This is a genomic window from Aquimarina sp. AD10 (assembly GCF_003443715.1).
GTDB classification, from domain to species: Bacteria; Bacteroidota; Bacteroidia; order Flavobacteriales; family Flavobacteriaceae; genus Aquimarina; species Aquimarina aggregata.
On the sequence record NZ_CP031965.1, the window covers coordinates 2,132,472 to 2,190,142 of the forward strand.

Annotated in this window: 43 protein-coding genes and 3 tRNA genes (2 of these 46 cut by a window edge); 22 read left to right on the forward strand and 24 right to left on the reverse strand. The window is 32.4% G+C overall.

Annotation, left to right across the window (positions count from 1 at the left end):
* Positions 1 to 671, reverse strand: partial view of an aminoacyl-histidine dipeptidase gene (locus D1816_RS08960; RefSeq protein WP_118502342.1) — the 5' end (the start) only. 790 nt of this gene lie to the left of the window's left edge; the window shows 671 of its 1,461 coding nt (coding positions 1–671); the start codon lies at positions 669 to 671; its stop codon lies beyond the left edge, outside the window.
* A gap of 191 nt (positions 672 to 862) precedes the next feature.
* Between D1816_RS08960 and D1816_RS08965 the strand changes: the two genes are divergently transcribed.
* On the forward strand, positions 863 to 1,921 hold the full coding sequence (locus D1816_RS08965) for a DUF3810 domain-containing protein (RefSeq protein ID WP_118502344.1): 1,059 nt from the start codon (positions 863 to 865) through the stop codon (positions 1,919 to 1,921).
* A gap of 10 nt (positions 1,922 to 1,931) precedes the next feature.
* Here the strand turns inward: D1816_RS08965 and D1816_RS08970 are convergent, their stop codons facing one another.
* Positions 1,932 to 2,624 carry a hypothetical protein gene (locus D1816_RS08970; RefSeq protein WP_066319547.1) on the reverse strand — a complete coding sequence of 231 codons (693 nt, stop codon included), beginning with the start codon at positions 2,622 to 2,624 and terminating at the stop codon, positions 1,932 to 1,934.
* 146 nt (positions 2,625 to 2,770) lie between these two features.
* Between D1816_RS08970 and D1816_RS08975 the strand changes: the two genes are divergently transcribed.
* Together D1816_RS08975 and D1816_RS08980 are read left to right on the forward strand one after the other, a co-directional pair.
* Entirely contained in the window at positions 2,771 to 5,761 is a 2,991-nt protein-coding gene (locus tag D1816_RS08975) for an amidohydrolase family protein (RefSeq protein WP_118502346.1), read from the forward strand.
* A 10-nt stretch (positions 5,762 to 5,771) separates the two neighbouring features.
* Positions 5,772 to 7,070: an amidohydrolase family protein gene (locus tag D1816_RS08980; protein WP_118502348.1), complete on the forward strand. Its 1,299-nt coding sequence runs from the start codon at positions 5,772 to 5,774 to the stop codon at positions 7,068 to 7,070.
* Positions 7,071 to 7,288: 218 nt separating this feature from the next.
* Here the strand turns inward: D1816_RS08980 and D1816_RS25620 are convergent, their stop codons facing one another.
* The 10 genes from D1816_RS25620 to tgt form a co-directional block, all read right to left on the reverse strand.
* Positions 7,289 to 7,444: a hypothetical protein gene (locus tag D1816_RS25620; protein WP_157766218.1), complete on the reverse strand. Its 156-nt coding sequence runs from the start codon at positions 7,442 to 7,444 to the stop codon at positions 7,289 to 7,291.
* 365 nt (positions 7,445 to 7,809) lie between these two features.
* Complete coding sequence (locus D1816_RS08985) at positions 7,810 to 9,081, reverse strand: TlpA disulfide reductase family protein (RefSeq protein WP_118502350.1); 1,272 nt, start codon at positions 9,079 to 9,081, stop codon at positions 7,810 to 7,812.
* A 114-nt stretch (positions 9,082 to 9,195) separates the two neighbouring features.
* A complete protein-coding gene (locus D1816_RS08990; protein WP_118502352.1) occupies positions 9,196 to 10,320 on the reverse strand; it encodes an alanine--glyoxylate aminotransferase family protein in 1,125 nt (374 codons plus the stop codon).
* A 289-nt stretch (positions 10,321 to 10,609) separates the two neighbouring features.
* Complete coding sequence (locus D1816_RS08995; RefSeq protein ID WP_118502354.1) at positions 10,610 to 11,407, reverse strand: DUF6503 family protein; 798 nt, start codon at positions 11,405 to 11,407, stop codon at positions 10,610 to 10,612.
* Positions 11,408 to 11,476: 69 nt separating this feature from the next.
* Positions 11,477 to 12,733 carry an asparagine synthetase B gene (locus tag D1816_RS09000; RefSeq protein ID WP_233565285.1) on the reverse strand — a complete coding sequence of 419 codons (1,257 nt, stop codon included), beginning with the start codon at positions 12,731 to 12,733 and terminating at the stop codon, positions 11,477 to 11,479.
* Positions 12,734 to 12,842: 109 nt separating this feature from the next.
* The gene (gene dnaB / locus D1816_RS09005) at positions 12,843 to 14,384 is read right to left on the reverse strand and encodes a replicative DNA helicase (RefSeq protein ID WP_118502356.1); all 1,542 of its coding nucleotides are present in this window, start codon (positions 14,382 to 14,384) and stop codon (positions 12,843 to 12,845) included.
* A 168-nt stretch (positions 14,385 to 14,552) separates the two neighbouring features.
* Positions 14,553 to 15,506 carry an acetyl-CoA carboxylase carboxyltransferase subunit alpha gene (locus tag D1816_RS09010; RefSeq protein ID WP_066319535.1) on the reverse strand — a complete coding sequence of 318 codons (954 nt, stop codon included), beginning with the start codon at positions 15,504 to 15,506 and terminating at the stop codon, positions 14,553 to 14,555.
* 51 nt (positions 15,507 to 15,557) lie between these two features.
* Entirely contained in the window at positions 15,558 to 16,490 is a 933-nt protein-coding gene (locus D1816_RS09015) for a DMT family transporter (protein WP_066319534.1), read from the reverse strand.
* Positions 16,477 to 17,547: an LptF/LptG family permease gene (locus tag D1816_RS09020; RefSeq protein ID WP_066319532.1), complete on the reverse strand. Its 1,071-nt coding sequence runs from the start codon at positions 17,545 to 17,547 to the stop codon at positions 16,477 to 16,479. Before D1816_RS09020 ends, D1816_RS09015 begins: the two co-directional genes overlap by 14 nt.
* Before the next feature lies 1 nt (position 17,548).
* Positions 17,549 to 18,679 carry a tRNA guanosine(34) transglycosylase Tgt gene (gene tgt / locus D1816_RS09025; protein ID WP_066319530.1) on the reverse strand — a complete coding sequence of 377 codons (1,131 nt, stop codon included), beginning with the start codon at positions 18,677 to 18,679 and terminating at the stop codon, positions 17,549 to 17,551.
* A 177-nt stretch (positions 18,680 to 18,856) separates the two neighbouring features.
* On the opposite strand from tgt, the gene D1816_RS09030 reads away from it, so the two are divergent.
* Together D1816_RS09030 and D1816_RS09035 are read left to right on the forward strand one after the other, a co-directional pair.
* Entirely contained in the window at positions 18,857 to 19,702 is an 846-nt protein-coding gene (locus D1816_RS09030) for a transketolase (protein WP_118502358.1), read from the forward strand.
* A gap of 22 nt (positions 19,703 to 19,724) precedes the next feature.
* On the forward strand, positions 19,725 to 20,678 hold the full coding sequence (locus D1816_RS09035; protein WP_118502360.1) for a transketolase family protein: 954 nt from the start codon (positions 19,725 to 19,727) through the stop codon (positions 20,676 to 20,678).
* A gap of 86 nt (positions 20,679 to 20,764) precedes the next feature.
* On the opposite strand, the gene D1816_RS09040 is transcribed toward D1816_RS09035, so the two are convergent.
* Positions 20,765 to 22,306 (reverse strand): RICIN domain-containing protein, encoded by a 1,542-nt coding sequence (locus tag D1816_RS09040; RefSeq protein ID WP_118502362.1) that lies wholly within the window; start codon positions 22,304 to 22,306, stop codon positions 20,765 to 20,767.
* Between the two features lie 383 nt (positions 22,307 to 22,689).
* Between D1816_RS09040 and D1816_RS09045 the strand changes: the two genes are divergently transcribed.
* Positions 22,690 to 23,298 carry a porin family protein gene (locus D1816_RS09045; protein WP_066319516.1) on the forward strand — a complete coding sequence of 203 codons (609 nt, stop codon included), beginning with the start codon at positions 22,690 to 22,692 and terminating at the stop codon, positions 23,296 to 23,298.
* Positions 23,299 to 23,356: 58 nt separating this feature from the next.
* Here D1816_RS09045 and D1816_RS09050 read toward each other — a convergent pair whose 3' ends face one another.
* Positions 23,357 to 24,544, reverse strand: coding sequence for an FKBP-type peptidyl-prolyl cis-trans isomerase (locus D1816_RS09050; protein ID WP_066319513.1), 1,188 nt, complete (start codon positions 24,542 to 24,544; stop codon positions 23,357 to 23,359).
* Positions 24,545 to 24,630: 86 nt separating this feature from the next.
* On the opposite strand from D1816_RS09050, the gene D1816_RS09055 reads away from it, so the two are divergent.
* Entirely contained in the window at positions 24,631 to 25,020 is a 390-nt protein-coding gene (locus tag D1816_RS09055; RefSeq protein WP_066319511.1) for an RNA-binding S4 domain-containing protein, read from the forward strand.
* A 147-nt stretch (positions 25,021 to 25,167) separates the two neighbouring features.
* Entirely contained in the window at positions 25,168 to 25,668 is a 501-nt protein-coding gene (locus tag D1816_RS09060; protein ID WP_118502364.1) for a phosphoribosyltransferase family protein, read from the forward strand.
* On the opposite strand, the gene D1816_RS09065 is transcribed toward D1816_RS09060, so the two are convergent.
* A complete protein-coding gene (locus D1816_RS09065) occupies positions 25,660 to 26,181 on the reverse strand; it encodes a shikimate kinase (protein ID WP_066319507.1) in 522 nt (173 codons plus the stop codon). The two genes, D1816_RS09060 and D1816_RS09065, sit on opposite strands and share 9 nt — an antisense overlap.
* Positions 26,182 to 26,313: 132 nt before the next feature.
* Between D1816_RS09065 and D1816_RS09070 the strand changes: the two genes are divergently transcribed.
* From D1816_RS09070 to D1816_RS09080, 3 genes are all read left to right on the forward strand, one after another.
* A tRNA-Lys gene (locus D1816_RS09070) sits at positions 26,314 to 26,386 on the forward strand.
* A gap of 79 nt (positions 26,387 to 26,465) precedes the next feature.
* A tRNA-Lys gene (locus tag D1816_RS09075) sits at positions 26,466 to 26,538 on the forward strand.
* A gap of 69 nt (positions 26,539 to 26,607) precedes the next feature.
* Positions 26,608 to 26,691: transfer RNA gene (locus D1816_RS09080), tRNA-Leu, on the forward strand.
* Positions 26,692 to 26,895: 204 nt separating this feature from the next.
* Here the strand turns inward: D1816_RS09080 and D1816_RS09090 are convergent.
* Both D1816_RS09090 and D1816_RS09095 read right to left on the reverse strand, forming a co-directional pair.
* A complete protein-coding gene (locus tag D1816_RS09090; RefSeq protein WP_158597757.1) occupies positions 26,896 to 28,110 on the reverse strand; it encodes a carboxypeptidase-like regulatory domain-containing protein in 1,215 nt (404 codons plus the stop codon).
* 195 nt (positions 28,111 to 28,305) lie between these two features.
* Positions 28,306 to 28,725 carry a hypothetical protein gene (locus D1816_RS09095; protein ID WP_066319503.1) on the reverse strand — a complete coding sequence of 140 codons (420 nt, stop codon included), beginning with the start codon at positions 28,723 to 28,725 and terminating at the stop codon, positions 28,306 to 28,308.
* A 208-nt stretch (positions 28,726 to 28,933) separates the two neighbouring features.
* Here D1816_RS09095 and D1816_RS09100 point away from each other — a divergent pair, with 208 nt between their 5' ends.
* The 3 genes from D1816_RS09100 (at position 28,934) to D1816_RS09110 (ending at position 32,336) form a co-directional block, all read left to right on the forward strand.
* Positions 28,934 to 30,055 (forward strand): Zn-dependent alcohol dehydrogenase, encoded by a 1,122-nt coding sequence (locus D1816_RS09100; RefSeq protein ID WP_118506239.1) that lies wholly within the window; start codon positions 28,934 to 28,936, stop codon positions 30,053 to 30,055.
* 9 nt (positions 30,056 to 30,064) lie between these two features.
* Positions 30,065 to 30,871 (forward strand): alpha/beta hydrolase family protein, encoded by an 807-nt coding sequence (locus tag D1816_RS09105; protein ID WP_118502373.1) that lies wholly within the window; start codon positions 30,065 to 30,067, stop codon positions 30,869 to 30,871.
* Between the two features lie 85 nt (positions 30,872 to 30,956).
* Positions 30,957 to 32,336, forward strand: a complete 1,380-nt coding sequence (locus D1816_RS09110) for an SGNH/GDSL hydrolase family protein (RefSeq protein WP_118502375.1) — start codon at positions 30,957 to 30,959, stop codon at positions 32,334 to 32,336.
* Between the two features lie 13 nt (positions 32,337 to 32,349).
* Here D1816_RS09110 and D1816_RS09115 read toward each other — a convergent pair whose 3' ends face one another.
* On the reverse strand, positions 32,350 to 34,899 hold the full coding sequence (locus D1816_RS09115) for a sugar-binding domain-containing protein (RefSeq protein ID WP_118502377.1): 2,550 nt from the start codon (positions 34,897 to 34,899) through the stop codon (positions 32,350 to 32,352).
* 131 nt (positions 34,900 to 35,030) lie between these two features.
* On the opposite strand from D1816_RS09115, the gene D1816_RS09120 reads away from it, so the two are divergent.
* On the forward strand, positions 35,031 to 35,927 hold the full coding sequence (locus D1816_RS09120) for an AraC family transcriptional regulator (RefSeq protein WP_118502379.1): 897 nt from the start codon (positions 35,031 to 35,033) through the stop codon (positions 35,925 to 35,927).
* 49 nt (positions 35,928 to 35,976) lie between these two features.
* Here the strand turns inward: D1816_RS09120 and D1816_RS09125 are convergent, their stop codons facing one another.
* From D1816_RS09125 to D1816_RS09140, 4 genes are all read right to left on the reverse strand, one after another.
* Positions 35,977 to 37,236: an NAD(P)/FAD-dependent oxidoreductase gene (locus D1816_RS09125; protein ID WP_118502381.1), complete on the reverse strand. Its 1,260-nt coding sequence runs from the start codon at positions 37,234 to 37,236 to the stop codon at positions 35,977 to 35,979.
* 11 nt (positions 37,237 to 37,247) lie between these two features.
* Positions 37,248 to 37,562, reverse strand: a complete 315-nt coding sequence (locus tag D1816_RS09130) for a 2Fe-2S iron-sulfur cluster-binding protein (RefSeq protein ID WP_118502383.1) — start codon at positions 37,560 to 37,562, stop codon at positions 37,248 to 37,250.
* A 51-nt stretch (positions 37,563 to 37,613) separates the two neighbouring features.
* The gene (locus D1816_RS09135) at positions 37,614 to 38,771 is read right to left on the reverse strand and encodes a cytochrome P450 (RefSeq protein ID WP_118502385.1); all 1,158 of its coding nucleotides are present in this window, start codon (positions 38,769 to 38,771) and stop codon (positions 37,614 to 37,616) included.
* 291 nt (positions 38,772 to 39,062) lie between these two features.
* Entirely contained in the window at positions 39,063 to 40,634 is a 1,572-nt protein-coding gene (locus D1816_RS09140; RefSeq protein ID WP_066319480.1) for a solute:sodium symporter family transporter, read from the reverse strand.
* 411 nt (positions 40,635 to 41,045) lie between these two features.
* Here D1816_RS09140 and xylA point away from each other — a divergent pair, with 411 nt between their 5' ends.
* The 5 genes from xylA to D1816_RS09165 all read left to right on the forward strand — a co-directional run bounded on the left by xylA (position 41,046) and on the right by D1816_RS09165 (position 52,173).
* On the forward strand, positions 41,046 to 42,371 hold the full coding sequence (gene xylA / locus D1816_RS09145) for a xylose isomerase (RefSeq protein ID WP_066319478.1): 1,326 nt from the start codon (positions 41,046 to 41,048) through the stop codon (positions 42,369 to 42,371).
* A gap of 246 nt (positions 42,372 to 42,617) precedes the next feature.
* Positions 42,618 to 45,482 (forward strand): two-component regulator propeller domain-containing protein, encoded by a 2,865-nt coding sequence (locus D1816_RS09150; protein WP_118502387.1) that lies wholly within the window; start codon positions 42,618 to 42,620, stop codon positions 45,480 to 45,482.
* 110 nt (positions 45,483 to 45,592) lie between these two features.
* Positions 45,593 to 47,698 carry a glycoside hydrolase family 97 protein gene (locus tag D1816_RS09155; protein ID WP_118502389.1) on the forward strand — a complete coding sequence of 702 codons (2,106 nt, stop codon included), beginning with the start codon at positions 45,593 to 45,595 and terminating at the stop codon, positions 47,696 to 47,698.
* 52 nt (positions 47,699 to 47,750) lie between these two features.
* A complete protein-coding gene (locus tag D1816_RS09160) occupies positions 47,751 to 49,001 on the forward strand; it encodes a DUF4185 domain-containing protein (RefSeq protein ID WP_118502391.1) in 1,251 nt (416 codons plus the stop codon).
* Positions 49,002 to 49,053: 52 nt separating this feature from the next.
* The gene (locus D1816_RS09165; RefSeq protein WP_158597758.1) at positions 49,054 to 52,173 is read left to right on the forward strand and encodes a glycoside hydrolase family 2 TIM barrel-domain containing protein; all 3,120 of its coding nucleotides are present in this window, start codon (positions 49,054 to 49,056) and stop codon (positions 52,171 to 52,173) included.
* A gap of 11 nt (positions 52,174 to 52,184) precedes the next feature.
* Here D1816_RS09165 and D1816_RS09170 read toward each other — a convergent pair whose 3' ends face one another.
* Complete coding sequence (locus D1816_RS09170) at positions 52,185 to 53,693, reverse strand: arylsulfatase (RefSeq protein WP_118502395.1); 1,509 nt, start codon at positions 53,691 to 53,693, stop codon at positions 52,185 to 52,187.
* A gap of 223 nt (positions 53,694 to 53,916) precedes the next feature.
* Between D1816_RS09170 and D1816_RS09175 the strand changes: the two genes are divergently transcribed.
* A complete protein-coding gene (locus tag D1816_RS09175) occupies positions 53,917 to 55,266 on the forward strand; it encodes a family 43 glycosylhydrolase (RefSeq protein WP_082832601.1) in 1,350 nt (449 codons plus the stop codon).
* 223 nt (positions 55,267 to 55,489) lie between these two features.
* On the opposite strand, the gene D1816_RS09180 is transcribed toward D1816_RS09175, so the two are convergent.
* Positions 55,490 to 56,533 (reverse strand): formylglycine-generating enzyme family protein, encoded by a 1,044-nt coding sequence (locus D1816_RS09180; RefSeq protein ID WP_233565286.1) that lies wholly within the window; start codon positions 56,531 to 56,533, stop codon positions 55,490 to 55,492.
* 447 nt (positions 56,534 to 56,980) lie between these two features.
* On the opposite strand from D1816_RS09180, the gene D1816_RS09185 reads away from it, so the two are divergent.
* Positions 56,981 to 57,671: the beginning of a TonB-dependent receptor gene (locus tag D1816_RS09185; RefSeq protein ID WP_158597759.1), read on the forward strand. Its footprint extends 2,480 nt past the window's final position; 691 of the gene's 3,171 nt are visible here — the first part of the coding sequence; its start codon is at positions 56,981 to 56,983; the stop codon falls past the right edge of the window.

The window sequence follows — 57,671 nt, forward strand, 5'->3', positions numbered from 1 at the left end:
CCTTTATGAATATCCATTCCAGAATGACCACCATTTAAGCCCGTAATTGAAATACTGTAGCCCACTTTTCCATTTTCTACCGCTTCTTCTTTGTAGGTACGTCTGGCTGTAACATCAATTCCACCTGCACACCCTACTCCTATTTCATCATCTTCTTCAGTATCTAGATTCAGTAATATATCTCCTTGCAACCATCCTCCTTTTAGCCCCATTGCTCCTGTCATACCAGTTTCTTCATCAATAGTAAACAAGGCTTCAATTGCAGGATGTTGGATATTTTCAGCTTCAAGAATAGCCATAATAGTAGCCACACCTAGGCCATTATCTGCACCCAGAGTTGTACCTCTAGCTCTTACCCAACCATTATCAACATACATTTCTATACCCTGAGTATCAAAATCAAAATCAGTATCTGCATTTTTTTGATGCACCATATCAAGATGAGATTGCATAACAACTACTTTACGATCTTCCATTCCGGGTGTAGCTGGTTTTTTAATCAAAACATTTCCAACAGCATCAATTTCTGTTATCAATCCTAAAGATTCACCAAAATCTTTCATAAAAGCGATTACTCTTTCTTCCTTTTTTGAAGGTCTCGGTACTGCATTTAAGTCTGCAAATTTATTCCAAAGAGCTTTGGGCTCAAGTTCTCTTATTTCTGAATTCATATGTGTATTATGTTTATGCTACGAAATTCTAAATTTTATACTCCAAATCCCAATATAATTTCACAAAAGTATTGTTTTCTCTGGACTAGCTTTAGCCTAAAAAAAATGAAACCAATGGCATGAATAAAAGTCGTTACTAAAAAAATCTTAATTCTTCATTCTAAATAGAGAATTGTAAATATATTTACCCTATGCAGTCTAAAACAAAGTTACTACTTACAATAGCACTTCCTATTCAAATTATTTTAGTTAAGGTTCTTTCCTTTTTTCCTGAATTTATCGAACGTTTTTATAGTAATGGTTTTTTTATATATACTTCTAAAATATTGCGCTATGTTTTTGGATGGATTCCGTTTTCTTTTGGAGATTTACTATATACTTTTTTGATTATTATGCTTATACGGTTTTTGATTACAAAAGTCTTTACTAGAAAAATTATCTGGAGAGAAGTTTTTCTTGATATTGGAGCTACTTTTTCTATCGTATATGCTTGTTTTCATATTCTTTGGGGAATGAATTATTATAGGCTACCGCTTCATGAAATATTAAAAATTGATGATCAATATACAGAACAAGAACTTATAGATGTTTCTAATCAGTTAATTAAGCAAGCAAATATGCTACACAAACAATTAGAACCTAATGATAGTTTATCTGTAAAAATGCCATACTCTAAAGAAGAGGTATTTCAAAAAACAATTCCTGCTTATGATCAATTAAATACAATATTTCCTGATTTAAAATATCACCCAAAAAGTATAAAAAAATCAATACTAAGTCTACCACTTACTTATATGGGGTTTAGTGGATACCTTAATCCTATTACTAATGAAGCTCAAGTAAACGGACTTATATTAAATTATAAAGCACCAACTACAAGTTGTCATGAAGAAGCTCATCAATTAGGATTTGCTAAAGAAAATGAGGCGAATTTTATTGCAGCCTTGGCTACAATCAAATTTGATGATATTTATTTTAAATATAGTGGAACTACATTTGCCTTAAAATTTTGTTTAAACGACTTATATCTTCGTGATGAACAAAAAGCAATCTGTTTAATCGAAGAATTACGTCCTGGTATTAGAAAAAATTACAGAGAAGTAAACGAGTTTTGGGAGTCTTATGAAAATCCATTTGAACCCATTTTTAAAGATACTTACGATAGCTATCTAAAAGCAAATAATCAACCAGACGGCCTAGAAACATATAGTTATGTTGTTGCACTACTGGTTAATTATTTTAAAATTTAGTAAGACAAAATTACAATGTATTATAATGACTAACTATTTTAACAAGGTCTCTTTCTTTCTTAAAGCTAAGCTTGTTTGAAGATGCAAACTTTTCTATTTCGCTCTTTTTATTACTTAATATTTGAAGGACTTCCTTTTTCTTTAATTTCACAGGTATAAGATTACCTGCTATATTTTTAATGAAATATTTATACTCTTTATCGAAAGTAGCTGGCATTTTTCCTCCAAAACCATTCTTTGGCTCTACAGGTTTTTTCAGAACAATTTTTGGCTGTAACACCAATGATGTATTTTTTCCTTCATGAAAATCAACATAATAACTTTTCTTGTTTGTGTTATCTCTTAAAATTTTAAAAGTATACTCATCCAAATTAACGGTTATATCCTCTTCATAATGGAGAGCAGATGTTTTACCATTTTGTAAAACTTCCACTTCATCATCGTAAGCGTTATATCTAACCTTATATTTTCCTAAAAGTTTATTTTTCACATAAACTGACCCCATAAGAAAAGTTTCTTTGTAATATTTACTCCCGGCAACAGATTCCTCTGTAATAGTAACTTTTGAAGAAGCCAGAGGTCTTAAAAACACAGACCTAGTTGTTGTGTTATATTCAACTGCATTATTTGAATTTGATGATGATTGTTGGGCATTAGACAAACAAAAGGAGGTCAATGCTACAATAAAAATGATTTTTCTCATGGCTAACTAGTTATTAATATGAAATGTAATTAATGAAATTGACTTATCATTAAAAAACAATTGCTGTTAAAAAAATATTAATTCTCTATCTTTTTATACCGCAACGGCTATCTTTAAAGCTTATTCACACACTTTACACAAACCATATGAAAAAAATTCTATCATCAATCATGGTGATATGTTGTGGCTTTACTTTTTATGCTCAGGAATATTTTCCTAAAAACGATGGAGTAAAATCTACCGATGTAAACTACACTGTTTTCAAAAACGCAACAATTCACACATCTCCAGATTCAGAAATAAAGAACGCCTCATTAGTAATACAAAAAGGTAAAATTGTTCAAGTAGGAGCAACAATATCTATGCCAAAGAATAGTATTGTTATTGATCTTAAAGGAAAACATATTTACCCTTCTTTTATTGATCCATATACCAATTTTGGTATAACAAAGCCAAAAGCACAAGGCGGAAGCATTTTTAGTCCAGGAGCTCAACCAAAATGGGAAGCCACCAGAGAAGGGTATTACTGGAACGATCATATACGTCCAGAAACTAATGCACTTACCGATTTTAAGTATGACACTAAAAAAGCTACAGAATATGTTAACGCAGGTTTCGGAGTAGTAAATACTCATATGCCAGATGGTATAATTCGAGGCACAGGATTACTTATTGCTTTAAATAATAACGGTAGTGAAGGTGAAAGATTACTTAGTGATCGCTCTGCCCAATTTTTTTCATTTAATAAGAGTAATAAAAGCAAACAAGTATATCCCACCTCATTAATGGGGGCTATGGCTTTATTAAGACAAGTATATCATGATGCTGGCTGGTATATTTCTGGTAATAGCGCTACAAAAGATTTATCGTTAGAAGCTTTCGATAGAAACAAAAACTTACCCCAAATTTTTGATGCCGGCAACAGAATAAATGGCTTTAGAGCTGATAAGGTCGGGGATCAATTTAATATACAATATACCATTGTTGGTGGTGGAGATGAGTATGCACGAGTTAATAGCGTAAAAGCTACAAATGCAACTTATATTATTCCTCTTGACTTTCCTGAAGCATACGACGTATCAAATCCATATATGTCAAATCTAGTAAGCTTAGGCGATATGCGTCACTGGAATCAAGCACCAACAAATCCATCTGTTCTATCAAAAAACGGGATTTCTTTTTCTTTGACAACTCATAAACTTAAAAAACTTACTGATTTTAAAAGTCGCATTATCAAAGCTATTCATCATGGTCTTGATAAAAAAACGGCACTTGCTGCATTAACAACAATACCAGCTAAAATTTTAGGAAAAAGTAATCTTCTAGGTAGTTTAAAAAAAGGAGCATATGCTAATTTCTTAATTACCAAAGGTGAACTCTTCTCAAAAGATAATATCATTTTTGAAAATTGGGTACAAGGTCATAAAAATGTAGTTAATGATATGACTATAAAAGATATTAATGGCTCTTACGATCTTACTGTAGCAGGAAAGACCTATGAGTTATCAATATCAGGAAAACCAGATAAACCGAAAGCTAACATCAAATTTGGCGATATCAAACTGGGGTCTAAAATTAATTATAAAAATGATTGGGTATCACTAACATTTACTGGAACTGATACAACTAAAACTGAATACACAAGAGTAGTCACTTCAATTGGTCAAAACCAAAATTTATGGAGAGGAAAAGCTATTCTTCCAAATGGTGCAGAAACAACTTTTACAGCAAAAAAGAAACCTAACGAGACTTCTGATAAAGAGAAAGAAAAAACTTCTGAACAAAAAGAACAACCCGAAGTGCTCCCTGTAGCTTACCCTAACATTGCTTATGGCAATTTACAACTCCCAAAATCCGAAACTCTGTTACTAAAAAATGCGACCGTATGGACTAACGAATCCGATGGAGTTCTAAAAGAGACAGATGTATTACTAAAAAACGGAAAAATTGCTGCTGTTGGAAAAAATCTTACTGATAGTACTGCTAGAACAATTGATGCTACAGGAAAACATGTTACAGCAGGTGTAATTGATGAACACTCGCATATTGCAGCAGATGCAATTAATGAAGCAGGACATAACTCTTCTGCAGAAGTCACTATAGAAGATGTTGTTTCTCCTAGTGATATTAATATTTATAGAAATCTTGCCGGGGGTGTAACCTCGATACAGATACTTCATGGTTCGGCTAATCCAATAGGTGGTCGATCTGCTATTCTAAAACTGAAATGGGGAGAGAATGCCAAAAACCTTATCTATAAAAACCCTCCTAAATTTATAAAATTTGCTCTTGGAGAAAATGTAAAGCAAAGCAACTGGGGTAGTACAACTCGTTTTCCTCAAACAAGAATGGGAGTAGAACAATTGTACGTAGATTACTTTAATCGAGCCAAAGCATACGAAAAACGTAAAAAAAGCGGTAAACCCTATCGAAAAGATATCGAAATGGAAACACTTGTCGAAATTCTTAATCAGGAACGCTTTATTAGTTGTCATTCATATGTGCAAAGTGAAATCAATATGCTCCTAAAAGTAGCAGAAAGATTTAATTTTAAAGTAAACACTTTTACACACATTTTAGAAGGATATAAAGTAGCCGATAAAATGGCTGCTCACGGAGTTGGTGGCTCTACCTTTTCAGATTGGTGGGCATATAAGTATGAGGTTAATGACGCTATCCCATACAACGCAACAATTATGCATAATCAAGGTGTAGTGACTGCTATAAATAGTGATGATAGTGAAATGTCTCGTCGATTAAACCAAGAAGCTGCCAAATCTGTAAAATATGGAGGAGTCTCGGAAGAAGATGCTTTAAAATTTGTTACACTAAACCCAGCAAAATTATTGCATATTGATGATAGAGTTGGCAGTATCAAAGTTGGAAAAGATGCCGATGTGGTAGTCTGGACCGATCATCCTTTATCTATTTATGCGAAAGCAGATAAAACCATAATAGAAGGTGCTATATATTTTGATCTTGATAAAGACAAAGCAATGCGAAAATCAATTGCAGCAGAGAAAAACAAACTTTCTGCTATGCTATTAAAAGCCAAAAATAGCGGCTTAAAAACACAACCTCCTAAGAAAAAAGAAAAGCAACATTTTGAGTGCGAAACTATAGAAACCATTCATTAAGAAACAAAACATGAAAAAAATATCATACATAATATTGTTGCTTACCTTTTCTATCGGAAATAGTAGTATAGCACAACAAACTCCAGCAAAAAAACAAAGTGAAACTATCTCTATTAGCGGGGCTATTGCGCACATTGGCACTGGAGAAATTATAGAAAATAGTATTCTTATTTTTAAAAATGGAAAAATAACTGCTATAGGAGTTCAAGGAAGCATCCCTGCTGAAGGAAAAACAATAGATGCATCAGGAAAACATATTTATCCTGGTTTTATAGCCCCTAATACTACATTAGGGTTAGTAGAAATAGGTGCTGTTCGTGCTACCGATGATGATAGTGAATTAGGAAATTATAATCCACATATTCGAAGTATTATAGCATATAATGCAGAAAGTAAAATTGTAGAAAGTATGCGTCCTAATGGTGTTCTGATGGCTCAAATAACGCCTCGTGGTGGCATTATTTCTGGAACCTCATCTATTGTACAATTAGATGCTTGGAATTGGGAGGATGCTGCACTAAAAACCGATGATGGCATTCATATGAATTGGCCAAATACAGTTACAAGAGGCCGTTGGTGGCTAGGAGAAGACCCAGGCTTTAAACCCAACAAAAAGTATGATGAACAAGTAACTCAAATCGAAGATTTTATCAATCAAGCTAAAGCGACTATTCAATCCTCGTCTCCTACAAAAAACCTACCTCATTTTGCAATGAAAGGTATTTTTGATGGTTCAAAAACATTATTTGTTCATGTAGCACATGAAAAAGCAATTTTAGATGTTATGTCTTTCGCTAAAAAACATGCTCTAAAGAAAATAGTTCTAGTTGGAGCAGATCAAGCATATAAAATTGCGAACCAAATAAAACAAAATAATATCGGGGTGCTATTAACAAGAACTCATTCTGAACCTAATTTTGAAGATGATGATTACGACCTGCCCTATAAAAATGCAAAGCTATTAATGGATGCAGGCGTATTAGTCGCATTACAAAATAGCGGTCAAATGGAACGTGCTAATGCTCGTAATCTTCCTTTTCAAGCTGGTACTGTTGCTGCACATGGTCTTGATAAAGAAAAAGCATTACAACTTATTACTGGTAACAGTGCTAAAATATTAGGAATTGATAGTATTGCAGGAACACTTGAAGTAGGTAAAGATGCAACCTTATTTATTAGTTTGGGTGATGCCCTTGATATGAGAACGAATCAAATAGAAAAAGTCTTTATACAAGGACGTGATATTAGTTTAGAAAGTCATCAAACCAAACTTTGGAAACGATATAGTTCCAAGTATGGTTCAAAATAATTGCAAAAACTCTTTCTAATTAAGAATGTTGAGAGTTTTATACTATGACTTAATCTTGGCTTTTTTGTACTAAGCCCCATTTTCAAAAAATAAAATGGTCATGATAAATTTAATCTAATAAAAAGAAGTCAGGCTTATACATCAAGCCTGACTATTTTATGGTAATTATTTTGTTTATTCTCAAAGTCAAGGAGTTTTAAAACTCCTTAAGTAAAAAATTAATAGCATTGTTGATTACCACATCTACTATGCAAAGCTGTTTGAGTACATGTAGGTGTGCATGTATGATGTTGTCCTCCTTTAATCGTTCTTTGATGTAACTTTGAAATAGTTTGCTTGTCAAGATTCAATTTTAAGCTCCTAGATTTTTTCATAATTAATTGTATTAATGCCTACATTTTATACAGGTTTTCGGCGATACCTTATTACTAGTTGAATAAGATCAAGTTATACAATATTCAACTCGATGAAAAACCATATCGCCCTAATTTGTACAATTTAGGGCAGCTTAAACTTATATTTTACTACACAACTATCAACTCTATAAAAACCTACATATCAAAACATTAAACAATTACTGTTGTTGTTTTAAATTTATTAGATTTAGTTCTTATTTGTTTAGTTTTATCTAAAAACAATAGTTCTTATTTATGAGGGTTTTTAGTATTTAGAAATCAAAATAAACAAATACATAAAATTTAAGTAATCATGTTGTTGTTTATAATACTGGTTACTTCTCTTAAGTTTTATCTTTTTCTAAAAGAATCTCTTTGATCTTGTTTAAAGAGACTTCACCTGTGCCTCTAACAAGAATATTTCGGTTCTTATCTAATAGTATAAATGTAGGAAAAGCCTCAATTTTCAACTCTTTAAGGATTTTAGGGTAGGTTTTTGTTCCATCTTTTAAATCCCTTTGTAAAAACACATGATTCCAATCCATTTGATACTCTTTAACATGCTCAAAAACTTTATTTCTTTTGTCATCATAGGCAAAACTTAAAATTGAAAGTTGTGATGCATGTTCATTATTTATTTTTAGTACACTAGGGTTAAGCTTTAAGCATGGTGCGCACCAAGTACCCCAAAAATCTATTAGTAAGTAGTCCTTATCTACTAATAGTTGTGAAAAACTTAAAGATCTAAACCTTATATCATTAAATTTAAAATCTTTTATTTTCTCCCCTGAAGAAACCCCATGTGATCTTTCTTTAATCTTCAAATCTTTCAAAAAAAGTTCAGAAAAATCATTACTAATACTATCAATACGATAGTACGAATTTTCTATTTCAATTGTATCCTTAAGTTCTGTGTCAACAAAATCATAATCTTCGCGCTGAGGAAAATCTTCATTTAGCTTACTATACGTAATTGAAGTTTTAAGAAAACTACTTGGTTGAATAGAGGTCTTGTATTTTTCATTATTCAAAATAAATTCACCATACCACCAATGATTATAGGTATCCATCTTCAGCACCTGTTCTACATAAGATGCATCATTAGGGTTTACAGCGGTACTATCATTAGGTACTACTCTATAAATAAGACTATCTTTGATCACATTCCCTTCTTTATATTCTAGATATTGTATCGTATCATATGGTATATTCTTACGATAATTATCTTTTCTTGTCCATTTACCGTATGGCCGATCGAAATAATACTTTTTATCATCAGTTAGATCCTTATTAAAATTAAGGTCATAAGAAATCACAAATTTCCCCTGATCATATCCTGAATAAGCATATATTTTATTGGGTACTATGGAATCCGGTTCGAGGCTACTTCTAAATATTAAATATTGAAGTTTTACAGTATCTAACTCAGGGACCGCTTTAAGTTCTTTAGGAATAGAATCTAAAGTTCTAAAAGTGTAATTTGTTTTTCCGCCTAAAGCTATTTTTTTTTGCATTACTACAGAAAAATCACCCGTTTCAATGCTTTTTTCTACTCCTTTATTTTTATTACACGATAAAAACAACAAAATAAGGCCAGATAATAGTAGTTTATTCATCTAAATTAAAATTAATAGTTATGATAATTACTATATGTCCTAACAAGAAAAAATGTTACCTCAATAACCAACAAATCACTAGTGATTCTAGTATTTTCGAGTTTTATATTAATCTCAATTGCTTTTAAACGCTTTTATATCGTCCAAAGCGCTTATAAGCATATTTACATGATTAAGTGTACAACTTTCTCCCATAATACCAATTCGCCATATTTTGCCCGCAAAATCACCTAAACCACCTCCTACTTCAATATTATATTCATTTAGTAATATAGAACGCAGCAATGCCTCATCATTTCCCTCAGGAAGAAATACAGAATTTAAATTAGGCAATCGATACTGCTCTTCTACTAAATATTCAAACCCTAAATTTTCGAGTTTTGTTTTTAATACTTGATGTACTTTTTGGTGTCTTTCCCAACGTTCTTCAATACCTTCTTCTAAAACAATTCGCAAAGATTCTCGTAAAGCATAAACAGATGACACTGGTGCTGTATGATGATAAGCTCGTTTTGCTCCTCCCCAATAATTTTTTACTAGACTTAAATCCAGAAACCAACTTTGTACTTTAGTCTTTCTATTTTCTAAAACTTTAACTGCCCTATCCGAAAAGCTAACTGGTGATAACCCTGGTGGAGCGCTTAAATTTTTCTGAGTTCCTGTATAAATTGCATCTATATCCCAATCATCAACCTTAAGTTCTACACCACAATACGAAGTCACTGCATCTACCATTAATAAAGCACCTGCATTATGCACTAAATTACTAATTTCTTTTAACGGCTGTAATGCTCCTGTAGATGTTTCTGCATGTACCAAAGCAACTAGTTTAGGCTTAGGGCAAATATCTAAAGCTTTCTTAATATCATTTGTAGAAATAATCGTACCCCAAGGAACTACAACTTTATGAACTTTAGCACCACAACGCTCTGCTATATCAGCCATTCTGCCACCAAAAACTCCGTTTATACCGATAATCACCTCATCACCAGGTTCAAGAAGATTTACTAGACAAGTTTCCATACCAGCACTACCAGGTGCGGATACTACAAATGTTAAATGATTCTTTGTTATAAATGTTTCTTGCACCATCGATTTAACCTCATCCATAATGGTTACAAATTCTGGGTCCAAATGACCAATCAAAGGAGTAGACATTGCTTTTAACACTCTAGGGTGTGCATCAGAAGGACCGGGTCCCATTAGAATTCTGTTACTAGTATTAAGTTCTTTATACATTATTAAAATAGGTATTTACTGTCAACTATATCGTTTTCGTAATTAGATTTAAATAAAGGATATAAAGTTAGGTAATTCTAAAATTTGTAGTTTACAGCTCAATACAAGTTTTAGTTAAAATTCTCTTCAAGAATAATAATTATCAATTATTAGACTCAAAAGACATCTAAGAAATATTAAATCCGAAAAAAAAGCAGTGTTTTTTTATGAAAAAAAAGTTTCGGTATTTTTGACCATAAAAAAACCTGTCTAAAATATTAGACAAGTTTTTTTTATATTTTCCATGCATTTACTGGGTAACAGGTTTTTGAAAAACTTTTATAGAGAGTTTTTCTTTACTTGCACTTGCATTCACAAAATTTCTTTCACTTTTAACCTCTCCAACTACTCCTTCATTATAGTCTCTCCATTTTAATGTTTTAGGTAATACAATACCATTTACATCATTCCAATCTGAATATTCTATTAAGCTAATTTTTTGACTAGTTTCTTTACTAAAAAAAGTAACAGTATATCCTAAATACTTCATTTTCTTAGTTTCTTTATCAAAATAAATAAAGTAATTATCTTTAGGAGAATCACCAACACCAGCTCCATAAGATATTTTATAACCAGGATATGCAGTGTCTTCTACTTTAAGGTCTTCAACTTTTTCATAAGAAATGCCATCATCTCCCAAAACAAAGGGCATTGCATAAAAATAAAACATCAAATTGTGATAAAACCTTGGATTACCTTTAAAAGAAGTAGAATCTTCTTGTTCTAACCACGCTTCTTTGCCATCAAAACCTAAGGCAAATTTATCTGTTTCTATTCTAGCATATCTCGTTTTAAGATCTGTAGTATGCTTCTCATTTCCTTCTTTTTTTTCTAACTCAAAAACAAGTGTATTCATGTTATCAAATGCTTGAATACCTCCATGAGCTTTAAAAACTGCTGCTATGTCTTTAGGAAAATTGTTAGATCTGTCTGGTGTTACTGTTTCTTTTGGTGCTTCAGGAACTACAGCTTCTTTTTCTGATTTTACTTCCTGCTTACAGGATACTAAAATCGATATCGCAAAAAATAATGTAATTAGTTTTTTCATGAGAAAAGATATGGTATAAGTTAATTTAACCCATGTAGTCGTGTTACTCAGCTTACCTTACAATAAAAATCAAGTTTTTTGTTTTTTCTTTTTTGCAGCTGGAAAAAGAACATTATTCAAAATTAGGCGATACCCGGGTGAATTAGGATGTAACTCTAATTCTGTTTTGGGATCCCCTACTCTATGCGTATAATCTTCTGGATCATGTCCCCCATAAAAAGTAAAGAAACCTTTTCCTTTTATTCCATGAATATAGCGTGCTTCGCCATTTGTTTTATTTTCTCCTAAAACCAATACATTAGATTTAATCTCATTAGGATTATATGCTGTTGTTTGCCCCATGAAACCTTTTACTAAAGCTGTATGATTCTGACATAACATAGTAGGAACGGGGTCCCACTTTGCAGAAAAATCCATAAGTGTAAAATAATCCGTAGTTTTAGAAATACGACGACTGCGAGTCATATCAATAGATGAAAATTCATATATATTAGGACTGCGTTCTAATTTAAAATTCTTGAAAGCAAAAGTTCTGTTATAATCTATTTTTGATTGATATCCAGGTTCACTTGGATCTCCATCAAACATAGGTTCACATATATCAACTCCTTCTGCAGCCAAAGCTATCTCAAAACTATCTGTAGCACTACACATTGCAAACATAAAACCACCTCCTACAACATAATCTCTTATTTTTAAAGCTACTGCAAGTTTTTCTTCAGAAACTTTTTGATATCCCAATGATGTTGCTAATTTTTCTGCCGCTGCCTTTTCTCTTATATACCAAGGTGTTGCACGATATGTAGCATAAAACTTACCGTATTGACCGGTAAAATCCTCGTGATGTAAATGTAACCAATCATACAAAATAAGGTTATCCTCTAATACCTCTTTATCGTATATAGTTTCATAAGGGATCTCTGCAAATGTTAACACCATTGTTACCGCATCATCCCATGGTTGATTTCCTTTTGGAGAGTATACAGCAATTTTAGGTGCTTTTTCAAGAACTACCGCTTCCATATTTTGAGAAGGACTACTAATTTCTTCAAGTACTCCTTGCGCTTCGGCATCACTTAGTACTTCATAAGTTACTCCTCTAATTGTACATTCCTTTCTTATGCTTTCTGTATCTGGTAACAAAAATGAACCTCCTCGATAATTCAAAAGCCATTTTACTTTTAAGTCTTTACTTAATGTCCAATAGGTGATACCATAGGCTTTTAAGTGATTTTGCTGCTCATCAACATCCATTGGAATCAAGACATAAGACCCATATGATGGTAGTGCTGAAAATAAAATAACAACAACCATAAAGAGTCTCATATAACAGGATTTCACAAAATACATTGATTTTTTTTTAAATTAATTAAGTCTAATACTCAGACTATGAGTAAATACAACCTTGAAATATAGTTAAATTAACGCATATAGTCTAGAAAGGTACCTCATCATCATTTGTATCATTTATACTACTCCCAAAAGCTTCATCTGCACTAGGAAGATTACTAGTACTAAAAGGATCATTTTCTTCATCTTCATTCATTTTAGAATGAAACTCAAACGGAGTACCAAAGTCATCTAAGTTATCAAATTTACCTAAGTGACCAATAAACTTTAACCTTATATTTTCGAGACCACCATTACGGTGTTTGGCAACAATGAATTCTCCTTGCCCTTGAGTTGGTGATCTTTCTTCATCATCCCACTCATCTATTTTATAATATTCTGGTCTAAATATAAAAGCTACAATATCGGCATCTTGCTCAATCGCACCTGATTCACGAAGGTCACTCAATAAAGGTCTTTTACTTCCCCCACGTGTTTCAACCGCACGTGATAACTGAGATAAAGCAATTACTGGAATATTTAATTCTTTTGCTAAAGCCTTTAAGTTACGAGAAATTGTAGAAATCTCTTGTTCACGATTTCCATTTTTACCGCTTCCTCCAGCTGTCATTAATTGAAGGTAATCGATAACAATCATCCTAATACCGTGCTGAGATGCCAAACGACGCGCCTTAGCTCTAAGGTCAAAAATTGACAATGAAGGTGTATCATCAATAAACAATGGAGCCTTCTCTAGATCTTTAACTTTGACATTAAGCTGTTCCCATTCATGTTTTTCAAGTTTACCGGTACGTAATTTTTCTGAAGAAAGACCAGTCTCAGAAGATATTAAACGTGTAATCAATTGGACTGATGACATCTCCAGAGAGAAAAAGGCAACAGGTATATTACTACCAACAGCCATATTTCTGGCCATAGATAGGGTTAATGCGGTTTTACCCATACCTGGTCGAGCAGCTACAATAATCAAATCACTCGGTTGCCATCCTGAAGTAAGTTTGTCAAGCTTATCAAAACCAGAAGGGACACCACTCATTCCCTCTTGATTAGATATTTCTTGAATCTTCTTTTTTGCTTGAATAACTAAACTTTGTGCTGTCTCTGTAGATCTTTTTATATTTCCTTGTGTAACTTCATATAATCTTGATTCTGCCATATCTAACAGATCAAAAACATCTGTAGTTTCATCATATGATTCTTCAATAATTTCATTTGAAATTTTGATCAAACTACGTTGTATGTATTTCTGCAGAATAATACGAGCATGAAACTCAATATGTGCTGAAGAAGCTACTTTTTGGGTTAATTGTATCAAATAATAATCCCCACCGGCTAATTCTAATTTCGAATCTTTCTTAAGTTGACTAGAAACCGTTAATAAGTCGATTGGCTCAGAGTTTTCGAAGAGTTTATAAATCGCTTCAAAAATATATTGATGTGACTCTCGATAAAAAACATCTGGATTAAGAATGTCAATAATTTCATCGACTCCTTTCTTATCTATCATCATTGCTCCAAGCACAACTTCCTCTAAATCAACTGCTTGCGGAGGTATTTTTCCTTTTTCCAGCGAAATTACGTTCCCCCGACCGTAACTTGTTTGCTGCGCTTGCTGTACTTTTTCCATGACTACGAATGTAAAAAAATTGTAAAGAGATGTACCTACTTACAAAGATACGAATGTCCACCGGTCTTTAACAAATGAACTGTTGATAACTAAATTTTATTGTTAATAAGCATAAAAAAATCTGAAGTTCCAAACTTCAGATTTAGGTAGTAAGTGATTTTTTAGGGGTTAGTCTTTAAAGACTCCCATATTCGCATATTTATCCATACGTTTTTCAATCAATTCTTCTGGTGATAAGTTTTTTAATTCATCATACGATGCAGAAATTATATCTCTTACCGTCTTAAAAGTAGTTTCTCGATCACTATGAGCACCTCCAAGAGGTTCTCTTACTATTCCGTCAACCACTTTAAGCTTAACACCATCTTTGGCTGTAAGTTTTAATGCTTCTGCCGCTATTTCTTTTTGTTCCCAACTTCTCCATAAAATAGAGGAGCAATTTTCTGGTGATATTACAGAGTACCAAGCATTTTCTAACATTAGTACTTTATCTCCAACACCAATTCCTAACGCTCCACCACTTGCACCTTCACCAATAATAACAACAATTATAGGTACTTTAAGACGTGTCATCTCAAGGATATTTCTAGCAATTGCTTCTCCTTGACCTCTTTCTTCGGCTTCCAAACCTGGATAAGCACCTGGTGTATCGACGAATGTTACTACAGGAATATTAAATTTTTCTGCACTTTTCATTAAACGAAGTGCTTTTCGGTATCCTTCAGGATTTGCCATACCAAAATTTCGATATTGCCTTGTCTTGGTATTATATCCTTTCTGTTGGCCAATAAACATAAAGCTTTGGTCTCCAATTTTACCAAGTCCTCCGATCATCGCCTTATCATCTTTTACATTACGATCTCCATGAAGTTCTAAAAAAGATTCTCCACAGATTGCATCGATATAATCTAATGTGTAGGGCCTAGAAGGATGCCTAGATAGCTGTACACGTTGCCAAGCTGTAAGATTTTTGTATATCTCTTTCTTGGTTTCTTTCAGTTTCTTTTCGATCTGCTTACACGTGTCTGTAACATCTACTTCACTTTCTTCACCTATAGCGCAGGCCTTTTGAAACTGTTCTTCAAGCTCTTTAATGGGGAGTTCAAATTCTAAATATTCCATACTCGAGAGTATATTTATGTTAACTAGGGTTAGCCGACAAATATAAAAACTTTACTTTGTAATGTTACCTAAAGTTGACGGTCTTTTTCTTTTTTTAGCATTTTTAAAGATTCCATTCAATATTACAGTGCTTAGAATAATCAAAGCGCCATAATAAAATTGAGGGTTCATTTTTTCAGCATCTCCAAAAATCATATACGCCAATATGATCCCATAAACAGGCTCTAAGTTTATAGTTAACATGACGGTATAAGGACTTAAATACTTCATAACCTGCACGGATCCAATAAAAGCATATGCGGTACAAACAGAAGCCAATATCATAATATATAACCAATCTGAAGTTGATAATTGAAAAAATGAAATTGTAAATCCAGCTGTGGGCTCTCCAAAAAAAGTGAGCCCTAAGAGGTATATAGTAATAAATAAGACTCCACTCGACAATTCGTAGAAAGAAATCATTGAAGGATTGTACTCTTTTGCCATTTTTCCGTTAATTATAGAGAAGACAGAAGATAAAAAAGCCGAACACAAGGCATAGATAATTCCGGTTGTATACTCCCCTTCTACTTTAAAAATTAGATAAAGGCCTGAGATTACTAATATTCCGAAAAAAACTTCGTACCAAATTAGTTTTCTTTTATAAAAAATGGGTTCTAAGATAGAAGTAAAAAATGCACCTGTAGACAACATTGCAAGTGTTATGGAGACATTTGAAACTTTGATTGCTGCAAAAAAGGTAATCCAATGAAGTGCTATTATAATTCCCGCAATAAAAAGTGTAATCAGTAATTTTCTTGAAACTATTAATGCTATTTTTTTAATGTAGATATACAAAAAAATAAATCCAGATGCCAAAAGCATTCGATACCATACAAGCGGTAGTGCTTCAATGGTGATAAGCTCTCCTAAAATAGCTGTAAATCCCCATACAAAAACAATAAAGTGTAAATGTAGGTAGTTTTTAAGCTTAACGTTTGGCATTATACAATAAATAAATTGCTAAAATTCCGAATGAAAAATTAGGAAACCAAACAGCAATGACCGGGGGAAAATCAGACTGATTAGCCAATGTTCCTAATACTTTATCAAAAAAGATGAACACAAAAGCTAGTGAAATCCCTACGGCGAGATTAACTCCCATACCTCCACGCCTTTTCATCGAAGATACAGCTACCCCAATAATAGTAAGAATAAATGCTGATATCGGAAGACTCCATCTTTTATACGCTACAACTTTGTATCTATTTATATCAGACGAACCTCGTTTACTTTCTTTTTCTATAAATTCACTTAGTTCGGTATAGTTTAGTGTTTCTGCAACATAAGTTACTGGTGTAAATTCGTCTATATTAAAAGGAAGTAAGGTATCTTTTTTGGTTTCTTTTTCAAGAATATCTTTACCATCCAATATTTTTCGCTTTACAAAATCTGTAAGTTCATAAATGCTATCTTTAAATTTAATTTTTCTTGCAGAAATCTTAGTTTTCAATACATTACCACTAAAATATTCTATAGTAAAGTTATTTGCTGATTTTTCTAAAGGGTTAAACTTATTAGCATATAAAAACACGCTATCATTAAGTTGTCTATAAATATTTCTTGTTTCTTGTACCTTTTTCCCTTTTTTAAGATACGTATATTTAAATTCATTAAACCCTTGACTTGCCTTTGGTGCCAAAAACAATCCCATGGCCAATGCTCCAACACAAATAATAACCGCACCAATCATATACGGTCTAAGAAATCTCCAAAAAGAAACACCAGAACTTAAGAATGCAATAATTTCGGTTTTATTGGCTAGTTTAGAGGTAAACCAGATTACTGATAAAAATACAAAGAGTGGAAATAACAAGTTAGCAAAATACACTGTGAAATCTAGATAATATCCTATAACCGCACTAAAAGGCACTTTATGCTCTAACATATTATCTATTTTCTCGGAAACATCTACTATAATCCCAATAGGAATAAATAGTAAAATCATCGTAAAAAATGTCCCTAAATACCTTTTAAGTATGTACCAGTCTAGTATTTTCAATTTATAATCGTTTATCCATTTGTTTAACCATCATATTTTTCCAACTATAGAAATCTCCTGCTAATATATGTTTTCTAGCTTCTCTAACCAACCACATATAAAAACCTAAATTATGTATTGTGGCTATTTGCTTTCCTAACAACTCATTTACCGAGAACAGATGTTTTAAATACGCTTTAGAATATTCGGTATCTACAAATGTAATACCCATTTCATCTATAGGTGAAAAATCATCTTCCCATTTTTTATTTTTCATATTGATCGTACCGTGTGCTGTAAATAACATTCCGTTACGAGCATTACGCGTAGGCATTACACAATCAAACATATCTACACCTAACGCTATATTTTCTAATATATTAATAGGAGTACCCACCCCCATTAAATAACGAGGTTTATCTTCTGGCAAAATATCGGTAACTACTTCTGTCATAGCATACATTTCTTCTGCTGGCTCTCCTACAGACAATCCTCCTATTGCATTTCCAACAGCTCCTGCGTTGGCAATATACTCTGCCGACTGTTTTCTTAAATCTTTATAGGTACTTCCTTGTACTATTGGAAAAAAAGCTTGATCATATCCATACTTAACCGGAATTTTTTCGAGATGTTGCATACAGCGATCTAACCATCTATGTGTCATATGCATGCTTCTCTTGGCATAATTGTAGTCACAGGGGTATGGGGTACACTCATCGAACGCCATAATAATATCTGCCCCTATAGTACGCTGGATCTCCATTACGTTTTCGGGAGTAAATACATGATATGAGCCATCTATATGCGATTTAAACTTTACCCCTTCTTCTTTTATTTTTCGATTAGCAGAAAGTGAATACACCTGATAACCACCACTATCTGTCAAAATATTTCTATCCCAATTCATGAATTTATGCAGTCCACCAGCTTTTTCTAGAATTGTCGTTTTAGGTCTAAGATATAAATGATAAGTGTTTCCTAGAATTATATCAGGATTGATATCATTTTTCAATTCTCTTTGATGCACACCTTTCACAGTTGCTACTGTCCCTACGGGCATAAAAATTGGAGTTTCTATAACACCGTGATCTGTAGTGATTTTTCCGGCTCTAGCCTTACTTTGAGGGTCTTTAGATAAAAGATCGAATTGCATATTTTTTATTTGATAGAGCGCAAAGATAACTAACTAAAATTACATGAATCACCTTAAGATTTCGAAAACTTTTCGTTATTAACAATCCTTTCTTAATTAAAAGCTATATATACATTTTGTCACCGTATACAAAACCTGTATTTTTGAGCCTTTATTATAAAGATAATAGCTACCGTAATGCCAAAAACAAAACAATTAGAAGATTTTGCAACCCAAGTTCGTAGAGATATTCTGCGACAAGTACATAAAGTAAACTCTGGACACCCAGGAGGTTCATTAGGATGTACTGAATTTTTTGTCGCTCTTTATCAAGAGATTCTAGAAAGAAAAGATGGATTTGATATGGATGGAATCGGAGAAGATCTCTTCTTTTTATCCAATGGACATATATCACCTGTATACTACAGTGTTTTAGCTCGAAGCGGATATTTCCCTGTAGAAGAGTTAAATACATTCAGACTCATCAATAGTAGATTACAAGGACATCCTACAACTCATGAAGGACTACCTGGAATTCGAATCGCTTCTGGATCACTCGGACAAGGAATGTCTGTAGCATTGGGTGCTGCGCAAGCAAAAAAATTAAACAATGATGATAATTTAGTCTATAGTTTACATGGTGATGGTGAGCTACAAGAAGGTCAAAATTGGGAAGCTATTATGTATGCTGCAGGAAAAAAAGTAGATAATCTTATTGCCACCATTGATCTAAATGGGCAACAAATAGATGGATCTACAGATGATGTACTGGCTATGGGTAGTTTAAAAGCAAAATTTGAAGCTTTTGGTTGGGATGTTATGGAAATCAAAGAAGGAAATAATCTAACTGCGGTTATTGAAGGGTTAAAAGAAGCTAAAAGTAGAACAGGAAAAGGAAAACCTGTATGTGTATTATTATACACTATAATGGGTAACGGTGTAGATTTTATGATGCATACTCATGCTTGGCATGGTAAAGCTCCTAATGATGAGCAATTAAAAATCGGTTTAGCTCAAAACCCTGAAACTCTAGGAGATTATTAATTTATCCAAATCAAAAAAGAAAATGAAAAAATATATAGATACAGGAAAAAAAGACACCCGTTCTGGTTTTGGAGCTGGTCTTGAAGAATTGGGTAAAACAAACGAGAATGTAGTTGCACTATGTGCGGACTTGATTGGTTCTTTAAAGATGGATGCTTTTATTGCCAATAATCCAGAACGCTTTTTTCAAATAGGAATTGCAGAAGCAAATATGATGGGGATTGCGGCTGGTTTAACTATAGGAGGTAAAATACCTTTTACAGGAACATTTGCTAACTTCTCTACAGGACGTGTTTATGATCAAATTCGACAATCTATCGCTTATAGTGGTAAGAACGTAAAAATATGTGCCTCTCATGCAGGATTAACACTTGGTGAAGACGGTGCTACACATCAAATACTAGAAGATATTGGTTTAATGAAGATGCTACCTGGTATGACCGTTATTAATACCTGTGATTACAACCAGACGAAAGCAGCTACAATTGCTATTGCAGATCATCAAGGGCCAGTATATTTGCGCTTTGGAAGACCAAAAGTAGCCAATTTTACTACAGAAGATCAAACTTTTGAGATCGGAAAAGCAGTACTTCTTCAAGAAGGTACAGATGTAACGATTGTTGCTACTGGACATTTGGTATGGGAAGCATTACAAGCTGCTGAAACATTACAAGAACAAGGTATCAGCGCTGAAGTAATTAATATTCATACAATTAAACCTTTAGATGATGAAGCTATTTTAAATTCTGTTAAGAAAACAGGATGCGTTGTAACTGCTGAAGAACACAATATCTTAGGTGGACTGGGGGAAAGTGTATCACGAGTATTGGTTAAAAACCACCCTACTCCACAAGAATTCATTGCTACTAATGACACTTTTGGGGAAAGTGGGACACCAGAACAACTTATGGAGAAATATGGATTAAACGCCGCGGCAATAACTAACGCTGCTCAAAAGGTGATTAAAAGAAAATAGTTTTTACTAAAATTAAATAGTAAGACCGTCTAAAAAGTTTTTTAGACGGTCTTCTTAATTATTATTATAGCCTAATAGTACGATATTTACTTAATAGCAAATTTCACTGTTTTAACTTGATCATTAGAAATTACTTTAGCTATATACACACCAGTTGCTAACCCTACACCTTTTCTAAAAGGAATAGAAACCTCAGATGTATTTGAAATAAAAGAATCATTATATACATTATTACCTCCTAGATCATATACATTTACTGAGACTGCTCCAGCTTTTTCTAAATTTATTTTTAAGGTATTGCCAATTGCCTGTAATTTAAAATCTAAAGTAGCAATACCTGCAGATTTACTACTTGCGTTTTGGAATTTCCACTGGGTGTAATTTCCCCCATAAGAAGTTGGCCTTTGAATCATCTTATCGTTATTATTATCTCCAGTAGGTCTAAAATACATTCCTGTTTGTCTATTTTGCAAATAGAAAAACCCATTTGAAGTGTTTATTTTTTTCCACTGGGTATAGTTTCCTGAATAACTTGTAGGGCGTTGTTCTATATCTGCCCCATCATTATCACCAGCAGGTCTAAAATATTTACCTGTCTGAACGTTTTTTAAATAAAAATATCCTCCAGAAGTATTCACTTGCTCCCATTTCACATTATTATCGGTTGCATTTGAGGCTACCTGAATAATCTTAGATGCATCCGCATTATTTTGTGGACGAATTTTCTTTTGAGTTTGTCTATTTACGATGTAAAACGCATTATCATTACCTGTTGGATCGGGATCTGGATCGGAGCCTCCTCCTCCATTAACCAATTCATAAGTATGTACCCAGTCATATTGAGCAGTATTACGATTGTTGTTATTTAACTCATTATTATCGGCAACACCTGGACCCCATGTAAATGCTTCCATGTCAAAATACATCCACATACCTTCGTTAAAATTATAAGGCAGTCTTACCTCTGCTACAGGGTTGGCTCTATTCTTAGGGTTTTTATACCATAATATCGTTCTAGCATCTTTCCACCAGACCCCATAAACATTAAAATTGTCTGCATTTCGGGTTCCATCATTAAAATGTTTTTGGGTTGTTCTATCACAATCAAATCCACAAGGTTGAGGAAAATAATGAGTATTCATTTCCATGGTAGTCTCTAAATTCTTCCATCTTTGATTCTTAACTGTTCCCCAATTTTCTATTACATCTATTTCACTAAATCGACCTTGCATCCAAAAAGACGATACTATTGTCATATCTGCATTTTTAACACTGGCTTCTGCATACATTCCCGGTTTAAAAGAAGCTTTATCAGAACGCAAAATACCAGTCCAAATGCGATCTCCTATTCTTCCTACATTTGGATCTTTAGGAGTTCCTTTAATTTTAAGTTTTCCATTACTTACAGAAACATTGTTTGGATTAAACTGACTTGGACTTCTTCCTTTCCAATTTACATGACTATTCTTTTTCCATTTGTTTCCATCGAGTGAATTAAATTCATCTGATAAGGCATTTACACGTTTCCATGATTTTCCAGATGGTGGTGTGGGTTGAGCAAACAATACTGTTGTAAACAATACTGTTAAAAGAATAGAGAAAACTATTCTTAAGTTGTTGTTTTTCATTGTTAAAAGTGTTTGTGTTATTAAATGTCAAATTTACAATTAATAACAACTCGTAAAGACAAATATTTATTTTTTTAATAAAAAAAATAAATTATAATCAATTAATTAACTCAATAACTACCAATAAACACATGTTAATTCACAATAAATCATTACACATAACTTTCAAATTTTAATAAGCTAATACCTCAAACCTAATATTTACATTTAAATTTTGTTTCACAACTGCAATTAAAACACTACTAGCATATTTATATAAAAAAATATTTTGGCAGGCTTTTTGATATTTCAAGCAGAATAAAAACAGGCTATAATCGTTTTACAATACACTAGCCTTCACCAAATCATTTAATTAGTATTTATTAATCAAAAATTATTTCAAAATGAAAAATGTATTTGTTTTATTTATGTTATTAGCTTCTTGCACAATATTAGGACAGGATAAGCGACTAGCTTTTGGGGTTAAGGCTGGACTTAATTATGGAGACAATGGTAAAATTGAAATCTCTGATTTAACAGGTCCAGGTAACAATATTTTATCAGAAAGAGCCGATGATCGAGTTGGATACCACTTAGGAGTATTTTTAAGAGGAAAATTAACAGACAACATCTATATAAAACCCGAATTACAATACACAGTTAATAATAGTACATATGATGATGTTTCTGGAGCAAACTTAGATTATAATATCAAAAAATTAGATTTGCCAATTCTTGTTGGAATTACGGTTTTAGGTCCTATACATGTTTTTGGAGGGCCTGCACTTCAATATATCGTAGAAAATGACCTTGAAGACGTAAGACTAGGAGATGTGAAAAATGAGTTTACTGTAGGGCTTCAGTTTGGAGCAGGAATTCAATTAGGGCGTCTTAACGCAGATATTCGTTACGAGCGTGGCTTAAGTAAAAATCGTGCAGAATCGATAAACGAAGGGATTCGAGTAGACTCTAGACCTAATCAAATTATATTAGGATTAGCTTTAGATTTATAAGACAATAGTTTTCTTAAAACAAAAAACTCCGATAATTAATTATCGGAGTTTTTTGTTTTTATTCGTTTTTTGGATCTCTATCATCTCTATCCAGATGGTTTTTAATACCATCTCCATCATCATCATAAAAAGTTATCTCATCCAAGCTAATAAATCCATCGTTATTTGCATCGTTAACCGTGATTTCATCTCTGGTAAGTGTACCATCGTTATCATCATCGTTATCAAGATAATCTGGTATTAACTCACCCGTATCACTATCAGAATTATCATCTGAATCCGCAACAAGTCTATCGTTATCTAAATCTTCAAGATAAGAAGGAATCCCATCGGCATCGTGGTCAGCTTCATTAACGGCATATAATTGAATATTAAAAACAAGTGACTTATATCTTCCTATTCCTGAACCAATTGGAGGGTTATTAAAATATGCCAATCCAGAAGGCATAAAGACAGTTACATTTCCAAAGTCATCATTATAATCAACAGTACCATCAGTGTTAATAGTAAACCCAGAAGCTCCTGTAAAATCGACTAAAGTCTCTCTCCAACCTTCGATAGCTGCAGACTGATCAAACCAAAAAGGCGAAACTCTATCATCAAAAACTTTTCTGTTAACATCATTATTATCTACTGAATCTTTTTCATCGATTATACCATCGTTATCAGAATCAGGTTCTCCTGCTAATTCAGGATTATCTACATCACTATCATCTGCGATTCCATCATCATCAGCATCTGTTCTAACCTCATCGTTTAATGTATCAGGGTTACCATCACCATCGGCATCTACATCTGCCGTATCAGGAATACCATCACCATCTTGATCTAAATTATCATACAATTGTTCTCCTCTATACGTGACTCTAGTCGAGTCTGCAAAAGTAGGACTTCGCATTCCTGGAGCTCCTTTTCTAAAACTTAATATATGTAAAGTATAATCTACACCATCTCTTGTAATCACTTTAGTAGATAAAAACTCTGATTGGCTTATCGGTGTACGATCACTATTCACTCCCGCAATAGTATCTAAATTTACAATTTGAAAATCTGGATTAATGGGATTATCTACGAACTCATAGAAATGAGTATCTAAATAATTTTCTAACAATACAGCTTCATTAACTTGCTGTTCTGCACGATCTCTTGGTGGCTCGATAGAAGGAGCATCGTCATCGTCGTTATTACATGCATATAAAGCTACCAAAGCTAATACAATGGCGCAACTATATTTTCTTACATTCATCTAATTACTTTTTTAAAGGTGCAAGATACGATTTTCTCGTACTTTTGTTTCATCTGTTTATAATTTTTGTCTATTAATATTTTTTTATGCGTGTTGATAAATATTTATGGTGTATTCGTTACTTCAAAACCAGAAGCATTGCTACAAAAGCCTGTAAAGAAGGGAAAGTTCGTGTTAACGGAGACCTTATAAAACCGTCTCGAGAAGTTTATCCAATGGATAAAATTACTGTTCGTAAAAACCAAATAAACTATGAACTCTCTGTTCTTGATACGCCCGATAATAGAATCGGAGCAAAACTTGTTGATTTATATCGTAAAGACATCACACCAAAGGAATCGTTGCAAAAATTAGATCTTTTAAAATATTCTAAGGATTATTATCGAAAAAAAGGTACAGGAAGACCTACTAAAAAAGATCGAAGAGATATAGATGATTGGTACACCGATGGCAATAATGATGACAGTGAAGAATAAAACTGTTTGTAGTTATTAAATGTTGCTAAATTATTTTAATAGTATCAACATATTCATAGATTACCAACTCTTTTATATATTTGATAATTGCTATCATTAATTAAAATCTCTGCGTATATTTTATAATCGCAATCAACAATTCTAAGCATGCATACGGATACTAATATTATACTAACCCATGAGCAAATACAACATAAAATAAAGCGTATTGCTTATCAGATTTATGAGACGAATATTAATGAAGAAGAAATTGTAATTGCCGGCATTGCAGAAAACGGATACATTTTTGCTAAACGATTAAAAGAAATTCTAGAAAACATTTCTGATATTAAGGTTATTTTATGCGAAGTAACAATGGATAAAAAATCACCACACAATACGGTACAAACTTCTATCAGTGATAATATCTACACAAATAAATCTATTGTACTTGCCGATGATGTTTTAAACTCTGGTACAGCACTTGTTTACGGAGTTAAACATTTTTTAGAAGTGCCTCTAACAAGATTTAAAACTGCAGTACTAGTGAATCGAAATCACAAAAAATATCCTATCAAAGCTGATTTTAAAGGCATCTCTTTATCTACTTCATTACATGAACATGTAGAGGTATCATTTGGCAGTAAAGACTCTGCTATTTTAAAATAATAGCGTAATTATCTCTTCACTAATCTGATCAGGCTCCCTATCATCTGTGATAATATTGTGATCTGCCTGATTATAATAAAATGAACGTTCAAATAAATGTTTTCGAATAAAATCATTAAGAAGATCAACAGTAGAGAGATGAGATATTAATGGTCTTTTATCACGTTCTGCAAACAACCTTTTAGTTAATTGGTCTAAAGAAGTTTTTAAATATATACTCTTAGCTTTTTCTGATTCTTTAATTATTTCAAGATTACCTGCAAAACATGGTGTACCTCCACCAAGCGAAATAACGCTGTTATTTTGCTTTTCTAATACCTCTTTTAAGTATCGAGATTCTTGTTTTCTGAAATAAATCTCTCCTTTTTCTTCAAATATTTTTGAAATTGTATTTTTTTCTTGATTTTCTATATAATCATCCAAATCCAGATACTCTAATTTCATCTTATCAGCTAACTTATTACCTATCAAGGATTTTCCGCTACCCATATACCCCATTAAAACTATATTCATACTGTAAAAATTAAGTAGATATTGCCCAAAAGAAATATCATTTTAAACAAAATGCAAATTTATATCAAATTCTTCTTGAAAAATAAATTAATGATAGTATATTTGCACCCGCATTGAAGGAAAAAAATGCAAGACCTGGTAGCTCAGTTGGTAGAGCATCTCCCTTTTAAGGAGAGGGTCCTGGGTTCGAGCCCCAGCCCGGTCACAAAACATAGATAATAACAAGGTATTGCTATTATAAATTATGTTCTTTAAAAATATTTTGATAAGAAAAAATTATCAATGACCTGGTAGCTCAGTTGGTAGAGCATCTCCCTTTTAAGGAGAGGGTCCTGGGTTCGAGCCCCAGCCCGGTCACTAAAAAAAGTATCGTATATTTTTACGGTACTTTTTTAGTTTTAGAGTATCTTAAAGCACCTTTTTATTGCCCAGGTGCTGGAATTGGTAGACAGGCATGGTTGAGGGCCATGTGTCCATTAGGGCGTGTGGGTTCGACTCCCATCCTGGGCACTTTTATACATTAAAGAATCAAAACTAAAAACCAAGCAAATAAAAAGTAAGACTAATGATAAATTAAAATATTTATCTTTACTTGGTTTTTCAACTTGTAGAATCACATTCCCGTCAAATGCACCATTTGCTCCACCAAGCAAACACTCATCTAATGTTTTTTGAAAAATCAAGAAAGAAAAATTACTATCAAATGCTATAGCACTAATCTACTCTTTTCTTGAGTTCCAGGATTATTTTACTTTCTGCTGCCGTTTGTTGTGGAATATTATAAGTAGACCAAAAATCCAAATTGTATTCTTTTGCTTGATTTTCTATACTTTCACTAATATTCATATTTTTTAAGAATGGATAGTTATGAACATCATCAATTATTATATTATTTATAAAGAGCTCTTTTTTAGGATATTGTACAAAGAGTAGTTTTTTTGATTCTAATCCTTCAAAAATTTTCCATGTATCTTCTTCTTTTTGATACTTTAGGTACATTTTCCCCTTGTACTCTTGATATTCAAACACTACATTATAATGCACTTGTAAAGCACCATTTGTAAATTTCCTCGCCCAAGATCTATTATTGATAGCTTGTCTTGTAAGCTCCATTCTTACAAATGCAAAAGTCTCTGTATCTATAAATAATGTCGCACTTTGAAAAGGTTTATCAACTCCTTTTATTTTATAAACCAATCTTTCATTATACGGTAAAACACCGTCTAATTCATATTTCCAGCCATTTTTTCCTTTAATGGGGCCGTAATCAAATCTAATAAAGTCATCCTCTACCAAATCAATAATTGAGTTTTTTCGTTCTGAATTTTTATTCCAAGGATTCTTTTCAGTTAAGTACTTTGTTCTAACTTCTACTAACTCAACAAGAGGTTCTTTTTTAATCGCATATCCCTGATAAAACAATTTAGCAGCGCATTCTAAATACTCGACATACTTATCATCTTCTTTTTGAAGATCTCTCACATAACCCTCTAAAATATATGGTTTTGTGGGGTAATTATTTTTAATCTCCTGATAAGCTTTTTTAACGATTTCTTTTGCAGTAAGTTTTTTATCTTTAGTAGATGTGATGATTACTGTTTCTAAATTAGTAGTTCTAGTCGAGAGAAATATTTGTTGGTTCTCTTTAAAAGTATTCGCTTTTTTAGAAACCGATACATACCCTATTACCGATATGATAATTATATCCATTTTTCTTTTTGACGGTATATAAAAAGTAAAGTAACCTTCTTCATTAGTAACCGTACCTATAGATTGGGATTTAATATACACCGAAGCAAAAGGAATTGGTTCTAACGTTTTTTGATCTAAAACCTGTCCAGATAAAGTTGTAATATCACTCTGAGCAAAGTTTGTCAAACAGCCTAATAAAAAGAAAACAATACTAAAAAATAAAGATAGTTTGTGCATATTCATTAAAATAACGAGAATAATCGATCGCTATCGTATACTTTTATTATTATTTTTAAAAGACCTACGCAATAGTAAGAAATTTATAATAAAAAACAATAATGCATAGGCAATGGCCTATTCTCGTATCTAATAGAATAAGTACTACGTAATTTATCGATTAAAAACAATTCTTAAAATAATCACAACTAACGATTATTTTCTTGAACAGCTTTTGATTGATTCATAAAAGACTCGATAATCCGTTACAGAAACAACATCACCTTTTTTACTCAAGATAATGGATTTGTCATTTTCAAAGTTTCTAACGGATAACAGTTTCGTTGCATATCCTTGATAAACGATCTCAAAATGACTTTGATCCTTCACTCTTAGTTCATCCAATTTAAATTCAAACAAGCCTTCATTATCGCTATATGCATTCATACAATCATTCTCATCTAAGTATAATTTTATTGCTACATATCCAAGACTTTTCCTTTTAGAATCAACTATTTTACCTCGTATGACTCTTAAATCAGAAGAGACAACCGCATCTCCGTCTGTCTTTTCGTTTCCAGATTTACAAGACGTTAAAAACACAAAACTTAAACAAAAAATAATTATTTTTCTCATACTCTTTATTTTAAAAATTATGAATGATTTAAAGTTACTAAGCATTCAAATGATTAACTCTAGTTATTAAATATACAAAAAATACAAATCTTTCACATGAAAGATCAATATACTTAAATCAATGTTAATATAGTGTAACTTGATATCAATATAGATAAACATCTAAGCTTTGTTAAATTCTATATTGCAAAATATTAAACCAACAAAAATGTTAGGAAAAGCAGCAATATCAAAGGGTGACGGAAATTTTTCAATAGAAGAAATTGAAGTAAAGACGCCTGAAAATGATGAAGTACTAGTAAAAATACAAGCAGCAGGATTATGTCATACAGATCATGATTCTTTACATTGGGGAAGAAAAGTAATCCTTGGTCATGAAGGGGCTGGTATTGTTCAAGCTGTAGGAAATGCAGTAACTACAGTAAAACCAGGAGATAATGTGATATTAAACTGGGCAATTCCTTGCGGCAAGTGCTTTCAATGTCAAGAAATGAACCAGCATATTTGCGAAAACAATTCACCTGTAGTAGCTGGCGATAAATTACCTGATGGCGAAGTTTCTGCCGGACATGCCGCATTAGAAAGGACTTTATATCAAGGAAAAGGAATTGAACGATCTTTCAACATAGGAACACTATCTACCCATACGGTCGTTAAAGAGCAAGCGGTAGTAAAATATGAAACAGCCATTCCGTTTAGCTCTGCTGCGATTATTGGTTGTGGTGTAATGACTGGATATGGATCTGCTGTAAACACAGCTCATGTTACGCCAGGATCATCTGTAGTCGTAATTGGTAATGGTGGAGTTGGACTTAACGTTATCCAAGGCGCAAGGATTTCTGGGGCAGCAATGATAATTGCTGTAGACGTTAATCCAAATAGATTAGAAATGGCAAAACAATTTGGAGCTACTCATACTATTCTAGCTAATAAGACTGACAAAAATTTACAAGAGGTCACCAAATTAGTTCAAAAACTAACAGGCAATGGCGGAGCAGATTATGCTTTCGAATGCACCGCTATTCCCGCTTTAGGAGCAGCACCTCTAGCTATGATTCGCAATGCAGGTACAGCAGTACAAGTAAGTGGTATAGAAGAAGAAGTTACTATCGATATGAGCTTATTTGAATGGGATAAAATTTACATAAATCCATTGTATGGCAAATGCAGACCTCAAATAGATTTTCCTATCTTATTAAATTTATATAAAAAAGGAGAACTATTACTTGATGAAATGGTAACCAAAATATATAAATTTGAAGATCTTGATCTAGCTTTTGAAGATATGTTAGCTGGTAAAAATGCAAAAGGAGTAATCGTTTTCGAATAATCTCTATTTATGTCAAAATTTAAAACTGTAGAAATTTCAGATCCACGTTTTGAGGCTAATAACTTAAGACACATCACCGTTAAAAGTAAAAATCTTAGCCATAGAGGTGACATTAGTGTTTTTGTACCTCCTGGAGTCGACCATAAAGATTTACCTATTACCATATTATTGCACGGTGTATATGGCAGTCATTGGATTTGGTCTCAAAAAACAGGGATTCACTTAAAAATGAACTCTTGGATAGAACAGAATATACTCTCTCCTATGGTGGTTATTATGCCATCAGACGGGTTATGGGGGGACGGGAGCGGTTATTTACCTCATCAAGAATCAAATTTTGAAAAATGGATCATTGAAGATGTCTTTAATGCTACACTAGAACTAATCCCTCAAACCAGTAAGCAATCGCAGTTATTTATTGCTGGTTTATCAATGGGTGGTTTTGGTGCTTTGCGACTTGGTATAAAGTATGGATCTATGTTTTCAGGAGTCTCTGGGCTTTCATCGATTACACAACTTGAAGAAATGAAATCTTTTATTGAAGAAGATCTTACACTACTAAAACAAGACCAAACTGAAAACGAATCTGTTTTTGACACTATCGTAAAGTATAAAAATCAAATTCCAAAATTTCGATTTGATTGCGGATTATCTGATCCATTATTGGCTGGTAACCGAAAATTACATACCCAATTAAATGAATTAGCCATTCCGCACATTTACGAAGAATATCCCGGTGGTCACGAATGGGAATATTGGGAAAAGCACATCAAAGATACTATGCTATTTTTCAATCAATTGATTCTAAAGAAATAGAATCTAACGAAAAAAACAAAACTGTTTACGTAGATTATTTGTAAATACTTTTTTCTCGGTATTAAAATCCTTTATTTTTAATTTTATGATCATACAAAATAAAATAAAGTCTGCACTATTATTGTTTATCATAGCAATATTGGCCCGCCCATTAAACGCTCAGGAACTACCTTTGTTTAAAAATGGTGATGTCGTAGCTTTAATAGGAGATAGTATAACACATGGAGGATCCTTTCATGCTTTTTTACAAGTTTTTAATGCTACCCAATTTCCTAATGAAAAAGTGAGCTACTATAACTGTGGTATTGCAGGTGACAATACGCCCGGGACCATAGATAGAATTGAAAAAGACATTTTGATCCATAACCCTACACATGCTTTAATCATGTTAGGTATGAACGATGTAGGCCGTTGGTTATACCCTGGTACCAAAAAAGTAGATCAGGAAACATTAAAAAAACGTGAAGAGGTTTTAAAAAACTATACCAAAAATATGGAGAAATTGAGTGCTCTCCTCATTGAAAAGGGAGTGAAACTTATTTTCACAACACCTTCAATATATGATCAAACTGTAGTATTAGAAAAAAAAAACAACTTTGGCATTAATGATGGGTTAATCGACTTTGGAAATGCCGTACAAGAAATCGCTAAAAAATACAATGCACCAGTTATCGATTTCAATACCGCTATGCTAGCGGTAAACAAAAAAATTCAAACTAACGATAAAACAGCAACTATTGTTGGATTAGATAGAATACACCCTGGCGATAATGGCCATTTGGTAATGGCTTATGAAATAATTAAGACTATAATTCCTGTAGCATTTACTTCTACTATAGAAATTGATGCAAAAACCATGAAAGTGAATAGTGCTAAAAATTGTACGGTTGATATAAAAAGTGGAATTAAAAAATTTCAAGTATTACAAAATGCATTACCATTTCCGGTTAAAGAAAGCCTAAGAACTACAGAAAAACTAATTCCAGAATCAGGAAATATTGCTAGAGAAATACTATCTATTAAAAATTTGGAAGAAGGTAAATACACTCTATTAATTGATGATATTAAAGTAGGTTCATATTCTAATTCGGCATTAAAAGAAGGGATAAACTTATCACGAAACAGTCTTACTCCACAATACAAACAAGCAACTAAAGTATCCGATTTGTGTTTTGAATACAGGAGTACTAATGATAAACTAAGAACCATTGCTGCTACAGAGTTTCGGAGTTTAAAAGAGTTTGATGGGCCAAATACTCTTGAAGCTAAAAAAGCATTTCTAGAGGCTAAAAACGAAAAATCTAAAGGGAAAAGTTGGTATTTTTATGAGAAGAAAAAAGCCAAAGAATATTTTGAAGTTTTACCTAAAAAAGATTCTATCATTAAGGCTTTAGATCATATTCGAACAGAAATTTATACTGCAAATAAACCTGTTACTCATACATACAAACTAATCAAAATTTAAATCACCTACCTACTTATTTAGCCTCTAAGTCTAGGGTATTTGAAGTAACTGTTTTACTTTTTGTAGAAATCTTAATTGCTCCAGTATCTTTTGTAGATTGCACGAATAATATAGCTTTACCTTGATGTGTTACTATCTCATTTGATTTATGAGATTGAATGTTTCTCTCCCAACCATTATCAACCCCAATATTTCTAGCTGCTCCTTCTACTTCAAATTCAATTTTTATATCTGCATCTGTAACAACAGCTCCATTGGCATCAAATAATGTTGCCGTAATTACTGCAACATCATATCCATCATTTTTAATAGTGGTTTTATTAGTTGTTATTTTGATTTCAGATACTGTACCTTGAGATTTTAAGACATACTCATCTGCTTTTACTCCATTATTATACCCAACAATTTTCAATTCTCCATCTGTATAAGGCACTAACCATTTAAGGATATGATCATTTTCTACTACTGTTGTTAATTTTTGTTTCCCTAATGATTTCTCATTTAAGAATAACTCTGCTTCTTCACAATTTGTATATGCTTGCACAATAATTGATTCTTTATCCTCATATTGCCACTTAGGATATACTTTATACCACTCCCAAAGGCGTAGTTTATCCCATACTGGCGGAGGTGTAAATTGCATATTAAATTTCCATCCTTCTTTTTCAGAATAAGAATACTCTGATTCTGAAACAGGAGTAGTAACCATATATACTTTAGGGTCTTTTTTCCATAATGTTTCAAAAAAATGTCCTCTTGGTGTTTTAAATCCAGCAAAATCAAAGAAAGAAATATTTAAACCTTTGCGCGGCCATGGTCCAGCTTCGCCTAAATATGCAAATCCTGTCCAAGTAAATATTCCCGCTACAAAATCACGATCATTTGCCGTCTTCCACTCAGAATAGGCACCCCAGTTTTCTGAACCTAAAATTTTTAAATCAGGATATGTTTTATGAGCAATATCATAATCAGCCTGACGATAATTAAATCCATAAACATCAACAGTAGTACCATAACCACTAACCATTCCAATTGAAGGAAGTACACTACCACATACAGTTGGTCTTGAGGTATCCTCTTCTTTTACCCATTTTACTAGTTTTTTGGCAATGGTAGTCAAAGGATCAACAGTTTCTATATTATTTTCAAAAATTGGTTTGATCTTATCTGCATCATATACCGGAACATATTCGTATCCTGCAGCACTTGAATTAGGGTTTACTTCATTAAATGTTTTTGAATAATGAGGATAGGTCCACTCTATTTCATTACCAATACTCCACATAAATACTGATGGATGATTAAAATCTCTTCGAATTAAATCTTTTAAATCGCGCTCTGCCCATTCATCAAAAACTTCGGGGTAAGCTTTGGATGCCTCTTTTGAAGCAGCATTATCTCCTAAATACACTTTACTTTTCGCTTTAGGCGCACTCCATTCGTCAAAAGCCTCATTCATTACTAGAAGTCCTATTTCATCACAAACTTCGAGCAATTCTGGTGAGTGAGGGTTGTGCGCAAAACGTATTGCATTAGTTCCTATAGATTTTAGTTTCTTCATTCGATATTCCCAAATTGCCTTGGGTACAGCTGCTCCTACTGCCCCAGCATCATGATGTAAGTTGACACCTTTTATTTTCATTCGTTTTCCATTTAAAGAAAAACCTGTATTTGCATCAAAATTAAACGTACGAATACCAAATCTTTGAGTTACATTATCGACTTGTTGTCCATTTTCAAAAACAAGAGCTTCTAAATGATATAAGTTTGGATTCTCTAAAGACCATAATTTAGGAGTGTCGATAGTAATATTTACATTAGCATTTAAATCATCACTTTGTGTACTCTTAGAAATTATAACATTATGGTTTGAATCCAAAATATTGTATTTCACCACAATCTGTTGTTCTTCTTTTGGGTTATTATTTATTAATGCGGTTTTTATTTGAATTTCTGCTGAGTTGGAATTCACTTTTGGTGTAGTAATCTGTAATCCCCATTGGGCAATATGTAAAGGTTCTGTTTTAATCAGTTTTACATTGCGATAAATCCCTGAGCCTGTATACCATCGTGAATCTACATACGCAGTATGATCCACTTTAACAGCAAGAACATTTGGTGTGCCATCATATTTTAAATGATTTGTAAGATCATATACAAAAGTAACGTACCCATTTGGTCTGGTTCCTAATAATTTTCCATTGATCCAAACTGTAGAATTATTGTATACTCCATCAAATTGAATACTGATTTGCTTATTCTTATCAGCTTCTGTAAGTATAAATGATTTTCTATACCATCCAATACCTCCAGGTACAAAGCCACTACTACTTGCTACATCTCCAGTTTCTTGATATCCTTCTTCAATACTCCAATCATGAGGAACATTAATCATTTTCCATTGATCATCATTAAATACAGAATCAAAAGCATTTGGGGTATCACCTAAATTAAATTTCCAGTCATAATTAAAATCCTCAATGCTTCTAGAAATATCGTTATTATCTGTTTTGCAAGACGAAGAAATTGATAATATACTTATTAGTAAAAGGAATAATCTCATAATTTAATTTTTATTTTAGATGTAAGCAACTTATCTATTTCTACTTTAAACACACCTCATAAAAACAAAACTATAGTATTATAATAGCTATAATTTACACTATATTAGCAATAACTTTTACTCTATTTTCTTTGAAACAAGTAATTACAAATAATAAAATAGCTGTATCTCTAGAAAAGATCGAGAAACCACTACATTCTTCTTTTCATACGGGGGTTTATCGTCAACGTTATTTTAGTGGAGCTTGGCATTACCATCCGGAGTTTGAATTATTACTGATAACAAATGGTAATGGAAAGCGATTAGTAGGTGATCATGGTGAGGATTTTAACACAGGTGATCTTGTATTATTAGGTGGATTTTTACCGCATGCATGGATTCCTGATGATCATTACTTACAACAAGACTCTACTGATCATTGTGAATCTATTTATGTACAATTCAAAAAGGATATTTTTGGATCTCAATTCGTTGATATCCCAGAATTAAAAGGTGTTAGAAGGGTCTTATTAGCCTCTGAGCGCGGATTAAAAATCGTAGGAAAACATAAAGAAACGATCATCCTATTATTAAAAGAAATCCCTAGACTTGGGCCTCTTGATCAATTACTAAAATTGTTAAAAATACTAGATCTAATTAATTTATCTGGATATGAAACTTTAGCATCTGAAGGATATCTTAAGGAGAGTTTCTTTTTTAAATCCAATCGAATTTTAAAAGTACATGAGTATATTATGGAAAATTATAAAAAAGAAATTTCTGTAGATCTATGTGCTGAAATGATAAATATGACCATTTCTTCTTTTTGCAGATACTTCAAAAAAGAGACAGGATATACTTTTACTAATTATCTTAACAAAATACGTATTGACTTTTCTAAAAAGCTACTAACCAATACTGATTTACCCATTAAGGAAATAGGGTTTGAATGTGGTTATAACTCTGTGCCTTATTTTAACAAACAATTTAAGAAAGTTGTAGGGGTGCCTCCTTTCTCATATAGAAAGTCGATACATAAAAATGGATAAAGCTCTAAAAGTACTATCCATTTAAGAGGCAAAGAGCAAAAAATGAGTTTTATGATTCTACTACTAAATTAGCTGGTTTAAAATCAACAAAGGGATCTACTAATTTTGATGTATCTATTCTTTTCTGGTTTTTAATAAATTTTGTACCCAAAACATATGCTTTAGCATTATTAATAGCATCTACAGCCAACAAGGTGTTGTCTTTAAAATACCAAATAGAGAATTTTGTATTTTCACTTTCTTCTTTACGCACACATACTTTATTATGACCTGTTGACAAACCTACCATCTGTAACTTAACATCATATTGATCCGACCAAAACCATGGTATCGCATCATAAGTAGCGTTCTTTCCACAAATGGCAGCAGCAGCAACTTTAGCCTGATCAACAGCATTTTGAACAGATTCTAGCCGTACAAAACGATCATAATGTGTATTATAATGAAACGTGCAATCACCTATGGCATAAATATTTTCATCATTTGTTTGTGTTGTTGAATCAACCGATACTCCATTATTAATATCAAGACCTGAGTCTCTTGCCAATTCGATATTTACTTTAATTCCTACTCCCACAATTATCATATCAGATTTAAAAGTAGAATTATCCTCACAAATAATAGTATTTAAACCTTCGGATGTTTTAATAGAAATAACGTTCTTGTTTGTATGTATTATAACCCCATTATTACTATGTAAGTCTTCAAAAAATGTTGACATTTCTGGAGTAGTTACTCTGGCCAAAATTCGATCTTCTCGTTCTAATATTGTAACGGTTGCTCCTAGTTTCTTAAGAGATGCAGCTGCTTCAAGACCTATATAGCCTCCCCCTATAATGACTACTCTTTTATGTTGACTTTTAGCTAATGAATTTCGTATATTTTCTACATCACCTGCAGTTCGTAAAGGAAATAAATTACTTGTCTCTTCTATCCCTAAAATAGATGGTATAATTGGTCGTGCACCTGTTGCTAAAACTAATTTATCATAACTTTGTGTAGTTCCATCATGTAATACGATTGTTTTTTTAAGCCGATTGATCGATGAAACTTCAGTTCCCAACTGTAATATAATATTATCTTTTTCGTAGCTTTCTTGAGACTTTAAAACGTTTTTTTCGATTGCATCTTTACTAGTTAAATAAGCTTTTGAAAGCGGTGGTCGATGATAGGGCAATGTTGGATCCTTATCAAAGAGTATGATTTTACCTTGCCAACCTTCCTTGCGTAAAGCAAAAGCGAAATTTACGCCAGCATGACTTGCTCCTATGACAACGCAAGTCTTATTATTTGAATAATTTTCAGACATCAAATTCAATTTTATTCACTTTCTGCAACTTGCAACACTACACCATTTAATTTTTCATTAATTTCAATTTGACAGCATAAACGACTGTATTCATTATAATGATCATTCAGTTCTAGCATATCTGTTTCGATTTCACTTGCTTCTCCAGTTTTTTCAACATGTTCTGGATGTACATGCACATGACATGTAGCACAAGAGCATACACCCCCGCAATCCCCATCAATTCCTGGAATACTATTATCTACAGCTAGTTGCATCAAAGACCCCGTAGTACCTTCTAAAATGATTGATTTATTTTCTGTTGTTATAAAAGTAATCTTAGCCATATCTTTTTTTATAAATTCTTTAAAATTATTAGTACATAAACCCTATTAAAATTATAGTGCGTTAAAATTCACCTTAATGCTATCATATCCCACTTTGCGTTTAAATTCTTCTAGATCTTCTATATTTTCTGTATGATCTAATATCTCTATAGATTTAACCTTTTTGGCCAAGGAGACTAATAAGATATTCATAATTTGTCGAGCATGTGTAGCTCCTAAACAATTGTGTGTACCAAAACCAAAACTTACGTGAGGGTTAACTTTACGATCTAATACTATATCGTTTGGATTTTCGAAAACAGAAGCATCTCTATTCGCTGATGCCCAACATAAGGATATACGAGAATCTGCCTTTATCGCATGTTCACAAACTTGAGTATCTTGAGTTGCTACTCTCCCCATGTGCGTTAATGGCGAAAAGTATCTAATTAATTCTTCAACTGCTTTACCTGTAACATCAGGATTTTCTCTAAGTTGTTTTAATGATTCAGGATGTTCTGCAAAATAAGCAATAGAATTTGTAACTGCATTAATCACTGTATCTCGTCCTCCTGCAAATGTTAAAATCATTACACCTTTTACTTCTTCGTGGGTAAGTTTTTTTCCGTTTACTTCAGAACTTAGCAACATAGAATACAAATCATTTCCTGGATTTCTTTCGGCTTTGATAATTTGTTGATCAATGTAGTCGTATAATAGATTAGCTTTATCTGCATCTAAAGATTCTCCTTCACTTCTAAATACATGTGTACCCCAACCAATCCATGTCTCAGACTCTTCAAAAGGTATATTAAGTAGTAATGTTAATGCTTGAGATTGTAATCTCAAAGAAAAATCTTGCACTACTTCAACAGTTTTTTTTGCAATCACCTCATCAACAATTGCTTCTATTTGCTTAGTAAGTTTTTGTTTATACTCTTTTTCTAATGGTCGTTTAAACCATGGTTCTACTAATGAACGATAATCTTTATGCAACGGTGGGTCTACTTCAAAAGGTATTTGACGAGTATCTCGAATATTCACTTCAGAGGGCACTACAATACGTCCTGGAGTAGCTCCAGATTGAAAAGCTTTCCAATTATGTGCACATTTACGTACATCTTTAAGACGTAAAATCATAGTAACAGGATCATCCTGATCATTCATCTTACCATATCCTTTACTCAAACGAGCTTCCTCAAACGGGTCTAAAAGCTTACTTTTCTCCATCTTAAACATATTTTTTTAGTACTTATGCTCGTATAAAGCTTATAAATAGTATCAATCTAGCCACTTACAACTATATCATATTTACTTTATACAGTACAAATAACGATAGATTAGACGCATCAATCTTATTCTATTTTAACCTATACCTAAACTATTTTATCTTCAATATTAAAAATTAATACTCTATACATGTACTTGTTTACACATAAAAACCTTTTACTAAAAATAGTAAAAGGTTTTTCTTTATTAAAACTGTATGTCTTATTATCTAACTATAGATTTTTACGATATTTAAAAAATGAAATATGTTGATAATACTACTAAACATATTACCAGACCGACTATCTTAACATGTTTCCATGGTGTAACATCAACCTCTTTAGTGTAAGTCTGTACATAATCACTCTCTCTTGGTTTTAATTTTCCAATAGTTAACATGATTATTACTGTTAATACAAATGTGATTGCTTGCATGTGTAGCATATGTAAATCTATAACTCCAAATCCATTTGCTAAAACGATATATCCAACATAAACTGTAAAAGCAAATATGATTCCTACTTTAGCGGCTATTGCAGGTACCTTCTTTGTTAAGAAACCAATAACAATAACGGTTAAAATCGGAATACTATAAGCTCCATTAACGGTTTGTAAATATCCAAAAATACTATCGGCATAAACTAAAAATGGTGCTATAATCATGGAAAAGAATGCCAGAATAATCCCAAAACGTTTTCCCATTTTCACAACAATCTTCTCACTGGCTTCTTTATTTATAAACTGCTTATAAATATCAACTCCATATAAAGTTACACAACTATTTAGTGCAGAATTAAATGAACTTAAGATAGCACCAAACAGAACGGCTGCAAAAAAACCAACCCAAACATCAGGCAATACATCTGCAACTAATTTTGGATATACATCACTAGTATTTAAATTTGGCCCATACTTATGATATGCTATAATACCTGGTAAAACCACAATGATCGGCCCTAATATTTTAATAAAAGCTGCTAATGTTAGTCCTTTTTGTCCTTCTGCTAAGTTTTTAGCTCCAAGAGCACGTTGAATAATTTGTTGATTACTCCCCCAATAGAACAATTGTACTAGCATCATACCTGTAAAAATGGTAGCAAACGGGATAGAAGAATCTGGTCCTCCTACTGCATTAAACTTTTCTGGATGTTCTGTTGTCAATTTAGTTAATCCACCAAAAACACTACCATCTTCGCTAATTGCCATTAAACCAAATACCGGAATCAACAATCCTCCTATTAACAATCCGACTGCATTTATTGTATCAGAAACTGCTACAGCTTTTAGACCTCCGAATATGGCATAGATAGAACCTATAATTCCTATTCCCCATACACATATCCAAACTGAAACCCAATCGCTTACCCCGAGTAATTCAGGAATACCAAACATTCCACTAATAGCCTTTGAACCTGTAAAAAGTACCATAGGCAATAATACAACAGCATAACCTGTAAGAAATAATCCTGAAGTTAACGCCTTAGTAGTACTATCAAAACGTCTTTCTAAAAATGTTGGAAGTGTAGAGATTCCACCTTTTAAATAACGTGGTAGCAAAAATATTGCAGTAATCACCATTGCAATAGCTGCTAAAGTTTCCCAAGCCATTACGAGTATACCATCTGTATATGCATCCCCATTTAATCCTACAATTTGTTCTGTTGAAAGGTTCGTAAGTAATAAAGAACCTGCAATAACGGTTGCCGTAAGACTACGACCTCCTAAAAAATACCCCTCAGAAGTATTTTCATTTGTTTTTCTAGTTGCAAAATATGATATGATTGCTACTAGCAATGTAAACCCGATAAATGAAATAACTCCCATAATACTCTAAATTTTATACTTCAGTTTATGTTAAATTAAAAAAGATGATTAAGACGACAATATATAAATGTGCATTTTATATGTATAACACATATGTCTTTTTAGATGCATTTTTCTGTTAAACCCTAATTATACTAATGAAAGCAGAACATCTCTAGAACCAAAATACAACATATGTGGTATGATTTGTACAATCTATCGTAGATAATATATACTTATAAAGCTATTTACATTCCGTAAAATACTCGATAAAATATTTCGTAAAGTGTTTGGCAAAATGTTTCGTAAAATGTTTCGTAGAATATTATCATTGTGTAAAATCAGAAGTTCTATTTTAATTAATTTTATAACCGTTATATGCGAAATTATATCGCGAAAAAGAAATGTTAAAATAGTAAAAATAATAACTAAATGATTGTTTTAGGAGATAAAGAATATTATAAAGGAATCGGAGAAATCAAATATGAAGGGAAAGAATCCGATAATCCATTGGCCTTTAAGTATTATAACCCAGATATGGTTGTTGCAGGAAAAACAATGCGAGATCATTTTAAATTTGCCATTGCATATTGGCACACATTCTGTGGAGTAGGTTCGGATCCTTTTGGACCTGGAACACAAAAATTTGCTTGGGATCAATCTTCTGATCCTATTCAAGCAGCAAAAGATAAAGCCGATGCAGCTTTCGAATTTATAAGTAAAATGGGATTTGATTATTTCTGCTTTCATGATTATGATTTAATACAAGAAGCGCCAACATTTTCTGAATCAGAACAGCGTTTATCTACAATTACTGATTATTTAAAACAGAAAAAAGCAGCATCTGGAATAAAACTACTTTGGGGAACAGCCAATTGTTTTTCAAACCCAAGATATATGAACGGAGCCGCAACTAATCCTGATTTTAATGTTGTTGCTCGTGCTGGTGGACAAGTTAAATTAGCATTAGATGCTACAATTGCACTAGATGGAGAAAATTATGTTTTCTGGGGTGGTCGCGAAGGATATATGTCACTGCTAAATACGGATATGGGTCGGGAATTAGATCATATGGCTCAATTTTTAACTATGGCCAAAGATTATGCAAGAAGTCAAGGATTTAAAGGCACATTTTTTATTGAACCTAAACCTATGGAGCCTTCAAAACATCAATATGATTTTGATACTGCCACTTCTATTGGTTTTTTACGTGAGTATGGGCTAGACAAAGATTTTAAAATTAACATAGAAGTAAACCATGCAACGCTAGCACAGCACACTTTTCAACATGAAATTGAAGTTGCAGCCAAAGCTGGTATGTTAGGAAGTATTGATGCAAATCGTGGAGATTATCAAAATGGTTGGGATACAGATCAATTTCCTAATAACATACAAGAAACCACCGAAGCCATGTTAGTATTCTTACAATCTGGTGGATTACAAGGTGGTGGTGTAAATTTTGATGCCAAAATCAGAAGAAACTCAACCGATATAGAAGATGTGTTTCATGCACACATTGGTGGAGCTGATACTTTTGCAAGAGCATTACTTATCGCTGATAAAATCACAACCTCTTCGCCCTATAGCAAGTTAAGAGAGCAACGCTATAGTTCTTTTGATTCTGGAAAAGGAAAAGATTTTGAAGCTGGCAAATTAAATCTAAATGATCTCTATAAAATAGCTCAAGACAATGGAGAACTGGAATTGCAAAGTGGAAAACAGGAATTATTTGAAAATATAGTAAATCAATACATATAAGTATCCAACACTATTAATACTATTTCAAAAACCTTCTTAAAAACTTAAACCATTTCTTTATGTATTGTATGCTTCGAAAACATACAATACATAAAGATTATTTTTAAAATAGAGAATTACATTATTAATTATCTTAAATTGAAGATTCTGCCATAACTATAGGTTGCTGAGTTAAAAATTCAAAAGCTTAAGGGTTATTTTTTTCAAGTAAAAAATATATTTTCCTTATTTAGAAACTTTGTTTTAATGTTTATAAATAGAATTCAAAAAAGAACGGCAAAATTTAGAGCTTCTCTACTCTACCTCATATTCTTTTTAAATTCATTTTCTATTGTTTCTCAACAACATCAAGAAATAGTACTATTAGAAGCTATCGAAAACCAAGCTAGTTTATCTAATACAACTATAAATACTATCGTTCAAGATTCTGTAGGTTTTCTATGGATAGGCACCTATGATGGACTATATAGATACGATGGGCATAATTTAAAATCATTCCAATATGAACCTAACTCTAATTCTGGGCTAGCAAGTAATATAATTTTAGAATTACATATCGATAATGATAATAACCTTTGGGGAATAACCCCAACTAAAGGAATTTTTAAGCTTGATTTACGTACTGAGCAAATTGAACGCTTTCCCGAGTTAAATAAAAAGATAGTTGAATTAGGTGGAAATACAAATAGCATCTATATTCAAAATAAAAACATATGGATCGCTACTAACCTAGGTGTCATACAATTAACAAATACAAATAACACACTTGCTTTACTCCAATTTTATTCATCGTTTACAAAGAATGGTAATCACCCAATTAATAAAATAATTTGTGACGATGAAAGCCGAGTATGGCTAGGAACGAATACAGGCTTATTTTGCTTAAAAAAAACAAAATCGAAAAGCTATGATTGGCAAGAAGTTTATCTTGGAACATCTGTTTTCGATTTAAAAAAAAGAAATAATAAAATATATTTTGCATCAGCTAACCATATATTTTCTTATTCTAAAGATTCAATTTCCACAATAAAAACAATTCATCAACAAAACTTAATACGAAGACTCTCTATCGATTCTCAAAATAATCTTTGGTCCGGTTCATCAAAAAGTCTCGTTGTTTTTAATAAAACTTTAGATCAAAAGACAATGAACACTAAAAAATGTTCATTTATTAGGCCTGATAATTTTTTGAAGGATATTCGTTGTTTTTATGAAGATAGTTCTGGAGTCGTTTGGATTGGTACCGCACATGGCTTGTTTAAATATAATTATAAAAAGTCTTTGTTTAAAAGATATTACTTTACCAATAAAGACAAAAAACAAGGGCTACCTATATCTGCATTATTACCAAATACAAATCAAAGCCTATGGGTTGGCACAGAAGGAGGAGGACTCGTGTCTTTAGACAACATATATAACCAAAACTCAAATATTACACAAAAATACATTGCATTACTTGATTACAAAAATGAAGCTATTACAGCAATCGGATATGACAAAAGAAATACTTTTTTTTATGGAACAAGAGATTCACAACAACTTGTAACATTTAATTCAGATCTAGAATTAAGTTATATAAATACCTCGTCAAATTACAAACGATATATGGATATCGAAACTAATTCGAAAGGTAACATTTGGCTAGCTACCATCAATAATGGCATTACACATTTAGAGAAAAAAGATAACAATGCATTTAGCATTACGAATTATACAAAAGATCTTTCTAAAAATCATAACTTCCCTTCGAATGTTGTGCGTAGTATAGCTTTTGATGAAAACAAAAATATATGGTTCGGTACAGATAAAGGACTTGTTTTACTAACAGATACAGAAAGCAAAAAAAACAATCCTGTTTTTGAAGTTTTTCAACACAAAGCAAACACTAAAAATAGTATTAGTGCAGATTTTATATTACCCATAATAACCTCTACAGACAACACAATTTGGATCGGTACTTTTGGCGGAGGGTTAAATAAATGTCGTTTCAATGAAAAAACAGGTACTTATGATTTCACTGCATACACTACAAAAGATGGATTACAGAACAATACAATAAAAAGTCTGGCAGAAGACGATCTAGGAAATATTTGGATGGGAACCAATAGTGGCATTTCAAAATTGAATCCTAAAACTAACAATATTAAAAATTTCAGTAAAAAGGATGGTTTAACAGATAATGTTTTTATGGATTTATCTGCTACACGGCTAAGTAATGGCATGCTCGCTTTTGGAGGACAAAGTGGGTTAACCATTTTCAAACCTTCAGAAATCAAATCAAATAATTTTACTACTAACCTCGCAATTACTAAACTTGAAATAAACAATATCGAAATTAGAGTTAACACGAATTTAAATGATCGCATTTTATTAAAAAACACAATTTCTAATACTCAAAACATACTTCTTAAAACCGGTGAAAACAATATCGCAATCACATTTCAAAACCTTAATTATTCTGATCAAAACGATATATTAAGCTATAAATTAGAAGGCATTGACAAAGATTGGCGCACAACTAAAAATGCTTTGGGAATTGCCAAATACTCTAATATCCCCAGTGGAGACTATATTTTCAAAATTAAAAACTTTAGTAATCCAGACGTTAAAACCAAAACATTAAATATAAAAGTACAATCTGCTCATTCTTTTGCAATACTGTATATTCTCTTTTTTAGTATTGGAGTGGCATTAATTATATATTTTAAAACAAGGTATTCAAAAAAACAAAAATCGAAAATTTCTTCGACAAATTTAGAAGCAAAAATAAGTGCCGTAGACCAAGACTTTATTACTAAAATAGAACAAGAAATCATTATTGAACTTTCTAATCCTGATTTTACTGTAAGTCAGCTTGTACAAAAGATGGGGCTGAGTGAATATTTATGTAATAAAAAACTAAAAAAATTAACAGGATTTACAACAAATTCATACATCCGAGAACAACGTTTATTAAAAGCTTCTGAACTTTTAAGAGCATCAAACTTAACTATTGCAGAGATTACTTACAAAGTTGGTTTTAGAGATTTAGAATATTTTAGAAATTGCTTTAAAAAGAAGTATGGCAATACGCCTTCAACATACCAAAAAAATAAAACTCAACACACATAGGGCTTTATTAGTCCATTTTTAGCAAATCTCATGCTAAATTTTGTTTTTACCTGTGTTCATCAATACTTAAAAATACTAAAATTGTAGTATCATAACACAATAACAACAAAATGTTCAAAACACTTACAACCATAACAATTTTAGCACTACTTATTAGTTGCACATCAAAAACAGAAAAAGTAATAGAAACAGAATTACGATCTCCTGATAGTAAAAATACCTTTTCTTTTGACGTTGATAGTACTGGGATGATTTCATATACTGTTCATCATAATGATTTACAATTTATAGAAACCTCTAGACTAGGTTTTGAATTAAAAAAACACTCCTTAAAGAATAATTTTGAGCTGTTATCTTCGAAAAAACAAAGTAACAATAGCCAATGGAAAACTGTTTGGGGACAGAGAGAAACAATTAAAGATCATTATAATGAATTAACACTTCATTTAATGCAAAAAGAAACTAACCTTTTATTGAATATTGTTGCAAGAGCTTATGATAATGGAATTGCTTTTAGATATGTTTTTCCTGAACAAGAAAGTTTAGATGAATTTATCATTATGGATGAGCTTACAGAGTTTGATTTTGCAGGAGATTATAAAGCGTGGTGGAATTTTGCAGATTATGATAATTATGAAAAAGAATACTACAATTCTCCTATAAGTCGGATAGGTGATTCTACAAAATTTTACAGACGTCCCAATAAAGAAGAACGTCCAAATATGGCTAATACGCCTACAACCATAGAGGTAAATGATAATTTAGTAATTAGCATTCATGAAGCAGATCTTACAGATTACGCAGGAATGAACTTACTAAATACACTAAACGATTCTAAACTAAAAGCACAATTAACGCCATGGTTAAATGGAGATCTAGTAAGAGCAAAAACTCCGTTTCAATCACCTTGGAGGACCATTCAAATTTCAGAAAATGCAGGAGGATTAGTTGAGTCTGATATGATTATGAATCTTAATCCACCCAATGCTTACGAAGACACTAGCTGGATAGAAACTTATAAATATATTGGTATTTGGTGGGAACTTCATATCGGAAAAACCGCTTGGGCAGAAAAAACTCAATTCGGGAAACCAATAACCAAGCCTCATGGTGCAAATACAAAAAATGCAAAGTATCATATCGATTTTGCAGCTAAACATGGATTTCCTGATGTATTGATCGAAGGTTGGGATAAAGGTTGGGATGATATGGAAGGCTCATGGACAGGCTATGGTATATTTGATTGGAAAACATCGACAGATGATTTTGATATCAAAGAAGTATGCCAATATGCAAAAGAAAAAGGTGTTCGTATGATGATGTATCATGAAACAATATCTGACATTGATCACTATGAACCTGCTATGGACGAATTATATAAAATGTGCAGTGATCTGGGAATTAAAACTATAAAAGTTGGTTACACTGGTGATGTAAACTACGATACCGTAAAAAAAACATATAAACAACACCATCATGGTCAATATATGGTACGTCATTATAAAAAAATGGTGCAAAAAGCTGCAGAATATAAACTAATGATTGTAAATCATGAACCAATAAAATATACAGGAGAGCAACGTACATATCCAAATTTAATGGCTCGTGAAGGTGCGCGTGGACAAGAATACAATGCATGGAGTAAAGGTAATCAACCAGAACATGGTGTAGTTCTACCTTTTACTAGAATTCTAGGAGGACCAATAGATTTTACTCCGGGAATTTTTAAAATGTTCTTAGGTAAAAGAGATTGGAGTGAAGTACCGTTTCGTGTAAAAACAACATTAAGTAAACAATTAGCATATTACTTAACTATGTATAGTCCTATGCCAATGGCAGCAGATTTACCTGTTAATTATGAAGGTAACCCAGCTTTTCAGTTTATAAAAGATGTTCCTACCGATTGGTCTGATTCTAAAGTTTTAAATGCAAAAATAGGAGATTATTATACTATAGTTAGACAAGAAAAAGGAACCGATAATTGGTATTTAGGGAGTATTAGTGATGAAAATGCTCGATCCTTAGATATTGATTTATCTTTTCTTGCAAAAGGAAAAAAATATCAAGCTACTATATATGCAGATGCAAAAGATGCACATTGGTTAGAAAATCCAGAATCTTTTGAAATCATAAAAAAAGAAGTTACTTCTATGGATAAAATGACTTTGGAACTGGCTCCTGGTGGCGGACAAGCTATTGAATTTAAAACACTGTAAAGTTTAAGATTTCATGAACATATTTATATAAGTCCATTTAAATTTTCTCAAATTGAAAAAAAACTCAAAACTCATTTTAGTCCTAATCTTTAGTTTTAGCCATTCATTTATTTTTGCGCAAAAAATTTCTATATGGGAAAATCATGTAAAATTAAATTCTTGGGCTCATAAAATTCCAGTGGAGCAATCTACTGAAATAGCTAACATTGGATTTACAGGTAAACATGCCAATTATACAAATGCAGATACATGGTATCCTAGTTGGGCTTCTGACGGAAACTTATATTCTCCATGGACAGATGGAAAAATCAATAATGAATTATGTAGATCTTACCCTGGAGAAAAAGCACATACAGGTCAGGCTAAAATAGAAGGCAGCGATCCTTTGAATTTAAAAATCACTTCTTTAGGAACTACAAAAGGTAGTGCTTTACCGTATGAAGGAAGATACCCTTCCGGATCTTTAGTTTACAATGGCATCTGGTATTATGGAACATATTGCCTTCTGGACGCTCCTTCTTTAAGTATGAATTGGCCTATACTTGGGCCATTTGTTGGCTTTAGAATTTCAAATGACTATGGAAAAACCTGGAATACCCCTAAAGTATCTCCGTCCAACAATTTATTTAACGAAAAAACTGATCTGACTGCTAAACCAGTAAAGATTGGAGTTCCTCATTTTGTTGATTTTGGTAAAAATATGGAACATTCACCAGACGGGTATGCATATCTTACCTGTCATAGCGCTAGAATAGATGACAACAAACCCAGACCTGGTAATTTAAGTTGGGTTAGTGGAGATCTTATTTATCTTATTCGAGTAAAACCATCTCCCAAAACAATAAATGATAAATCACAATATGAGTTTTTTGCCGGAAAAGACGAAAACGGTAAGGAGATCTGGTCTAAAGAGTTACATGATTTAGAACCAATTTTCGAATGGAATAATAACGCCGGTAATGTAAGTATGACTTATAATGCACCTCTCAAGAAGTTTTTAATGTGCATTACCGATGGATGGCCTACAGTAAAATCAATGGATAGTTATATTTTGGAATCAGATAACATTACTGGACCGTGGAAAATAGTTTCTTATCTCAGAGATTTTGGACCACAAGCATACTTTTTAAATATCCCTTCTAAATTTATTAGCGATGATGGCAAAACAGCGTGGTTATGCTACTCTGCTAACTTTGCCTATTCAAAAAACGGTCTAGGTAACCCTACTGGCAGTAATTATAGCATGTCGTTGCATGAAATCAAATTTTTAGATAAAAAAGAATTGTCCTCAATAAAAAAATAAAATGAATCTTTATAAAATCTTCACATTATCTTTTTTTTTAAGCCTCAGTCTTTTGCAGGCTCAATATCAAAATGATTGGGAAAACCCATTAGTTGTTCAGAAAAATAGGGTACCATCAAGAGCTAGCTTATATTCATACCCATCATTAGATCAAGCTAAAACGCTAAACAGAGAAAATTCTTCTTGGTATCAATCTTTAGATGGCTTATGGAAATTTAAATGGGTATCAAAACCTGCAGACGCTCCAAATGATTTTTACAAAGAAAATTACGACGTCTCTAATTGGAATACTATCGAAGTACCTTCTAGTTGGGAAATGAAAGGATATGGAAAGGTGACTTATGTAAATTCTGGATACCCCTTTCCTAAGAATCAACCTTATATAGATCATAATCATAATCCAGTAGGTTCGTATAAACGAGAATTTGATGTTCCAAACGATTGGGGAGACAAAACTATCTTAATTAATTTTGGAGGAGTCCTAAATGCCTATTACCTCTACATAAATGGAAAAGAAGTTGGATATAACCAGGGAAGCTACACCTCATCAGAATTTGATATTACTAAATATGTTAAAAAAGGTAAAAATACTATTGCTGTTAAGGTATACCGTTGGAGTGACGGAGCCTATCTAGAAGATCAAGATCATTGGAGAATGAGCGGTATATTTAGAGAAGTATTTTTACAAGCATGGCCAAAAGTAGCTATTTCTGATGTTTTTGTGCGTACACCATTAGATCAAAACTACACTAATGCAAAGTTGCAATTACGACCTAAATTATATAGTGCATCAGCTCAAAAGTTAGATGGTTATATCGTTAAAGCAAATCTACTTGATGGAGAAAAAACAGTTTTAAAAAACCCCCTAACTATTCCTGCTAGTAAAATTAAAAATGAATGGTACCCACAAATCGATAGTCCATATTTTGCTTTATTAGAGGCAGATATTAAAAATCCAAAGAAGTGGAGTGCAGAACATCCAAATCTTTATACGCTTTTACTAACTCTAGAAAAAGATGGAAAAGTAATTCAAGCTACATCTACTAAAATTGGTTTTAGACAAATCGATATTAAGGACGGTGTACTGAAAGTAAACGGAAAACGTATTGTAATGTTTGGGGTTAATCGGCATGATCATAGTCCAACAGGTGGTAAAACTGTTACACGAGAGGAAATATATCAAGATCTTATGATTTTGAAACAAAATAATATGAATTTAATCAGGACCTGCCACTATCCAAATGATCCATATCTCTATGAATTGTGTGATGAACTAGGAATTTATGTCATGGATGAAGCAAATATAGAAACTCATGGTATGAGAGGCGAACTTTCTAATAGGCCAGAATGGGCGTATTCTTTTTTAGATCGTGCTATTAAAATGGTTGAGCGAGATAAAAATCATCCATCTGTTGTATTTTGGTCGTTAGGAAATGAATCAGGTGCCGGACCAAATCATTCTGCAATGTCAGGTTGGATCAAAGAGTACGACCCTACTCGACCAATTCATTCTGAAGGAGCTCAGGGGGATCAAAGCAATCCTAAATATATTAAACATAGTAACGAAAAATGGTCTTATGGAATTTTAAATCCTAATGATAGATCCTATGTAGACATGATAAGTAGAATGTATGCACCTGTAACAATGCTTAAACAACTAGCAACTAATACAAGAGATCGACGTCCTATTTTTAATTGTGAATTTGCTCATGCCATGGGAAACTCTCTAGGTGGATTAAAACACTATCTTGAGATCACACGCAAATACCCCAACATTATTGGGGGTGCAATCTGGGATTATATCGATCAAGGAATCTCTTTAAAGACAAAACAAGGAGTACCCTATTGGGGATATGGAAATGATCCTAATGAAAATTTTGGAGCACATCCAGGTCGTTTTAATTTTCTAATTAATGGGATTATCAACCCAGACAGAAGTCCCAAACCAGCATTGTATGAATGTAAAAAGGTTTTTCAACCTATAGAGTTTTCAAAAATAAACGAATCTAACTTAAGTTTTACTATCAAAAACTGGCATCATTTTACTAACCTAGATTCTTTTACTTTTAAATGGAACCTTAAAGCTAATGGAGTAATTATCAAATCAGGAAATTTACCAACAATTAACTGCAACCCTTCTGAAAAAAAGACAATTACACTTCCTTTTACTCTAAAAAAAGAACCTGGAGTAGAGTACAATATTCATATAGCTGCTTTCACTAAAACATTAACAAAATATGCTAAACCAGGTCATGAAGTAGCTTGGGAGGATCTAGTACTTTCTAAAATACCTAAACATGAGAAAAATAGTTCTTCAAATGTGATTATTTCTGAGACTACAGATTTTGTTTTGATAAAAACGAACACTTACGAGGCAAAAATTAATAAAAGCACTGGGTATATATCTTCTTACGTTGCTCATAACAAACCTATATTGCTTTCGCCATTAAAAGCTAATTTTGTGAGAGCATCTACAGATAATGATCGTGCTAGAGGTAATAAAATTAATCAAAGATCTCGAGGTTGGAAAACCATTGCTGACAGTATAAAAATAAAAGATATTAGTATCAAAAACAATATAATTTCGGTTAATAGTACTTCGAGTTTTACTTCAAATTTAATGCTAACGTATCAATTTTTAGACCAAGGAATTAAAGTAAATTTTAAAGTCAATACTCCTAAGAGTGCACCAGATTTGATTCGATTCGGAATGCAAACTACAATCCCCGATACTTTTAGAACTACTGAGTATTATGGAAAAGGTCCTCATGAAAATTATTCTGACCGAAAAGAAGGCGCAAAATTAAGTTTACATACATGTGAAACAAACAAAATGAGTTTTGACTATATCTATCCACAAGAAAACGGAAATCGCAGTGATGTACGTTCGTTACACTTAGTGGGACCAACTAAAACTCTTAACATTAAAGGGTATCCCACTGTAGACTTTTCTATTTGGCCGTATACACAAGAAAATTTGGAAGAAGCCACTCATACTTATGACCTTAAAACAAACTCTTTTTATACACTGAACATTGACCATGCACAACTAGGAGTTGGTGGTGATGATAGTTGGAGTCAAAGCGCTATTGCACTACTCCCCTATCAATTAACCAAAAATGAATATGAATATTCTTTCATGTTTTACGCTGAGAAAAACAATAAAAATTAATCAAATTATAATTATAAATCCCTACTTGGCGTTTTGGTATCTCGTATCTTTTTATAATTTGTAAACATTTGATCAATTCTTTCTTTATGTTTTGGACGATCTATTAGGTTATCTTCTTCTTTTTCTGAAGGAGATTGATCTAAATTAAATAAAGCTATAGGCTTGATTTCATCTTTATCATATTTAATAATTAATTTCCAGGCTTGATCTCGATAAGCAACTTCTTTACCTGTACCTCCTTGAATCATTAATACTTTTCTTGTATCTACTTCTTGTTTCAATAAAACAGGTAATAGACTTGATGAATCCATTGCTTGATTATCAGGGATTTTCTTGTTTGTTATATCTGCTAGTGTGGCTAAAATATCTGTTCCGGACACCAAAGTTTTTGATATCGTATTCGGTTTAATTTTTTCTGGCCATACTACTATAAACGGAACTCTATGTCCTCCTTCATAAATTTGATTTTTAGCACCTCTGTAAATATCACTAGGTCTATGCCCTGTTGCCATTGTTTCTTTAAATGTTAATCCTCCGTTATCTGATGTAAATATAAATACTGTGTTTTCATACAGCTTATTTTTCTTCAAAGCAGTAATCAACATATTCATTTGCACATCCATCTCTGCAATCATGTCTAGATGATAATTTGCATTAGTTCCTCTAACTTTCTTACCATTCAAAGAGTCAGATGGTGTATGTGGTTTATGTACTGCTTGAGTGCAGTAATACATAAAAAAAGGTTTTTCTTTATCCACATTATTGATATAATCTACGGCCTTAGTAGCTAAAAGAGGTCCTATTTTAAATGGATTCCATTCTGTATCACCTAAACCTTCGTCTTTATCCAATTTTACTTTTAATGCATTCATCTTTTCTTGGGTAATTAACCCAATTTTAGAGTTATCATTTAAAGGCATCCATTTTTCATTTTCATAAATAGCATATGGTACATCTTGAATTCCTGCCGGAAACATTAAACTATAATCAAATCCGTTTTGTTGAGGCCCTGCGCCTACAATTTGATTAATATCAATATCTGTTTGTGTTTTCCAACGTGGTCCTCTATATATTTCAGTAGTACTACCTTTTCGATACCAGTCACCTCCCATATGCCATTTTCCAAAAAATGCAGTATGGTAACCGGCTTGTTTCATCAATTTCCCTAGAGTTAGATCTGTTTTTTTAATTGGGGATTCCTGATATGATCCCCATACTCCCCAAGGTGCATAACTATGGTATGTATTATTACCCGTCATGATACTATATCTCGAAGGAGCACAAAGGGCAGTTGGAGAATGTGCATCTGTAAAAGACATACCTGCTTTCATTAACTGATCCATTTGTGGGGTTTCTACTATGATTTTTTTTGAATGTGCTTTTCGGTATCCAGATATATCACCTAATCCTATATCATCTGCTAAAACCACAACAATATTAGGTTTTTGAACTTTAGCCTGAGAAAGCCCATTAAAACAACAAACAACACTTAGTAATTGGATAAGAAGCCTATTTTTCATGTTTTTATATTTTATAACAGCAATTTATGGTTAATGACAAGAATTATTTACTAATTATGTTTTTATATGTTGTTCTTATGTATTGCACGACAAATCTATTATTTGAATCTAATTTCTAATATTATATAGAATCATTTAGCCTAGAGTTTTACACATATGTTATGCCTACGCTTAGTATCAATTCAGATTTTAGCAGTAATAAATTAAAAACAAAATTTACTAGATGACATTCAAAAAAGTTCTTTCTATCGTGTGTTGTACGCTCGCAACGATATATTCTGTAACAGCCCAAAATCCTTTGGTAACACATTTATATACCGCTGACCCAACAGCTCGTGTTTTTGATGATATACTTTATATTTATCCATCACATGATATCGAGGGTTGTACTGAAGATCAAGGGTCTAATGGATTTTGTATGCCCGATTATCATATTTTTTCGACTACAGATTTAATAAATTATAGAGATCATGGTGTAGCTCTTGATCAAAACGATGTGCCTTGGGGTCAAAAGAATATGTATGGAATGTGGGCTCCCGATTGTATAAAAAAAGGAGATAAATACTACTACTATTATCCAGGGATGCCAGAAGACAAAAGTGCCTTTAGACGTGTTGGCGTAGGAATATCGGACAGCCCGACAGGACCATTTACATGGGAAAAGGATTATATAAAAGGAATTCAGGGTATTGACCCAAACCCTTTTGTAGATGATGATGGCAAAGCATATATTTATTATGGTGGAGGTAAAGGTACTGGTGCATTAAAAGTAGCAAGATTAAAAGACAATATGACTGAAATTGAAGGAAAACCGGAGGATATTATTGGTATTCCTGAAGAAGGTTATAGAGAAGCCTCTTTCATGTTTAAAAGAAATGGTCTTTACTATTTCTCTTGGGGTCGTGTAAATCAAAATAATTATGAAATTGAATATGCTACCAGTAAAAGTCCAATGGGTCCATTTGATTTTCAAGGAGTTATTATGCCAAATATTGATAACGGTACGAACCACCACTCTATTGTAGAATATAAAGGAAAATGGTATTTATTTTATCATTATTGGTCTTTAAGCAACCACAATAGATTACGATCTATGAGAGCCGACGAAATCATATTTAATAAAAATGGAAGTATTGTTCCTAAAGTAGCTACTTTAAGAGGAATCGGAACACCTAAAGCAGGAGATCTTATTCAATTAGATCGCTATAATGATCTTGTTAATGCTAAAATTAGTCTATTAAAAGATCAACCTACAAAAGGTTGGCAAATAGATTATATTAAAGAGTACGGTTGGGTCCAATTTGATAGAGTATTGTTTGAAAAAGGTAAGCAAAATAAATTTACTGCTCGTGTGGCTAGTGGTTCGCAAGGAGGTACTTTAGAAATACGCATTGATAACCCTCAGGGTCCTTTATTAGCAAGAATAAAAATCGAAAATACAGGTGGATGGAATAATTGGAAAGAAATAACCGCTCCTTTTATAAATCAAACCAAAGGTGTTAAAAATATATTTGCAACTTTCAAAGGTCCTAAAGGATATTTATACAATCTTGACTGGATAAAATTTGAATAAGTATTTTTTATAGTACAAAGGACACTAAAAGTTGTGTACACAACTTTTAGTGTCCTTTGTGTTTTACAGTAAACTGCATTCTACTCTTCTTGTAACAGACTGTTATTTCAAGAAAAATATCAACAAAATATTGGGTTTGTATTCTATTAGACAATCTTAGATAAAAAAATAAATAGAATTTAAAAGTTGGGACTTATTTGGTAATACTAACGTATTTCTTAGATTATTTTATCACATCCTTTACACATCTAAAACCAGTATGTTCTAAACCTGAGTCTGGAGTAGAACTCATTCTTGCGGCTGCTCTATATCCTGTGCAATAACTTTCACTACACAAAAAAGAACCTCCTCTTACTACTTTATGCTGTTCTTGATTATAGTATTTTTTAAAATAACCATCTTCTCTTTTGTCAAGTTGTAAATATGCATCTGGATAATATGTATCCAAACACCACTCCCAAACATTACCTGCCATATCCAATAATCCAAATCCATTTTCAGGAAATGATCCTACACTAGATGTTTTTACATAAGAATCCTCTAAGTTATTAGACATGGGAAAATTTCCTTGAAAAAAATTAGCATACTTTGTAGCACTTTTAAAATCATCTCCCCAAAAATAGATATTGTCTTTTCTTCCTCCTCTTGCCGCATATTCCCATTCTACCTCTGTAGCTAAACGTTTCCCAGCCCAAAATGAATATGCCATTGCATCATACCAAGAAACTTGTACTACTGGATGGTTATCCTTACCCTCTATTGTACTGTTTGGCCCATATGGTTTTTTCCAATTTGCGCCTGCTTCAAATTTCCACCACATCTTAGGATTAGTTTCATCAAAAACTAACGCTCCGGGATCATATACTTTACCTTGAATTTCAATTTCTCTTTCTGCTGTAGTTACATATCCTGTTTGCTCTACAAATTCTCTAAACTGTTTATTAGTAACCTCGGTTTTATCTACCCAAAAATCTTTGACCTCTTCTTTATGTCTCGGAAATTCATCTCTTCGAGCTTGATCACTTATACCACCCATTAAAAAGATACCTCCTTTTACTTTTATCATACTAAGCGTATCTATATCAGATTTCTTTTTCTTTGGTAACTGTAAAATTTCTTTTAAATAAATCTCGTGATAAGATAGTTTCTTTTCTTCTACCTTCTCAATTATATCGGCACTACTCTCTCTTTCTTTATTCTTATTACAAGATGTTAGTATACCAATGCATACTAATACCAAAATATATGTTTTCTTATATTTCATCATAATCATCAAAATATTAAATAGCAGAACAAAAGTGAACTTTTTGCATCTAGAAAAAATCAATAACAAATTTAAACTTTCATATAACAATAAACGATTATAAATCTGTATAAAAATAGACCATATGAACAATAATAAAACAGTTAATAACAAACAAGATATTTTTATGTCTGATTATAAATTTATGTAATACCAAGACCTATAAATCTTAGTTCACAAACGACGAAAACTATATATTACATAATCCAAAAATAAGACAAGGTTTCATTGATAATTTGTCGTATTTTGAGCCTTAAAAGTATGTTAATATTAAAACTTTAACTTATCCTAAACAATTAAAACATTTGTTTCATTAATTAAGACATTTGTTACTCTGGATAAATTAAAATATGTGAATTTTTGTTAAAATTAATGGGAAAACCTAAATTCAAACAACAAAAATCATACAATATGAAATTTAATTTACTTGCTAATTGCAAGAACAAAAGCTATTATGCATTGATTTTATTTATAATGGGTTTTGGCGCAATTCATGCACAATCAATAACAATAAGTGGAGCAGTTTCCGATGGAGACGGCATTCCCCTGTTAGGAGTAAATGTATTAGTCAAAGGTACGAGTAATGGAACGGTCACGGATTTTGATGGACTTTATGAAGTAAAGGCTAATGTTGGCGACATATTAGTATTTACGTCTATTGGATTCGAAGCAAAAGAAGTCACTGTAGGGTCAGAATCTAAAATAAACATTTCATTAACTAGTAATGTTTCTGAACTAGATGAAGTTATTGTTGTCGGATATCAAACTCAGACCAAAAGAGAAATATCTGGATCGATAAGTCAGGTTAAAAGTGAAGTATTAGAACGACAAGCCGTTGGAAACTTTGCTGAAGCACTTCAAGGTCAATTAGCCGGAGTTAATGTACAGGCGCAAAGTGGTGCTCCTGGTGCTAGGGTTAACATCCAAATTCGTGGTGCTAACTCATTGGCCAGTTCAGGAACTCAAGGATTAGATCCACTTGCTGGAGAAATCAACCCTGCAAATAACGCATTAGGACCATTATATATTATAGATGGTGTTCCTTTTTCGGATAATCCAAACTTAAGTCCAAACGAAATCGAATCTATCGAGGTTCTTAAGG

Excerpts from the sequence above, each read along its gene's own strand:
- D1816_RS09105 (WP_118502373.1), top strand. The coding sequence starts at position 30,065 with ATGTCAAAATTTAAAACTGTAGAAATTTCAGATCCACGTTTTGAGGCT.
- dnaB (WP_118502356.1), bottom strand. The coding sequence starts at position 14,384 with ATGGAAAAAGTACAGCAAGCGCAGCAAACAAGTTACGGTCGGGGGAAC.
- D1816_RS09130 (WP_118502383.1), bottom strand. The coding sequence starts at position 37,562 with ATGGCTAAGATTACTTTTATAACAACAGAAAATAAATCAATCATTTTA.
- D1816_RS08970 (WP_066319547.1), bottom strand. The coding sequence starts at position 2,624 with ATGAGAAAAATCATTTTTATTGTAGCATTGACCTCCTTTTGTTTGTCT.
- D1816_RS08995 (WP_118502354.1), bottom strand. The coding sequence starts at position 11,407 with ATGAAAAAACTAATTACATTATTTTTTGCGATATCGATTTTAGTATCC.
- D1816_RS09125 (WP_118502381.1), bottom strand. The coding sequence starts at position 37,236 with ATGTCTGAAAATTATTCAAATAATAAGACTTGCGTTGTCATAGGAGCA.
- D1816_RS09060 (WP_118502364.1), top strand. The coding sequence starts at position 25,168 with ATGCATACGGATACTAATATTATACTAACCCATGAGCAAATACAACAT.
- D1816_RS09030 (WP_118502358.1), top strand. The coding sequence starts at position 18,857 with ATGCCAAAAACAAAACAATTAGAAGATTTTGCAACCCAAGTTCGTAGA.
- tgt (WP_066319530.1), bottom strand. The coding sequence starts at position 18,679 with ATGCAATTCGATCTTTTATCTAAAGACCCTCAAAGTAAGGCTAGAGCC.
- xylA (WP_066319478.1), top strand. The coding sequence starts at position 41,046 with ATGATTGTTTTAGGAGATAAAGAATATTATAAAGGAATCGGAGAAATC.
- D1816_RS09010 (WP_066319535.1), bottom strand. The coding sequence starts at position 15,506 with ATGGAATATTTAGAATTTGAACTCCCCATTAAAGAGCTTGAAGAACAG.
- D1816_RS09180 (WP_233565286.1), bottom strand. The coding sequence starts at position 56,533 with ATGATGAAATATAAGAAAACATATATTTTGGTATTAGTATGCATTGGT.
- D1816_RS09140 (WP_066319480.1), bottom strand. The coding sequence starts at position 40,634 with ATGGGAGTTATTTCATTTATCGGGTTTACATTGCTAGTAGCAATCATA.
- D1816_RS09115 (WP_118502377.1), bottom strand. The coding sequence starts at position 34,899 with ATGAGATTATTCCTTTTACTAATAAGTATATTATCAATTTCTTCGTCT.
- D1816_RS09035 (WP_118502360.1), top strand. The coding sequence starts at position 19,725 with ATGAAAAAATATATAGATACAGGAAAAAAAGACACCCGTTCTGGTTTT.
- D1816_RS08975 (WP_118502346.1), top strand. The coding sequence starts at position 2,771 with ATGAAAAAAATTCTATCATCAATCATGGTGATATGTTGTGGCTTTACT.
- D1816_RS08965 (WP_118502344.1), top strand. The coding sequence starts at position 863 with ATGCAGTCTAAAACAAAGTTACTACTTACAATAGCACTTCCTATTCAA.
- D1816_RS08985 (WP_118502350.1), bottom strand. The coding sequence starts at position 9,081 with ATGAATAAACTACTATTATCTGGCCTTATTTTGTTGTTTTTATCGTGT.
- D1816_RS25620 (WP_157766218.1), bottom strand. The coding sequence starts at position 7,444 with ATGAAAAAATCTAGGAGCTTAAAATTGAATCTTGACAAGCAAACTATT.
- D1816_RS09175 (WP_082832601.1), top strand. The coding sequence starts at position 53,917 with ATGACATTCAAAAAAGTTCTTTCTATCGTGTGTTGTACGCTCGCAACG.
- D1816_RS09110 (WP_118502375.1), top strand. The coding sequence starts at position 30,957 with ATGATCATACAAAATAAAATAAAGTCTGCACTATTATTGTTTATCATA.
- D1816_RS09090 (WP_158597757.1), bottom strand. The coding sequence starts at position 28,110 with ATGCACAAACTATCTTTATTTTTTAGTATTGTTTTCTTTTTATTAGGC.
- D1816_RS09170 (WP_118502395.1), bottom strand. The coding sequence starts at position 53,693 with ATGAAAAATAGGCTTCTTATCCAATTACTAAGTGTTGTTTGTTGTTTT.
- D1816_RS09135 (WP_118502385.1), bottom strand. The coding sequence starts at position 38,771 with ATGGAGAAAAGTAAGCTTTTAGACCCGTTTGAGGAAGCTCGTTTGAGT.
- D1816_RS09045 (WP_066319516.1), top strand. The coding sequence starts at position 22,690 with ATGAAAAATGTATTTGTTTTATTTATGTTATTAGCTTCTTGCACAATA.
- D1816_RS09050 (WP_066319513.1), bottom strand. The coding sequence starts at position 24,544 with ATGAATGTAAGAAAATATAGTTGCGCCATTGTATTAGCTTTGGTAGCT.
- D1816_RS09015 (WP_066319534.1), bottom strand. The coding sequence starts at position 16,490 with ATGCCAAACGTTAAGCTTAAAAACTACCTACATTTACACTTTATTGTT.
- D1816_RS09055 (WP_066319511.1), top strand. The coding sequence starts at position 24,631 with ATGCGTGTTGATAAATATTTATGGTGTATTCGTTACTTCAAAACCAGA.
- D1816_RS08980 (WP_118502348.1), top strand. The coding sequence starts at position 5,772 with ATGAAAAAAATATCATACATAATATTGTTGCTTACCTTTTCTATCGGA.
- D1816_RS09155 (WP_118502389.1), top strand. The coding sequence starts at position 45,593 with ATGTTCAAAACACTTACAACCATAACAATTTTAGCACTACTTATTAGT.
- D1816_RS09065 (WP_066319507.1), bottom strand. The coding sequence starts at position 26,181 with ATGAATATAGTTTTAATGGGGTATATGGGTAGCGGAAAATCCTTGATA.
- D1816_RS09100 (WP_118506239.1), top strand. The coding sequence starts at position 28,934 with ATGTTAGGAAAAGCAGCAATATCAAAGGGTGACGGAAATTTTTCAATA.
- D1816_RS08990 (WP_118502352.1), bottom strand. The coding sequence starts at position 10,320 with ATGTATAAAGAACTTAATACTAGTAACAGAATTCTAATGGGACCCGGT.
- D1816_RS09095 (WP_066319503.1), bottom strand. The coding sequence starts at position 28,725 with ATGAGAAAAATAATTATTTTTTGTTTAAGTTTTGTGTTTTTAACGTCT.
- D1816_RS09150 (WP_118502387.1), top strand. The coding sequence starts at position 42,618 with ATGTTTATAAATAGAATTCAAAAAAGAACGGCAAAATTTAGAGCTTCT.
- D1816_RS09000 (WP_233565285.1), bottom strand. The coding sequence starts at position 12,733 with ATGAGACTCTTTATGGTTGTTGTTATTTTATTTTCAGCACTACCATCA.
- D1816_RS09040 (WP_118502362.1), bottom strand. The coding sequence starts at position 22,306 with ATGAAAAACAACAACTTAAGAATAGTTTTCTCTATTCTTTTAACAGTA.